At 63.4% G+C, this 56,385-nt stretch carries 44 protein-coding genes and 2 pseudogenes (1 of these 46 cut by a window edge); 12 read left to right on the top strand and 34 right to left on the bottom strand.

Going from position 1 to position 56,385, the window contains the following annotated elements:
• Positions 1-371: 371 nt before the first annotated feature.
• Together F6X37_RS20555 and F6X37_RS20550 are read right to left on the bottom strand one after the other, a co-directional pair.
• Positions 372-1,076, bottom strand: a complete 705-nt coding sequence (locus F6X37_RS20555; protein ID WP_187612583.1) for a protein mobD — start codon at positions 1,074-1,076, stop codon at positions 372-374.
• Positions 1,077-1,085: 9 nt separating this feature from the next.
• Positions 1,086-1,547 (bottom strand): hypothetical protein, encoded by a 462-nt coding sequence (locus F6X37_RS20550; RefSeq protein WP_187612582.1) that lies wholly within the window; start codon positions 1,545-1,547, stop codon positions 1,086-1,088.
• Positions 1,548-2,419: 872 nt separating this feature from the next.
• Between F6X37_RS20550 and F6X37_RS20545 the strand changes: the two genes are divergently transcribed.
• The gene (locus tag F6X37_RS20545; RefSeq protein WP_187612581.1) at positions 2,420-2,668 is read left to right on the top strand and encodes a hypothetical protein; all 249 of its coding nucleotides are present in this window, start codon (positions 2,420-2,422) and stop codon (positions 2,666-2,668) included.
• A gap of 252 nt (positions 2,669-2,920) precedes the next feature.
• On the opposite strand, the gene F6X37_RS20540 is transcribed toward F6X37_RS20545, so the two are convergent.
• The 6 genes and pseudogenes from F6X37_RS20540 to F6X37_RS37640 form a co-directional block, all read right to left on the bottom strand.
• Positions 2,921-4,540 (bottom strand): type I restriction-modification system subunit M, encoded by a 1,620-nt coding sequence (locus F6X37_RS20540; RefSeq protein ID WP_187612587.1) that lies wholly within the window; start codon positions 4,538-4,540, stop codon positions 2,921-2,923.
• Positions 4,537-5,730 (bottom strand): AAA family ATPase, encoded by a 1,194-nt coding sequence (locus tag F6X37_RS20535; RefSeq protein ID WP_187612580.1) that lies wholly within the window; start codon positions 5,728-5,730, stop codon positions 4,537-4,539. The genes F6X37_RS20540 and F6X37_RS20535 overlap by 4 nt, the downstream gene beginning before the upstream one ends.
• Complete coding sequence (locus tag F6X37_RS20530; protein WP_187612579.1) at positions 5,727-7,013, bottom strand: restriction endonuclease subunit S; 1,287 nt, start codon at positions 7,011-7,013, stop codon at positions 5,727-5,729. The genes F6X37_RS20535 and F6X37_RS20530 overlap by 4 nt, the downstream gene beginning before the upstream one ends.
• The gene (locus F6X37_RS20525; protein ID WP_187612578.1) at positions 7,003-10,080 is read right to left on the bottom strand and encodes a type I restriction endonuclease subunit R; all 3,078 of its coding nucleotides are present in this window, start codon (positions 10,078-10,080) and stop codon (positions 7,003-7,005) included. Before F6X37_RS20525 ends, F6X37_RS20530 begins: the two co-directional genes overlap by 11 nt.
• A gap of 480 nt (positions 10,081-10,560) precedes the next feature.
• Positions 10,561-10,704, bottom strand: a pseudogene (locus F6X37_RS20520) (IS3 family transposase); the annotation flags it as partial.
• A 429-nt stretch (positions 10,705-11,133) separates the two neighbouring features.
• Positions 11,134-11,402: pseudogene (locus F6X37_RS37640) on the bottom strand (methyl-accepting chemotaxis protein); the annotation flags it as partial.
• Positions 11,403-11,783: 381 nt separating this feature from the next.
• Between F6X37_RS37640 and F6X37_RS20510 the strand changes: the two are divergent.
• A complete protein-coding gene (locus F6X37_RS20510) occupies positions 11,784-12,779 on the top strand; it encodes an AraC family transcriptional regulator (protein ID WP_187612576.1) in 996 nt (331 codons plus the stop codon).
• Positions 12,780-12,785: 6 nt separating this feature from the next.
• On the opposite strand, the gene antC is transcribed toward F6X37_RS20510, so the two are convergent.
• The 3 genes from antC to antA are packed head-to-tail and all read right to left on the bottom strand — an operon-like array spanning position 12,786 to position 15,709.
• Positions 12,786-13,817 (bottom strand): anthranilate 1,2-dioxygenase electron transfer component AntC, encoded by a 1,032-nt coding sequence (antC, locus tag F6X37_RS20505; protein ID WP_187612575.1) that lies wholly within the window; start codon positions 13,815-13,817, stop codon positions 12,786-12,788.
• Positions 13,818-13,832: 15 nt separating this feature from the next.
• Positions 13,833-14,321: an anthranilate 1,2-dioxygenase small subunit gene (gene antB, locus F6X37_RS20500; RefSeq protein WP_187612574.1), complete on the bottom strand. Its 489-nt coding sequence runs from the start codon at positions 14,319-14,321 to the stop codon at positions 13,833-13,835.
• Positions 14,318-15,709, bottom strand: a complete 1,392-nt coding sequence (gene antA, locus F6X37_RS20495; RefSeq protein WP_187612573.1) for an anthranilate 1,2-dioxygenase large subunit — start codon at positions 15,707-15,709, stop codon at positions 14,318-14,320. The genes antB and antA overlap by 4 nt, the downstream gene beginning before the upstream one ends.
• A 333-nt stretch (positions 15,710-16,042) precedes the next feature.
• Between antA and F6X37_RS20490 the strand changes: the two genes are divergently transcribed.
• Positions 16,043-17,575 (top strand): diguanylate cyclase, encoded by a 1,533-nt coding sequence (locus F6X37_RS20490; protein ID WP_187612572.1) that lies wholly within the window; start codon positions 16,043-16,045, stop codon positions 17,573-17,575.
• A 149-nt stretch (positions 17,576-17,724) separates the two neighbouring features.
• Positions 17,725-19,032: a solute carrier family 23 protein gene (locus F6X37_RS20485; protein WP_187612571.1), complete on the top strand. Its 1,308-nt coding sequence runs from the start codon at positions 17,725-17,727 to the stop codon at positions 19,030-19,032.
• A gap of 68 nt (positions 19,033-19,100) precedes the next feature.
• Here the strand turns inward: F6X37_RS20485 and F6X37_RS20480 are convergent, their stop codons facing one another.
• Positions 19,101-20,756: a Na+/H+ antiporter gene (locus F6X37_RS20480; RefSeq protein ID WP_090802730.1), complete on the bottom strand. Its 1,656-nt coding sequence runs from the start codon at positions 20,754-20,756 to the stop codon at positions 19,101-19,103.
• Positions 20,757-21,070: 314 nt separating this feature from the next.
• On the opposite strand from F6X37_RS20480, the gene F6X37_RS20475 reads away from it, so the two are divergent.
• Both F6X37_RS20475 and F6X37_RS20470 read left to right on the top strand, forming a co-directional pair.
• A complete protein-coding gene (locus F6X37_RS20475; RefSeq protein ID WP_090802732.1) occupies positions 21,071-22,357 on the top strand; it encodes an EAL domain-containing protein in 1,287 nt (428 codons plus the stop codon).
• 35 nt (positions 22,358-22,392) lie between these two features.
• Positions 22,393-23,109 (top strand): copper homeostasis protein CutC, encoded by a 717-nt coding sequence (locus F6X37_RS20470; RefSeq protein ID WP_187612570.1) that lies wholly within the window; start codon positions 22,393-22,395, stop codon positions 23,107-23,109.
• A gap of 17 nt (positions 23,110-23,126) precedes the next feature.
• Here the strand turns inward: F6X37_RS20470 and F6X37_RS20465 are convergent, their stop codons facing one another.
• From F6X37_RS20465 to F6X37_RS20430, 8 genes are all read right to left on the bottom strand, one after another.
• On the bottom strand, positions 23,127-26,714 hold the full coding sequence (locus F6X37_RS20465) for an indolepyruvate ferredoxin oxidoreductase family protein (RefSeq protein ID WP_187612569.1): 3,588 nt from the start codon (positions 26,712-26,714) through the stop codon (positions 23,127-23,129).
• A gap of 243 nt (positions 26,715-26,957) precedes the next feature.
• Positions 26,958-27,920: an ion channel gene (locus F6X37_RS20460; protein WP_187612568.1), complete on the bottom strand. Its 963-nt coding sequence runs from the start codon at positions 27,918-27,920 to the stop codon at positions 26,958-26,960.
• A 226-nt stretch (positions 27,921-28,146) separates the two neighbouring features.
• Positions 28,147-28,392 carry a hypothetical protein gene (locus tag F6X37_RS20455; protein ID WP_187612567.1) on the bottom strand — a complete coding sequence of 82 codons (246 nt, stop codon included), beginning with the start codon at positions 28,390-28,392 and terminating at the stop codon, positions 28,147-28,149.
• A 77-nt stretch (positions 28,393-28,469) separates the two neighbouring features.
• A complete protein-coding gene (locus F6X37_RS20450; protein WP_018419210.1) occupies positions 28,470-28,700 on the bottom strand; it encodes a hypothetical protein in 231 nt (76 codons plus the stop codon).
• Between the two features lie 153 nt (positions 28,701-28,853).
• On the bottom strand, positions 28,854-29,762 hold the full coding sequence (locus tag F6X37_RS20445) for a carbohydrate kinase family protein (RefSeq protein WP_187612566.1): 909 nt from the start codon (positions 29,760-29,762) through the stop codon (positions 28,854-28,856).
• Positions 29,759-31,060, bottom strand: coding sequence for an AGE family epimerase/isomerase (locus F6X37_RS20440; protein WP_187612565.1), 1,302 nt, complete (start codon positions 31,058-31,060; stop codon positions 29,759-29,761). The genes F6X37_RS20445 and F6X37_RS20440 overlap by 4 nt, the downstream gene beginning before the upstream one ends.
• On the bottom strand, positions 31,057-32,043 hold the full coding sequence (locus F6X37_RS20435) for a LacI family DNA-binding transcriptional regulator (protein ID WP_090805561.1): 987 nt from the start codon (positions 32,041-32,043) through the stop codon (positions 31,057-31,059). The genes F6X37_RS20440 and F6X37_RS20435 overlap by 4 nt, the downstream gene beginning before the upstream one ends.
• Positions 32,044-32,414: 371 nt before the next feature.
• Complete coding sequence (locus F6X37_RS20430; protein ID WP_187612564.1) at positions 32,415-33,440, bottom strand: bile acid:sodium symporter family protein; 1,026 nt, start codon at positions 33,438-33,440, stop codon at positions 32,415-32,417.
• 554 nt (positions 33,441-33,994) lie between these two features.
• On the opposite strand from F6X37_RS20430, the gene F6X37_RS20425 reads away from it, so the two are divergent.
• The 4 genes from F6X37_RS20425 (at position 33,995) to icmF (ending at position 40,704) form a co-directional block, all read left to right on the top strand.
• Positions 33,995-34,531 (top strand): hypothetical protein, encoded by a 537-nt coding sequence (locus tag F6X37_RS20425; RefSeq protein WP_316251988.1) that lies wholly within the window; start codon positions 33,995-33,997, stop codon positions 34,529-34,531.
• Positions 34,532-35,035: 504 nt separating this feature from the next.
• Positions 35,036-36,121, top strand: a complete 1,086-nt coding sequence (locus F6X37_RS20420) for a porin (protein WP_184062688.1) — start codon at positions 35,036-35,038, stop codon at positions 36,119-36,121.
• A 151-nt stretch (positions 36,122-36,272) separates the two neighbouring features.
• The gene (locus tag F6X37_RS20415) at positions 36,273-37,205 is read left to right on the top strand and encodes a LysR family transcriptional regulator (protein ID WP_184051262.1); all 933 of its coding nucleotides are present in this window, start codon (positions 36,273-36,275) and stop codon (positions 37,203-37,205) included.
• A gap of 118 nt (positions 37,206-37,323) precedes the next feature.
• Positions 37,324-40,704 carry a fused isobutyryl-CoA mutase/GTPase IcmF gene (gene icmF / locus F6X37_RS20410; protein ID WP_187612563.1) on the top strand — a complete coding sequence of 1,127 codons (3,381 nt, stop codon included), beginning with the start codon at positions 37,324-37,326 and terminating at the stop codon, positions 40,702-40,704.
• A gap of 43 nt (positions 40,705-40,747) precedes the next feature.
• Here icmF and F6X37_RS20405 read toward each other — a convergent pair whose 3' ends face one another.
• The gene (locus F6X37_RS20405) at positions 40,748-41,707 is read right to left on the bottom strand and encodes an NAD(P)H-dependent flavin oxidoreductase (protein ID WP_187612562.1); all 960 of its coding nucleotides are present in this window, start codon (positions 41,705-41,707) and stop codon (positions 40,748-40,750) included.
• Between the two features lie 285 nt (positions 41,708-41,992).
• Between F6X37_RS20405 and F6X37_RS20400 the strand changes: the two genes are divergently transcribed.
• On the top strand, positions 41,993-42,883 hold the full coding sequence (locus F6X37_RS20400) for an alpha/beta fold hydrolase (RefSeq protein ID WP_187612561.1): 891 nt from the start codon (positions 41,993-41,995) through the stop codon (positions 42,881-42,883).
• Between the two features lie 49 nt (positions 42,884-42,932).
• Here the strand turns inward: F6X37_RS20400 and F6X37_RS20395 are convergent, their stop codons facing one another.
• The gene (locus tag F6X37_RS20395) at positions 42,933-43,403 is read right to left on the bottom strand and encodes an Lrp/AsnC family transcriptional regulator (protein WP_184026307.1); all 471 of its coding nucleotides are present in this window, start codon (positions 43,401-43,403) and stop codon (positions 42,933-42,935) included.
• A gap of 112 nt (positions 43,404-43,515) precedes the next feature.
• On the opposite strand from F6X37_RS20395, the gene F6X37_RS20390 reads away from it, so the two are divergent.
• Positions 43,516-44,454, top strand: coding sequence for a DMT family transporter (locus tag F6X37_RS20390; RefSeq protein ID WP_187612560.1), 939 nt, complete (start codon positions 43,516-43,518; stop codon positions 44,452-44,454).
• 299 nt (positions 44,455-44,753) lie between these two features.
• Here the strand turns inward: F6X37_RS20390 and F6X37_RS20385 are convergent, their stop codons facing one another.
• The 12 genes from F6X37_RS20385 to F6X37_RS20330 form a co-directional block, all read right to left on the bottom strand.
• The gene (locus tag F6X37_RS20385) at positions 44,754-45,671 is read right to left on the bottom strand and encodes an MBL fold metallo-hydrolase (protein ID WP_187612559.1); all 918 of its coding nucleotides are present in this window, start codon (positions 45,669-45,671) and stop codon (positions 44,754-44,756) included.
• Positions 45,668-46,141 (bottom strand): MaoC family dehydratase, encoded by a 474-nt coding sequence (locus F6X37_RS20380; RefSeq protein ID WP_187612558.1) that lies wholly within the window; start codon positions 46,139-46,141, stop codon positions 45,668-45,670. The genes F6X37_RS20385 and F6X37_RS20380 overlap by 4 nt, the downstream gene beginning before the upstream one ends.
• Positions 46,138-46,383: a DUF1289 domain-containing protein gene (locus F6X37_RS20375; protein ID WP_184026326.1), complete on the bottom strand. Its 246-nt coding sequence runs from the start codon at positions 46,381-46,383 to the stop codon at positions 46,138-46,140. Before F6X37_RS20375 ends, F6X37_RS20380 begins: the two co-directional genes overlap by 4 nt.
• Positions 46,384-46,388: 5 nt before the next feature.
• Positions 46,389-46,910 carry a YbaK/EbsC family protein gene (locus tag F6X37_RS20370; RefSeq protein ID WP_184026331.1) on the bottom strand — a complete coding sequence of 174 codons (522 nt, stop codon included), beginning with the start codon at positions 46,908-46,910 and terminating at the stop codon, positions 46,389-46,391.
• Positions 46,911-46,944: 34 nt separating this feature from the next.
• Complete coding sequence (locus F6X37_RS20365; RefSeq protein ID WP_187612557.1) at positions 46,945-47,871, bottom strand: hydroxymethylglutaryl-CoA lyase; 927 nt, start codon at positions 47,869-47,871, stop codon at positions 46,945-46,947.
• 117 nt (positions 47,872-47,988) lie between these two features.
• Complete coding sequence (locus tag F6X37_RS20360) at positions 47,989-48,930, bottom strand: 2-hydroxyacid dehydrogenase (protein ID WP_187612556.1); 942 nt, start codon at positions 48,928-48,930, stop codon at positions 47,989-47,991.
• Positions 48,931-49,458: 528 nt separating this feature from the next.
• Entirely contained in the window at positions 49,459-50,571 is a 1,113-nt protein-coding gene (gene bioB, locus F6X37_RS20355; RefSeq protein ID WP_187612555.1) for a biotin synthase BioB, read from the bottom strand.
• Positions 50,572-50,623: 52 nt separating this feature from the next.
• Positions 50,624-51,364, bottom strand: coding sequence for a dethiobiotin synthase (bioD, locus tag F6X37_RS20350; protein WP_187612554.1), 741 nt, complete (start codon positions 51,362-51,364; stop codon positions 50,624-50,626).
• A complete protein-coding gene (bioF, locus tag F6X37_RS20345; RefSeq protein ID WP_187612553.1) occupies positions 51,361-52,545 on the bottom strand; it encodes an 8-amino-7-oxononanoate synthase in 1,185 nt (394 codons plus the stop codon). The genes bioD and bioF overlap by 4 nt, the downstream gene beginning before the upstream one ends.
• The gene (gene bioA, locus F6X37_RS20340) at positions 52,545-53,906 is read right to left on the bottom strand and encodes an adenosylmethionine--8-amino-7-oxononanoate transaminase (protein WP_187612552.1); all 1,362 of its coding nucleotides are present in this window, start codon (positions 53,904-53,906) and stop codon (positions 52,545-52,547) included. Before bioA ends, bioF begins: the two co-directional genes overlap by 1 nt.
• Positions 53,907-54,246: 340 nt before the next feature.
• A complete protein-coding gene (locus tag F6X37_RS20335) occupies positions 54,247-55,554 on the bottom strand; it encodes a dienelactone hydrolase family protein (protein WP_187612551.1) in 1,308 nt (435 codons plus the stop codon).
• Positions 55,555-56,172: 618 nt separating this feature from the next.
• Positions 56,173-56,385, bottom strand: partial view of a YchJ family protein gene (locus tag F6X37_RS20330; RefSeq protein ID WP_187612550.1) — the 3' end only. Its footprint extends 243 nt past the window's final position; 213 of the gene's 456 nt are visible here — the last part of the coding sequence; its start codon lies beyond the right edge, outside the window; the stop codon is at positions 56,173-56,175.

The following is a 56,385-nucleotide window of genomic DNA, read 5'->3' as shown; positions in this document are numbered from 1 at the left end:
GGCATCATGCGACGCACCAGCGCTTCTTTTCTTTCTGCTGAGTAGGCTTTCATTCACCCTGATTTTACCGCCCCCGGACCATGTCTATAAGATTCAGATAACACGACAAGTAGTCTGACGCCGGGGGATCAGCATTCACCAAAACAGCCGCACGTACGGAAGGGAGGTACGTCTACTTCGATCTCAAGTCTCAACGTGCTAGCGCGCAGTTAATCTTCTGAGGGGCGGACGATGCGGGGGCTCGGCAAGCGAGCCCGCAATGTCCACCCGGCGCGTGGTATCGATCGGAGCGTAGGGCTAAACGGCGGCCGGACTGAGTGAAAGCGACTTGATACGTACTCGTACGCACGAGACGGGTACCACCGGGTGATTCACCCGTGACGTCGAGAAACAGGCGTCACCTTTGCGAACATTGTGCTGAACAACGCGCGCCAGCGCAGCAGCTCCGCTCTCTCTCCGATATGCATTGTTTCCGCCGCCTTGCATATCGATAGACGTTGACTGCGCAGTTCGTCTGCGACACGATCCGCGAGATCAGGAAAATCCAGCGACTGACCTTGTGCCTCGATGGCCTTGCGCAGGTTTGACTCCCGGTATAAAGCGAACTTTTCCGACGCCCCGAAATAACCGTTGCGCACAACATGTGTAACAGCTCTCGGGAAAGTCGCGCCGAATTTCAGAAGTAACTCCAAGCTATCGCGTTGTCGATTGATGACCCACAGTACGACGAGACGTCGCGCCAGTTCGTCGAGCGCATTGGCGAGCGTCCCGCCGTAATGCGCTACACCCGTCTGGCTACGAGCCGCCGTATTAACGACGACCACCGAATCACGGTGCGCATCGCAAAAGTTGAGGAGATCCATCCACCCATTGACGTCGTCCAAATCGCACGACGCGCACTCGACTTCATCATGAACGGCCTTCATGACATCGGGATTGGACGTATCGGTCTCGACCAGCGCGACATTGACGTCCACGCGCCGCAGATAGTCGACTAGGGCCAGCGTCACGAAACTCTTGCCAACACCACCTTTGCTGCCGCCGATCATATAGATGGGAGGATTTTCCGTTGCCATGTCTCACCTCTACAAGTTTTCGGTATCAGGACTGATCGGAAATCCGAGGTAGCCCTGCATCTTTGTGACTTCTGGTCTGCTTGCTCGCCCGCTTCGATTCTGCCGTGGTTCAGCTCGCGGTGGGCTGTCCTGTGCCGTAGTCGGCCGGGCCGAGTTGCTTGCCCGTGCTGGCCCAGCGCCATAAGTTCGTATCGCTTCTTTGTTTTCGCGACTGATGCGCACCTGATCAGCCCGTCGCATCGCATATCTCAATGAATTGAGATTCACGTCGATTCCTTCCTGCGCTGCCTGCTCTATCAATTCGCCGAGGGTGTAACCCTTATCTCGCGCTGTATTGATTTGCGTCCGAATGGATTGAACGCCGTCTCCTACCTTGAGATGCTGATTGTCTTTCGCCTTTTCAGGCAGCGCATCCAGCCTTCTGCCGAGGGCCTCCCATTGCCCTCGAGTGAAACTCCTGACAGCCGACATGATTCGCTCCAGTGCAACGTCTCACATATATCTTGCGTAGGCATTTGTCCATCGTCAATACCTGTTCCTGTCGATCATCGCGATTGATGGAATACATCGGATTCCATAGGAATGTAGAGGAAGAAAAAAATATTTTTTATGTTGTTATCTGACTCCGATAGATTTACATAGCAGTCAACATACATTGCCGCAAGCACAGACGGACGTCGGCGGCGCACAAAATTCAGATGCGAGTCGAGCAACACGGAGTACAGCCATGGCACCTATTAGACTACAGGTAGACAAACTCGTGCTTGTCCCTACTGAGCCGTCTTTAACGCACCGCCGTCTCACATACGTCATCCGACGTGGACGGAAGATCGCAGCCATGCAACAGCGCCTGCACACCAGTACCACCTGCGTTACGCAGGATGGCGTGTAAGTGGCACTTTCCGTTTCTCGCGTGCTGACTGCCGACCTCGCTGCCTTTACACCAGATTTACTCTGGATTGACCGTCTGCACGCATGCGACTTTCATTTTTGTAGCGCTGCGCTGAGCACGCGGCGCACTGCGATTACGCGCGACTGAAAATCTGTCCTATGTGAGTTGTAGATCACGTGCATCCGGCTAGCGCGGAGCCAAAGAAGCAAACGTAAAAATGAGGTACTGCAGGATAGGCTTGCGCCGGCTTTGGACGCCATCCACTCATCGCGCTGTTCTTGCTTATTGTTGGGTATGCATGGGGGGGCGAATGTGGTTGCTGAAGAATGGCCAGTAAGAGCGCAATCTCAATGGCACTATCTACGACGATGCGGCCTGTACCGCGTTCGTGCGCGAGGCGGTGATACCTCAACTCGGCCAGCATCCGGGTCGTGTCTTCACGCGCTACGCATTGCGCCTCGATCTGCTCGCCTGGCTGGCTCAGTTCGACAACGAACAAGAGCGCATGCTGTGCTTCGACTATGCAGGCGATTGGGATTTGTTCGTCGATCTTGTGGGCGACGTGCCGGATGGCTGGCTAGCGTGCCACATCGGCCAAGCGCTGAGCGCGGAACGCTCGGAAATGTACTTTGGTGAGCATGGCGGCCGGCATCACGTGCTGCACGATACGCGTGCGAACCGATACGCGATGCAGGGCTGACCGCGCGCGGCCGATGCGTAAAAGTCGGGGTTTCGGGGATGGCCCACTGGCGCTACAGCGCGAAAGGTCAAAACTTTTGGGATGGCTGCTGACCTTTCTGTGCGTCCACCGGCGAAAGGTCAGGGTTTCGGGGATGGGTTTTTCAGGGTTCTATACCTCAATGCAAGGCAAGCCCGCGACGCGGGCGAGAAAGCCCGAAGGAAAGACGTCGCGGGGAGTCGGTGGCCTGCACGGACAAGTCAGTGTGAGCGCCTATGGCAACGGCTTCAAATCCAGTTCTCGCAGGAAAGCGTTGTGCTTGTCCTTCGCAGCCGCAATCGCCTTTTCAATCTCCACCAGCTCTTGGTGAGTCTCATCCAGAACAATCTCCGTCTCGTTTACCGCCGTACTGATATAGCGCGAGATGTTCAGGTTGAAATCGTTATTCTCGATCTCGGCCATCTCCACCTTGCGTGAGTAGCGCGCCTCTTCCTCGCGGAACTGGTAGGTCTTGATGATCTTGGCGATGTGCTCGGGCTTGAGCTGGTTCTGGCGTTTGCCTTTCTCGAAGTGCTCCGGCCCGCTTGCGTTAATGAACAGGACATCGTCCGGCTTCTTGCACTTCTTCAACACCAGGATGCAGACGGGGATGCCGGTGGAATAGAACAGATTGGCGGGCAGGCCGATCACCGTGTCGACGTGCCCGTCCTTCAGCAGCTTGGTGCGAATGCGTTCTTCCGCCCCACCTCGGAACAGAACGCCGTGCGGCAGGATGATGGCCATCACGCCTTCGTCTTTAAGGTAGTGAAAGCCGTGCAGCAGGAAGGCAAAGTCGGCGGCGGATTTGGGTGCAAGGCCGTGGCTCTTGAAGCGCAAGTCATCGGCCAATGCGTCGGTCGATTCCCAGCGATAGCTGAAGGGCGGGTTGGCGACGATGGCGTCAAAGCTCGGCTTCTTGGCCGGGTTCTGCTCGCGCATCATGTCCCACTCGTTGAGCAGAGTGTCGCCGTGGAAGATCTCGAACTCCGTGTCCTTCACTCCGTGCAGCAGCATGTTCATGCGCGCGAGGTTATAGGTCGTGATGTTCTTTTCCTGTCCAAAGATCTTGCCGATGGTGCCGTCCGCCTTGGCCACCTTCTTGCGCACGTTGAGCAGCAGCGAGCCGGAGCCGCAGGCAAAGTCCAACACGCTTTCCAGCCGTTTCTTGGTGCCGGTCTTCGGCTCTTGGCTGTCCAGCGTGACGATGGAGGAGAGGATGTCGGAAATCTGCTGCGGCGTGTAGAACTCGCCCGCTTTCTTGCCGGACCCGGCCGCAAACTGGCCGATCAGGTATTCATAGGCATCGCCCAGCGCGTCGATGTTGGTGGAGAACTCCGCCAGCCCTTCGGCGATCTTCTGGATGATGGCGCAGAGCTTGGCGTTCCGATCCTCATACTTCTTGCCTAGCTTGGGAGAACTCAGATCGATCTCAGAGAACAGGCCCTGAAAGGTGCTCTCGAAGGATTCCGTCTCGATGTACTTGAAGCCTGCCTGCAGCGTGTTCAGCAGTTCCGCGTTTTGAGTGCGGGCCAGGTTGGCGATGCTGTTCCAGAGGTGCGCGGGCTGGATGACGTAGTGCACCTTGCGGCGCATCTGCTTTTCGAACGCCGGGATGTCGTCCACGTTGTTCGCATACCAGAGCGCCAGCGGCACCTTGCGGGTGTCGCCTCCCACATCGGGGTAGTCCCGCCCCAGCTCCCTCTTCGCCGCCGTCTCGTAGTTGTCCGAGAGGTAGCGCAAAAAGAGGAAGGACAGCATGTAGTCGCGGAAGTCGTCCGCATCCATGGCACCGCGCAGTTGGTCAGCGATGCCCCAGAGGGTGTTGCCCAGTTGTTTTTGATTCTTCTCGGTCATGCTTTCGGAATGGGTGCGGGTGCGGCTGCCGGTGAGGGCGGGAACCACTCGGGGTTGAAGGGGAAGCTGCGTCGAAATTCTTCGAAGATTGTGCAAAAGGCAGAGTGCAACGATTCATCGATCTTGGGACTTTCGAAAATCACCCAGTCTCCGTGGCTACTCAGATCGAGAATTCGTTTCTGAAATGCCTTTTCCGATTCACCTTGCTCCGGTCTTAGGCACTCAACCCAAGATTCATATCCGAAGAAAGCGGCCGTCTGCTCCAGCACCCGACGCAGCATATTGAAATGATAATTCTTTAGCTCGCCGTTGTCGCGAGTCTTGCACAGATCAACGAGGGTGGAGAGGTGATGAAACGGTGGAACGTTTTCCCAATTTTCGAGCAGATAGGATTCGGGCTCTTCCCCTTTGGAGAGATAAAATTTAGCAGATGCCTTCTTCCGAAGCTGATTGGCGATAACGTTATAGAAAAGAACGTGGTGAGTTGAGATCACAATGCGTAATTTTTCACCGGCAGCGGAAAGCAAGTGAATCAAATCGTGTGCGACCTTTATCGCGTTGTGTTCGTCGAGCGAAGAGATCGGGTCGTCAATATAGATATACTTTACCCAATCATACGGGTTGCCCTCATCGTTATCGATGACGATTTGAATGATCGCTAGAAAGAAACACCAAATAAAAATGTTTTCTTCTCCCCGTGAGATCTTAATGTTCTCTGCGGCCATATTTTCGGAATCGGGGCCGTGATTCCGAAAGAAGCGGACAACAAACTGTTCTCCGATGACCTCGCCGTCGCTGTCGGTCAAGGGGATCTTATCCAGCTTAAAATCGAAATCGCCATAGTTCCGTAATAACGGGCGAATACGGTTATCCATCTCCAGCCCTTCAAGTCCTGCGAAGAACGTCGAAGTGGGATGGAGCATCAAGTAACGTTCGGTGTCTGCATCGAGATCATTGTGCCAAGTAAAAAGGTCCTCGGTGAAGGCATTAAAGTAAAGCGTGTCACGCTCTTTTGTTTCACCGTCGATATCGACCTTTTTACCCAAGCCCTTGAATGTGGCGGAAAGGCGAGTCTTGCCTGTGCCATTATGAGCATAAAGCAACGCGAATTTTTTGGACCGCAACTGCGCCCGCAGATGTAGAGCGGCGGCATTGAGGTCTGCAAATTGAGTGAAGGCAGCTGCGCTCATATGGAGGCCTCTATGGTTGACGGGAAAAGCTGTTGCATTAGCCCTCGCTTGTACGCCCGAAGGGCATTGAGTTTGTCACTTTGGGCAGTGATTAGATCATCGAGGGAGGTGAAGCAATGGGCGATGCGCTGTTGTTCGGGGAGAGACGGAATCCGGAAGACCAAATCAACGAAAAATTGCAGCCCAATTGTCTTGATCGTACTGCCTGTCGCCGCCCGCTCAAAAAGCGGCTTGGAGTTCTGCAGAAGATGATACAAAAACCAATTGAAAAGCATGCAGGGATTGCATGTCCAAGCGATGAAATGTTGGCTCACGGCCATTGGAACATCCATGACAGCACTTTTTCCAATCCCCGCATCACGGCTGATGAGCACCGTACCGGCCGGGTGAAGAACAGCTGATGAATTCTGAATACCCTGTTCGGATATTTCGATGGCAGTCTCGGCAATCAGACCGCCATCCAAACGCTTCGAATCAGCGAGTGACACCCACTTAATCCCGCCGTTGTAATATTCAGGATTGCTTTTGCTTGGTGTGTGGCCGGAACCACGCTTGGTAAGGTCTTCGAGCCGCTTCTCTTCCCAATCCCCAGCGTCTTGGAATTCGGGGAAGCGGAGGCGGGGTTGGGTTTCTCCTTCGCGGGGAAAAAGCTGCTGCATCAGACCTCTTTTAAGGGTCCTGAGCGAGTCCACTTTACGCGCTTGCGCGGCTATCAGCTCGTCCACCGAACTCAGGCACTCGGCGATCTTTTTTTGTTCGGGTAGAGACGGAAGCCCCAGTTGAAGGCGTGCGATGTCCTTGTAATAGATCCGAACGCGAACACCACCATCCCCGCCTTCGGTGACGAAATCTTCCCAAGCTTTCGTCTGCCGGAAGTGGTCGATATACCCGGGAGCTATGCCCGATTCATCGTCTGTGATGCACTTGAAGACGACATAGTCGGGACTGACGAGTATTTCGCTTTCGCCCTCCCACCGAGCGATAGAACCAATATTGAGCCGCATTGGGTTGTAGGCGAACCAATCGTGCTCAACGATCTTGTAGCGCTCGATGTCGGCCGCGATGAGTCGCGCTTCCATCGGAACGATACCGTTGGCCTTGGTCACCCCCATCACCGAAGCGACTGAATGTTTCTTTCCGTTGCGGAGCCGACCTTCTTCCGTCACGTCACCGAGCCGCACGCTTCGCAACGCCGCCCCCCGAAACTCCGGAAATCTCCGCTTCGGCTCCAGTGCGGTCGTTGCCTCTTCGTTGTTGGCAATGGTCTTGTTCCTACTGCTCATACGCACTGAGTCCTGAAATGTCGCGGCCACCGGCGCGTTTAGTGAGGAGGGAGTGGAGGTCATCCATGAGGGCGAGTTCGGCACTGGTGCGGGCTTTCCAGCCGAGGTCGAGTGGGGCCATCAGGTCACTGAGTTGCTCGCCATCGAAGATCATGCGGTCGAGGATGCCGTCCACGAAGCTTTGAAGGGCGGCGGTGGTGAGGCCGTGCTTCGCTGCGATGTCGGCGAGTTCTTTGGCGCTTTTCTCCGCCTTGAAGCGGGTATAGCCGTCGCGGATGGCGGCTTCAGAGAGGCCCTCACCCGCCTGGAGCGTGGCGATGTATTCTGCGATGTCGTCGCGCTCGTTCATGAACTTGGCATCGGCGCTGATGAGGCCGATGAGTTCCTCGCGGGTCATCTTGGCCTTGCCGGGCCCCTTGGCGGAGAACTTGGCAATGAGGCCCATGATGTAGTCGTAGTCGATGACGGCGGAAGCGAAGAGGACAAACTCGAAGTCGAGCTGGTCCACGGGGTCATCGTTGCCGGGGCCACCACCTTCCTTGACGTCTTTGCCCTGCTGCGCTCTGAGCTCTTTGGCAGTTTGCAGATACTGGCCTTTGAAGCCGCGCAGGTTTTCATCGGGCAGCACCTGTTCGATGGCGGCTTTGTTGTCTTCGCTGAGGTCGGTATATTGGTCCAGCTGGGTTTTGAGTCGCTGGACTTCCTTGAAGTAGCTGATGAAGGCGGCGCGGGCCTCGTCGCCCTTCAGGTTGGCTACGGCGGATGGCGTGCAGGCAAGGCCCTGGGACGTCATGAAGTCGTCCAACTTTTGCACTGCGGTCTCCAGCTTCTGGATGACCACGGGCGCCTTGTCCACGAGCCAGATTTCCCGCGCCTGCTCACCGGTCTTCTCTCCGGAGAAGAGGGCAATGGCAGCATCGACGGAATCTCGCTGCTGGCGAAAGTCGAGGATGTTGCCGTAGGGCTTGGTGCCGTTGAGTACGCGATTGGTGCGGGAGAACGCCTGGATCAATCCGTGGTGCTTGAGGTTCTTGTCCACATAGAGCGTGTTCAGGAACTTGGAATCGAAGCCAGTGAGCAGCATGTCCACCACGATAGTGATGTCGATCTTCTGCGCGGCCGGGTAGTCGGCATTGGGCCACTGCTGGTCCTTGATGCGCTTCTGCACATCCTGGTAGTAGAGGTCGAACTCGCTCAAGCGGTGGTTAGTGCCGTAGCGGGCGTTGTAGTCGGCGAGGACGGCCTTGAGAGCGGCTTTCTTACCCTCAGGGTCTTCTTCGTTGTCCGCCTGCTCCTGCGGCAGGTCTTCCTGGATCTGCTTCACATCCGGGTCGCCCTCGGCAGGCGGCGAAAAGACGCAGGCGACGTTCAGCGGCTTGAAGTCGGGGTCGGCGGCCTGTTTGTCCACCTGCATCGTCTTGAACAGCGCGTGGTACTCGATGGCGTCGTTGATGGACGCAGTGGCGAGGATGGCGTTGAAGCGACGCCCGCCGGTGGCTGCATTGTGCTTGGCAAGAATGGCCTCGATGACGGCCTTCTTGGCAATGGCCTCGCCGGGCTTTGGTGGGTTCTTACCCTCGGGCTTGAAGTAGTCGACGTGGAAGCGCAGGACGTTGCCATCCTCGATGGCATGGGTAATGGTGTAGGCGTGGAGCTGCTTGTGGAAGAGCTCTTCGGTGGTCCGATACGAGGCCACCTCACCGTCGATTTTTATGCGACTGGAGTTGCCCTTGGGTCCACCAAATATCGGCGTGCCGGTGAAACCGAAAAGCTGCGCCTTCGGGAAAAATGCTTTGATGGCCTTGTGATTGTCGCCAAACTGCGAACGATGACATTCGTCGAAGATGAAGACAATGCGCTTGTCCTGCAGTGCTTCGAGTTGTTCCTTGTAGGTGGCCTGGCCGTTCTTGCTGCGCTGCTTATTGCGCTTGCCGTTTTCGTCCAGCGCCAGGCCGAGCTTCTGGATGGTGGTGACGATGACCTTGTCGGCGTAGTCCTCTGAAAGTAGGCGGCGCACAAGGGCGGCGGTGTTTGTGTTTTCTTCGACGCAACCTTCCTGGAACCTGTTGAATTCCTCCCGTGTCTGGCGGTCGAGGTCCTTCCGGTCCACGACGAACAAACACTTGTGAATGTGCTCGTTTTCCTTCAGCAACGTTGATGCCTTGAAGGAGGTGAGCGTCTTGCCGCTGCCCGTGGTATGCCAGATGTAGCCGTTGCCATTGTCTTCGTCGATGCACTTGATGATGTGCTGCACGGCATAGACCTGATAGGGCCGCATGATCATGAGCTTCTGCTCACCCGCGAGCAGCACCATATAACGGCTGATGGTGCGTCCGAGGTCACACTTTTTCAGGAAGTGCTCGGCAAACTCGTCGAGTTGAGTGATCTTGCGGTTGTCCTCATCTGCAAACTCATAGATGGGCAGAAAGCGCTCGTCGGCATTAAAAGCGAAGTGGCGAGCATTGTTATTGGCGAAGTAGTAGGTGCGGTCGCGGTTGCTGACGATGAAGAGCTGCATGAAGCAGAGCAGCGTCTTGGTGTAGCCGTTGCCGGGGTCGTGCTTGTATTCGACGATCTGCTCCATGGCCCGGCGCGGATTGACGCCCAGGGTTTTCAGCTCGATCTGCACACAGGGCACGCCGTTGATGAGCAGGATGACGTCGTAGCGATGGTGGCTGTTGTCGGTGTTGATTCGCAGCTGGTGGATGACCTCGAAGTGGTTTTTGCACCAGTCCTTGATGTTCACCAGCGTGTAGTTCAACGGCGTGCCGTCGTCGCGGGTGAAGGCGTTGATGCCGCGCAGGGTCTTGGCAGCGGTGTAGACATCCGGGGAAACTATCTCATCCAGGAGCCTGGCGAACTCGGATTCGGTCAGCTTGACGCGGTTGAGGGCCTCGAACTTCTCCCGGAAGTTCCTTTCCAGCGCGGCGCGATCGCGAATGTCGTCGCGGTATTCGTACTTCAAGTTCTGAAGCTTGCCAAGGAAGCCGTATTCGATGTGCTCTTCTTTGACGACGGGGCTCGGTGCTCCGGACGGCAGATCGTAGGTGAACTTGGATGAAGGCATGGGGGAGGAACGTGCGTTGGCTATGAATCGGAAGGCAATGCGGGTGGTGGGTCGCTATGTTTTGTGTCCGTTGGATGTACTACAACCACTTATAAGCTCGCCAGTGTGAGGTCCCACGTTCCGCTCATGCGTCGTGGGAGGCCTTGCTGCGCGGGCTCTGGTCGAGCGCTGACTTCGCAAATCCGCACTCGGTAACGATTTCCTTGCGCGATCACGCCCCTCGGCTCGTCATCGAACGAAAGACTTAGCTCGGACCCAGCCCAGGACCGTTTCGAGGTTCTGCTCTGCCAGCTGCTTACGGCTTGCCGCTATCAACCCTCTATTCTAGCCGAGGCAACCTTTCGCCTGCCGGCCGCTTCTCGTCCTGCTGCCGGTCCACGTCGGGCAACGGAGAGTTCAAGTAACCCTCCTCAAGGCCCCTCGTGTTCGAGTGTATGCCCACCGCTGGCGGGTCTGGCTAATGCAGCACGATGGCCCGGCCGAGCCGTTATCCGACAACCACTCGATGGGCTGCGCGGCCTGTGTCGTGCCGAAGCGCTGTTCGACAGCAGCGAGCATCACGTCGCGCACGACATCGCCGCTGTGTCCGCCGGTCGTCGCCGCCCAGCTAATCGCTTCGCGGTCTTCTCGATGCATACCCGACTACCGGTATTTCATTTGTTTCGAAAAAGCTTTTGCGATATGTTTGGTCGCGCGGTAGTCTGTAGCGTCGCCCAAGAGATCTGACGCGGAGAATCACCGGAGGTGGTCGGGAGTTCGATGGCGTACTCAAATGATCCCGCGCAAAGCCGTTCGCTGGGGGCATATTTGAAAATTGCTGGCGAGCCTTACGCCCGGCTGGCGGCCCTCAGCGAGATTATTCGATCCTCCTCCTCCCATTCGATATTCCTCCTCTCATAAAGAAATCCGGCCTCGTGCCGGTTTTTGTTCTTCCACATCGACAAACGCACATCGTCATTGCCCTCGATGCACGAGTTGACCGCATGCCGTGCCTTCGGGAACAGCAGGCGCGACGCGCAGGCGAAAAAGCTCCGGTCAGAACTTATCCCACCCCTCCGCGATCAAGTCGGTCGCGCGTGCGACGGCGTGCATGACCTCGTTCATCGTCCTCCCCGCTTCGCCAGCGAGCGCCGAGCCGTCGCGGATCCGGTCGACCGACGTCGCGATCGGGTCCTTGATCTCTTGGCGGCGCTCGACGAGCGTTGCGCGAGGCTGCGCACCTCGCTCGCGACCACCGCGAAGCTGCGTCCCTGCTCGCGGGCGCGCGCCGTTTCGACGGCCTGGTTCAGCGCGAGAATGTTGGTCTGAAACGCAACGCCTCGATGATCGCCGTGATGTCCGCGATCTCGTCGAGCTGTCGATGATGTGCCGCGTCGTGTTGACGACCTATGGCCGGCCACCGCGCTGCCCTTCTGCGCGACAGACAACGCAATGACCGAAAAATTAGAAGCTTGCACGGTTTTGCGCGTATTTAAAATGCGTGATGAATGCATCGCCTTTCGTTTGAATTTCGGTCTCTTTTCCGTTTGGCAGCAATTCTCCATGCCAGCACAGCGGTGCTTTACCCGAGGACAATGTTTTATTCGTCCACCCGGAGCGGTCACGGTTGAGGTAGGCTTAGCCAATCCCATCATGTCCCCCGTTCTGCGCCCAGATGGACTGTCTCCCCTCGGGGCACGCACCACAATAGCTCGTCTCCACGTATGTCAACTCCGGACCCCAACCACCACGACCTCCGCGCCGCCCTAAGCGACCTCGACGGCGCCCGCAACTGGATGGCGTCCATCTGCGGCCCCCACGGCCTCCAGGTCAGTCATCCAGAGCGCTTGCGCTTCCACCAGTCCGGCACCGTACTTCGTTCGATGGCGACGACGATAGGCTACGTCGAATACGGCACCGACGTGACGGTCGCGGTGAGCGAGAGCAGTCCGCTGAACTGCTACAGCGTGAGCCTGCCGATGGTCGGTCAACAGGAGCTCGCAGCACACGGCAAGAGGTGGTTGTCGGATCAGGATTGCGGTCTGATCGTCAGTCCGCAGGAATCGCAGGATCTCGCGATCACCGGCAATTGCCGCAAGCTGCACGTCGCGATTCCGCGCTCCGCGCTCCAACAGGTGCTGCAGACGATGCTGCAACGCCCCGTCGAAGCGCCGCTCGTGTTCCAGCCCGACATGGACGCAGCCGCCGGCGACCAGGCATCGTGGTGGCGCATGGTCAAGTTCCTGGCCGGCGAGATGGAGCGCTCGGGACCGTCGCTGGGGCAGCTTTACATGTCCAGCGAGTTCGAACTGACGTTGCTGAAGGGGCTGCTGCTGTCGCAGCCGCATAACTATTCGGAACAGCTGGCCAACGCGTCCGCGCCGACGCCACCGCATTATCTGACCCGCGCGCGCCAGTTCATCCACGACAACGCGCGCGAGCCGATCACGCTCGAAGACATCGAGCGCGCGTCGGGTGTGTCGCGCTTCAAGCTGTTCGACGGCTTCCGTCAATATTTCGGCTGCGCGCCGATCGCGTATCTGAAACGCTACCGGCTCGAATCGGCGCGGCGCGATATTCTCGACGACCGCTCGGTGCGCAATATCTCGTCGGTGGCGTTGGGCTGGGGGATGTCGCATCTCGGCCGTTTTTCGACCGAGTACAAGGCATTGTTCGGCGAGTCGCCATCCGAGACGCTGAAGCGCGCAGCGCGGCGTTAGAACGTCCTATCGCGCGTTGCTTTCGCCGAACTTCTCGTAAAACAGCCGGTAATCCTGAATACCCTGTTCGGTGAGCCAGGTCTTGATCGCTTCGACCATCGGCGGCGGTCCGCACACGTACATGTCGAAGCCATTCGATTCGAGAAACGAGTGGTCGAAATGCTCGGGAATCAGCCCGGTCTTGCCCGACCATTCCGGCGCCGGATTCATCACGACGGTCTCGACCGCGAATCCTTCGATGCTCGCCTTGTAGCCGTTGATGCGCCCGGTCTCGCACAGATCGGCTGCATTCGTGACGCCGTCGTAGTACAGATGCACCGGATGCGCGACATTGCGTTTCGCCGAGAGGTCGTCGAGCATGCCGAGGAAGGCAGAGAGTCCCGTGCCGCCCGCCACCATCACGAGCGGACGCTCGACCTGGCGCAGATAGAACGCGCCGAGCGGCGCCTCGAACTCGACCGTATCACCGGCCTTGCAACGTTCGCGCAGATAGTTGCTCATCATGCCGTCGGGCAGCAGACGGATCAGGAATTGCAACTCGTTGCGCGCGTTCGGATGATTCGCGAACGAGTACGAACGCCATTCTTCGGTGCCGGGCACCTTCACGCGCGCATACTGGCCCGGCAGAAAATCGAGCTGACGCTCAAGCGCGCTCGCATCGACACGCAGAATCGCGGTCGTCGCCGACACCAGCTCGACGCCGACCACGCTCGCGCACACGGTGCTCGTGCCGGCGCCTTCGCACAGCGTCGAGTCGAAATCGAAATAGAACGACGCATCCGACTTCACACGCGTCTGGCACGAGAGGATCTTGCGCTGCGCGAGGTCTTCTTCGCTGAGCGTTTCCTCGTCGACGTAATCGAGCGTGTAGTCGCCCGATTCGCAGCGCCCCTGGCAGGTGCCGCACACGCCTTCGCGGCAGTCGAGCGGAATGTTCACGCCGTTCTTCAGCGCCGCGTCGAGCAGCAACTCGTTCGGGCTCACATCGAAGAACGCGGTTTTGCCATCGGCGAAGTTCAACGCGACCTTATGTTTCATCGTCGTGCTCCCGGCTTACAGATGGTAGAAATCCAGCACCGCGTTGATGTGGTCGTTCAGCAGCAGCACGTGCTTGCGCTTGATCTTCCAGCTATCGCCCGACGCTTGCAGGTCGTACACCGCGCGGCCGTAGAAGTAGTCGGTCGAGCCGTGACGCGTGTACAGCGTCGACCAGTTCACGTTCGCTTCGACGCTCGAATCTTCGCGCTCGCTGAGGCGCACGTTACTGATCTGATGCATCGTGCGCGGCAGCGGTGTCGACGCGGCCGACTTGCCGGTGCGCAGCCGGAACACGCGGTCTTCGAGACCGGCGCGATCCGAGTAGTAAATCAGCGACATGCCCTGCTTCGGATCGGTCGTGTACACGTGCTCCGAATCCCACTGCGGCACATGAAACACGCTCTGCGGATCGAACAGGTCGACATATTCGTCCCATTGCTGTTTGTCGCACAGATCGGCCTTCAGATACAGAAACTGCTCGACGGAGTATTGGAGTTGGCTCATGCCTGCTCTCCCTGCGATTCGATGGATTTGTCGAGACCCTTGAGGATCGTGTCGCGCCAGGTGCCGTGCTGGTTCACGTAAAGCCCTTCGTGGGTCAGCTCGGTGCCGGTCAGATTCGGCTCGATGCCGAGCAGCGTGGTGTTCGCGGTCGCGCCGCTGGCCCACTTGTGATGCCCGCGCGAGATGTCGCTCCAGCGTTCGAGGCGCGCCTGGAAGCCGCGCTGCTGCTCGCGGAACTCGACGAGATCGTCGGGCGTGCCCATGCCGGACACGTTGAAGAAATCTTCGAACTGACGGATGCGGTTCTCGCGATCCTTCGCCGACTCGCCCTTCACGCCGACGCACTGGCTGATGACCTCGGTCTTGTTCCACGCGAGCGGCCGCACGATGCGCAGCTGCGAGCTGATCTGGTCCATGAAGAACAGGCTCGGGTAGACATTCAGATTGCGCAGCCGGTGCATCATCCATTCGGCCTTGTCCTCGCCATAGGCTTCGACGAGCCGCGGCATCACGCTCTCGTAGCCGGGACGCACTTGCGGATTCGGCATGTCGCTGAACAGCACGCTGTGGCCATTCCTGAACGCGAACCAGCCGTCGTCGGTTTCGCTGTCGCCGGCGCCGAGCTTGCTGTAGTCGAGCGTGCCGCTGGGGTTATCCCCTTTCTTCGCATTCGCCTCGATGCGGTGCTGCACGGTCGCCACGTAGTTGTAGTGCACGGTGCTCACGTGATAGCCGTCGAGACCGTTCTCGTTCTGCAGCTTCCAGTTGCCGTCGAACGTATAGGTCGACTTGCCGGGCAGCACTTCGAGCTCGCCGGTCGGCGACTGCGCGACCATCATGTCGAAGAAGATGCGCGCGTCGCCGAGATAGTCTTCGAGCGTGTCGATGCCGTCGACGTCGAGGCTCACGAACACGAAGCCCTTGTAGCTCGCGATGCGCGCTTTCTTCAGGCCGCGCACCGACTTGTCGAAGTCGTCGCGGTATTCGCCCGGCGCCTTCACCTTCACGAGCCGGCCGTCGTTCTTGTAGCACCATGCATGGAACGGGCACGTGAAGGTCGACTGGTTGCCCTTGGTCATACGCGTGAGCGTCGCACCGCGGTGCTGGCACGCGTTGATCATCGCGTTCAGGTTGCCGGCGCCGTCGCGCGAGATGATCAGCGGCTGGCGGCCCGCGCGCATCGTCAGGAAATCGTTCTTGTTGGGGATCTCGCTTTCGTGGCACGCATAGATCCAGGCCTTCTCGAAGATGTGCTCCATCTCGAGCGAGAACAGCTCTGGCTCCGTGAACATTTCGCGGGCAATCCGGTACACGCCTTCCGCGGGGCGGAAGTCCAGACAGCCGCTGACGAATTCGCGCCATTCCGAGGCGCTGCGCTTCTCGCTCATGATGTCTCTCTCTCCTTGTGTCCAATCGTTTGAACGTGACAGGCTCGATTGAATACCCAAGTGGCGAGGCCAACTATCCAGCCAATTCGCATTTGCTATCCGAATATTTGGACGGCGCCTGGATAATCTGGCGATCGGGCGCAACCCCCGCCGGACGGGACTTCTGGCGTGCCGTTCCGGTGCATGCGGGCAAAAACCCGGCTACGCAAACGTTTGCCTGTGCGCCATGTCTGCTACGCTCACGTTTTCGTAGGTCGCGTTTTTGACGGTGATTGCCGAGACGCGGCCGCTTCTTCACGCGCGACGTTCAGCGCATGTCAGAACCAAAAACGCATGGTGACGCGCCGACCGAACAACGTGATTGCGATCAGTGTCTTGCTGGCTGGCGCGATCCTCGCGATCGCCGTGTCGCTGCTCGCACAGATGCGCGACGATGCGTTGCGGCGCGCGCAGGACTCCATCGCCAACATATCCCTGCTGGTCCAGCGCGACGTGTCGCGCAATCTCGAGATCTACGACCTGTCGCTGCGCGCGGTGATCGACGGACTGAAGCAGCCGGGCGTGCTCGATCTGCCGCCGGAGATCCGCCAGATGGTGCTGTTCGACGGCTCGATCAGCGCAAAGGACATGGGCTCGGTATTCGTGCTCGACGAGAACGGCAACGTGCGCTTCGATTCACGCGCGTGGCCGCCGCGCGCAAGTAACCATGCGGACCGCGATTACTTCAAGGCGCAGCGCGCTTCGCCCGATGTCGGCCTGTACATCAGCCATCCGTTCAGTCCGAGCGGCACCGACGACGACCTGCGCATCGCGCTGAGCCGGCGCATCCCGAGGCCGGACGGCAGCTTCGGCGGCGTGGTGGTCGGCACGCTGCGCCTCACGTATTTCCATCGGCTGTTCGACGGCATGAAGCTCGGGCCGAGCGGCTCGATGGCATTGATGCTCAGCGACGGCACGATGTTGATGCGCCGTCCTTACGATTCGAAAACGATCGGCATCAACCTGACCGGCACGGCCAACTTCTCGCGCTTCATCAAGCAGCCGAGCGGCGACTTCTTCGGCACGGCGGCGATCGATCGCGTCGAGCGCTGGTATGCGTTCCGCCATATCGACGGCTTTCCGCTGATCCTCGACGTCGCGCTCTCGACGCGCGACGTCTACGTCGAGTGGCGGCGGCGCGCATGGATCATCGGCACGCTGATCGGCGCGCTCGACGTGACGATCATCGCGCTCGCGATCCTGTTCTCACGTCAGTTGCGTCTGCGCCGCGCGGCCGAGGAAGAGTTGCGCGAACTGGCGCGCACGGACGGGCTGACCGGCCTGAACAACCGCCGCGCGTTCGAGGAGCACGTGAACGACGAATGGCGACGCGCGCAGCGCACCGGCCGGCCGCTGTCGCTGCTACTGATCGATGTCGACAACTTCAAGGGCTTCAACGACCTTTACGGCCATTCGGCCGGCGACGAAGCGCTGATCGGCGTCGCGCGCTGTATCGCGCAGAACGCGCGACGTCCGGGCGATACGGCCGCGCGCTTCGGCGGCGAGGAGTTCGCGGTGCTGCTGCCGGACACCGACGCGACGGGCGCGCAGCGGATCGCCGAGCAGATCCGCGCGGCGGTGCAGGCGCTGCAATGCCGCCATGTGGCCAGCACGCATCACGTGCTGACGGTGAGCGCAGGCGCTGCGACTGCGCAGGGCGCGGCGCTCGCGACGAGCCGCGCGCTCGTCGACGCCGCCGACGAAGCGCTGTATCGCGCGAAGGATGCCGGCCGCAATCGGGTGATGCTGTACGGCGCGCCGACGGACCACTCCGCGCGGGACGGCGCCGCGGTGACGCCGGACACCGACCCGCGCCGCGCGAATTGACGCGCTTCCAGGGCTCGTTTCCCGAGCCACTTGTCGGCCCGCTTGCCAGCCCTTATTGCTCTCCGTAAACTCGCGCGTAACTTTTGCCGGACCCACGCCGCAGCGCGTGATCGGCACACACCACGCCGACCCTGAGGAGAATCCCCGCGATGGCCGCATCCTATTTCCCCCGCTGGCGCCGCCAGCCTGCCGCCGCCGAGGGCGGCATCGTCGGCATCGACGAACGGCTCGGGTGGCCGCAGATGTTCGCGATGGGCGTCCAGCACGTCGTCGCGATGTTCGGCTCGACCGTGCTCGCGCCGCTGCTGATGGGCTTCGATCCGAACCTGGCCATCTTCATGTCGGGGATCGGCACGCTGCTGTTCTTCGTGCTCGTCGGCGGGCGCGTGCCGAGCTATCTCGGTTCGAGCTTTGCGTTCATCGGCCTCGTGATCGCGGTGACCGGCTACGGCGGACACGGCGCAAACCCGAATATTGCGGTCGCGTTGGGCGGCATCGTCGCGTGCGGCGTCGCGTACGGGGTGATCGGCCTGATCGTGGCGGCGGTCGGCACGGGCTGGATCGAAACGCTGATGCCGCCGCTCGTGACCGGCGCGATCGTCTGCGTGATCGGTCTGAACCTCGCGCCGATCGCCGTGCATGGCGTGAGCGGCAGCAATTTCGAGTCGTGGATGGCGCTCGTCACGGTGCTGTGCGTCGGCGCAGTCGCGGTGTTCACGCGCGGCACGCTCCAGCGTCTGCTGATCCTGGTCGGCCTGCTGCTCGCCTACGTCATTTACGCGATCGTCACGAACGGCCTCGGCATGGGCAAGCCGATCGATTTCTCGATCGTCGCGAACGCCGCGTGGTTCGGCATGCCGCACTTCATGTCGCCGGTGTTCGACCCGCACGCGATGACGCTGCTCGCGCCGATCGCGGTGATCCTCGTCGCCGAAAACCTCGGCCACATCAAGGCCGTCAGCGCGATGACGGGCCAGAACCTCGACCGCTATATCGGCCGCGCGTTTCTCGGCGATGCGCTCGCGACGATCGTGTCCGGCTTCGCGGGCGGTACCGGCGTGACCACGTACGCGGAGAACATCGGCGTGATGGCGGTCACGAAGATCTATTCGACGCTGGTGTTCGTGATCGCCGCGTTGATCGCCCTCGTGCTCGGCTTCTCGCCGAAGTTCGGCGCGGTGATCCAGACGATTCCGGGACCGGTGCTGGGCGGTGTGTCGATCGTCGTATTCGGGCTGATCGCGGTGACGGGCGCGCGCATCTGGGTCGTCAACGAGGTCGACTTCTCCGACAACCGCAATCTGATCGTCGCGGCCGTCACGCTCGTGCTCGGCGCCGGCGACTTCTCGCTGAAGCTCGGCAGCTTCGGGCTCGGCGGCATCGGCACCGCGACGTTCGGCGCGATCATCCTGTACGCGCTGCTGAGAAGAAAGCCGACGCAAGGGCCGGTGGCCTGAGCGTCTTTTATCGGCACTGGCATGTCAAGCGCCGGTGCCGATGCCGATGCCGATGCGGCAGCCAACTCCTACCTTTTGCGCGCGGTCAGCGCCGTTTCCGACAGATCCACCTCGCGCATCAGCTTGTACAGCGTCTCGTCGTTGATGCGCTGGGTGTCGCGCAGGTCGAGCAGCGTCTTGCGCTCGGCGCGCATCGCCGCGAGCTTCATGCGGAATTCGAGGGCATCGGCACGGCGCGCGAGTTCGCGTGGCGCCTGTTCGTCGTCGAGCGTCGCGAGGCGGCGGCGGTACAGGTCCATTACCCGCGCGGTTACATCGGTCGCGTACGCCTGAGCCGATTCCTCGAGGTCCGCGCATTCCGTGTCGTGCAGATGATCGATCGCGCGAATCGCCGACTGCGCGGCGAGCGTACGCGCGAGTGCTTCCTCGGCGGCGTGCGGGTCCTTGCCGCGCCGCCAGCCGCGCAGCAGCAGCGGCAACGCGGCCACCGCCACCAGCAGCGACACCAGGATCACCCCCGACGCGATGAAGATCGCGAGATCGCGTCCCGGCAGCGGCGTGCCGTTCGGCAGCACCTCCGGCAGCGACAGCACGCCCGCGAGCGTCACCGCGCCGCGCACGCCGGCCACCGTCGTCACCGACACCATGCGCAACCCGGGCACTGCGTTCGCGACGCCGTGCTTCGTCGCGCCGCGGCTCGCGAACCAGCGCAGCAGCCACACCCACGCGAAGCGCATCGCGTACAGCGCGAGCGCCACCGCAACGATATAGCCGATCAGCAGCGCGACCTGCGCGTCGTTGGTTTCGTGCGCGTCGAGCAGCGCGCGGCCGAGGATGCGCGGAAACTGCAGGCCGAGCATGATGAACACCATGCCGTTGAACACGAACTCGATCATCGTCCACGTGCTCGAGGCCCGCACGCGCGAGGCGACCTGCCATTTTTCCGTGATGCTCGCGTAGTTCATCATCATGCCGGCGGAGACCGCGGCGAGAACGCCCGACAGCTCGAAGCGCTCGGCGGTCAGATAGGCGGCGAACGGGATCAGCAGGGTCATCACGACGCCCGGCGCGGGATCGCCTTCTTCGGTGAGATTCAGGAAGCGCGCGGACACGAAGCTGAACACCGCGCTCACCGCCGCGCCGACCGCGAGGCCGCCCACCGCGATGATCACGAAGCTCACCGACGCTTCACGCAGCGAGAACGCGCCGGTCAGCGCGGCGGCGATCGCGAACTTCAGCGCGACGAGGCCTGACGCGTCGTTCATCAGCGCCTCGCCTTCGAGGATATGCATCAGCTGGACCGGAATCTTGCCCTTGCCGGCGATGCCGGACAGCGCGACCGCGTCGGTCGGCGACAACACGGCGGCGAGCGCGAATGCGACCGGCAGCGAGATCTGCGGCACCAGCGCGTGCACGAAGTGACCGACCACCAGCACCGTCATGAACACGAGGCCTAGCGCGAGCATCAGGATCGCGCGGCGCGCCATGAAGAACTCGCGCTTCGGGATGCGCCAGCCGTCCGCGAACAGCAGCGGCGGAATGAACAGCAGCATGAAGATTTCCGGATCGAACGCGACGTGCAATTCGAGGCGCGGCCACGCGAGCATCGCGCCGATCGCGATCTGCACGAGCGGCAGCGGCAGCTTGAACGGCAGCGCGCGGGTCAGCATGCCGGACGCGGCGACCGCGAGTAGCAGGATCAGGACGGTAAAGACAATTTCCATCGTGTTGTTTCGGGGGATGCAGGGGTTGTCCCGGGAGAGGGCGCGATGCGCAGGGTCGAGTGTAGCCCGGCGGCGCGCGCAGTTGCCGCGAGCTTCGCCGCGACGTGGCCTGCGAATCCGTGCACCGCAACGGTGCGTGCGACGCCCACGGGCGGCGCACGAGCGCTGTCGCCGGTGCAATGTTTCGGCCGAGTTTCAGCGCAGTGTGCGCCAGCGTGCGCATGGACCTTGCTTAACCGGTAACGATGACGCACATTTTGAGAGTTCGTTGCCGGTCGCGCTCGGACCGGCCGGCTCTCGCGTGAGAGGATTGCATGACGATTGCGCAACAGGACAGGGCGGCGAGCGTGCCGCACGGCTTCGAGGTCGAGGTGAGCTCGGGCCTTCAACGCTATTCGGTGCAGCACGGCGAACTGACGCTTACCAGCGTGTTCCAGCCGATTTTCAGTCTGTCGCACCTGCGCGCGGTCGGCTATGAGGGCTTGCTGCGCGCGCACGACGCGCTCGATCGCGCGGTGTCGCCGCTCGATGTGTTCGGCGAGGCCGCGCGCCTCGGCGACGCGCTGCAGATCGACCGGCTGGCGCAGACGCTGCATCTGGAGAACTTCAAGGTGCTCGGCGCCGAGCGCGAATGGTTGTTTCTGAACGTGCACCCGGGCGTGCTGACCGACCCGTATCTCGCGGCCGCTTTGCTCGCCAATCTGCGGCGGCTCGATCTGTCGCCGCGGCGCGTCGTGCTCGAAGTGCTCGAGCAGAGCGCCGAAGATCTCGATCGACTCGCCGACGCAGTGCGCGAGTTTCGCGAGCGCGGCTTCCTGATCGCGCTCGATGATTTCGGCGCCGGCCATTCGAACATCGAGCGGATCTGGCAACTGAATCCCGACATCGTGAAGCTCGACCGCGTCATGCTGTCGCATGCCGCGCATCGCGCCGACATGGCGACGATCCTGCCGGGGCTCGTGGCGATGCTGCATGAAGCGGGCAAGCTCGTGCTGATCGAGGGCATCGAAACCGAGCACGAAGCGCAGATGGCGCTCGCCTGCAATGCCGACTTCGTGCAGGGCTTTTTCTTTGGCCGGCCGAATCCGGGTGTTGCCGATCCGATCCACGCGGCGGTTTGCATCGGCGAAGTCACCGAGCGTTATCGTGAGCAGGCCGAGGCACGCGAGCGGCGCAGCGCAAGTCGGCTCGCGCCGTATCTGCGCGCGTTCGAGCGCGCCGCGGAGCGTCTCGCCGCCGGTGAGCCGCTCGACGAGGTGTGCTGGAATTTCCTCGCGCTCGATCACGTGGCGCGCTGTTTTCTGCTCGACGCGAAGGGGCGCCAGGCCGGCCGCAACGTCGTGCTGCGCGCCGATCGCGCGGCGCACGAAACGCGCTTTCTGCCGCTCGCCGACGCGCAGGGCGCGAACTGGCTGCGTCGTCCGTACTTCAGCGTCGCGATCAATGCGCCGGAGCGGGTGCACGTGACACGGCCGTATCTGTCGATCAACGAGGCGTTGCCGTGCGTGACGCTGTCGGTGGCAACGCGCGTCGGCAGCGAGACCTGCGTGCTGTGCGGCGATATCGACTGGGTCGAAGACGAACGCGACGCGCGCATCTGACATGATGTCGTTTTCAACGACACCAGGTTGCGCTCATGTCCGTGCTGCTCGAAGTGATTGCCACGACCGTCGCCGATGCGCGCGCTGCCGCGCAGGCCGGTGCCGACCGTCTCGAACTCGTGAGCGCGATGGGCGAGGGCGGATTGACGCCGAGTGTGGGGTTGATCGAGGCGGTGGTTTCAGCGCTCGGCGTCCGGGCAGCCGGCGTACCCGTGAACGTGATCGTGCGGCCGCATAGCCGCGCGTTCGTCTACGACGCCGACGACTACGCGGTGATGCTGCGCGACATCCGGGCCGTCAAGGCGGCCGGCGCGAACGGCATCGTGATCGGCATGCTCGATGCCGAGCGGGCGATCGACCGCGAAGGTCTCGCGCGCGCGTGCGAAGCTGCCGATGGACTCGCGATCACGTTCCATCGCGCGTTCGACGAGGCGCGCGATCTGCGCGAAGCGCTCGACGTATTGCTCGGTTTCGAGGCGGTGACGAATGTGCTGACGTCGGGCGGACAGCCGTCGGTGCTGCGGGCGCAAGCGACGATCGGCGAACTGCTGCGGCAGGCTGCCGGTTCGCATTGCACGGTGCTCGCCGGTGCCGGCTTGACGGTCAATGCGGTCGCGGAGTTCGTGAGCAAAACGCACGTGGAGGCCGTGCATTTCGGCTCCGGCGTGCGTGTGAACGGCAACGGACTCGCGCCGGTCGATCCGGCGAAGGTGATGCAGGTGAGGGCGCTGCTCGACGCAATGCAACGGTGAGCAGCGCAACGAACCACTTACTTCGCGACCACCACCGGAATGCCGCGCAATTGCCCGGCGCCCTTCATCTCCTCGAGCGACTTCTTCACCGCGGCACCCGTCGCCGCATCGATGCCGAGACGCGCGGCGAGGTCATGCTCACCACGCTTGACCCCCGCCAGATTCGCCAGCTTCACGTGCCCATACCCGCGCACGCGCGCATGCAGTTCAGCGAGTTTCGCGACGTCGTCGAGATGGCCCGCGTCGAGTTTCGCTAGCGCACGGTGCAGCGTGGCTTCGTAATCGCTCGCGAGTTCGCGCTCCATCTTGCGCTCGAGCGTGCGGCCGAACGGATCGAGCGCAGAGCCACGCAGACCGCGCCATTTCGCGAGCAGGCCGAGCACGGGCCACATCCACTGACCATAGGTTTTCTTCGTCGGCACGGCGCCGGGCTGCGCACGCGTGAGCGTCGGCGGCGCGAGGTTGAAGCGGATCGTGAAGTCTTTGCCGGCGACGCCCTCGAACTGCGCTTCGAGCGCATCGCGGAACGCGGTATCCGTATGCAGACGCGCAACTTCGTATTCATCCTTTACCGCGAGCAGCCGATAGAACGTGCTCGCGACCGCTCGCGTCACGCGCTCGCTCGCCGCATCGACGGCGGTTTCCGCGCGCCGTGCCGCATCGACGAGCGAGCGATACCGCTTCACATAAGCCGCGCCGCCATACGCGAGCAGCCGTGCTTCGCGATGGGCGATCAGCTCGTCGAGCGTATCGACCCGCACGCTCGGCTTCGGTGCATGACGCGACTGCCACAGCGATTCGAGCGCGGCGGGATCAGCCGCGGCCATGCGCCCGATCGAGAACGCGAGCTGGTTCATCTGCACGGCGACGTTGTTCAGTTCGATCGCGCGCATCATCGCGGCGAACGACACCGGCACGAGACCGAGCTGCCACGCGAAACCGAGCATCAGAATGTTCGCGCCGATCGTATCGCCGAGAAAACGCGTTGCGAGCGCTTGCGCGTCGCACGTCGACATACGCTCTTCGCCGGCCGCGTGACGCATCTTGTCGATCAGCGCGTCGGCATGCAGCGTCGCATCCGGGTTCTGCACGAAGCTCGCGTTCGGAATCGCATGCGTGTTGACGACGATGCGCGTGCGGCCATGTCGCACCGTCTGCAGTGCATCGGCACTCGCGCCGACCACCATGTCACAGGCGAGCAGCACGTCGGCCTGCTGCGTGTCGATGCGGACCTGGTTCAGCCATTCGTCGCGGGCGGCAAAGCGCACGAACGACAGCACCGCGCCGCCCTTCTGCGCGAAGCCCATGAAGTCGAGCACCGACGCGCTCTTGCCTTCGAGGTGCGCGGCCATGCTGATCAAGGCGCCGACCGTCACGACGCCGGTACCGCCGACACCCGTGATGAGGATGTCGTACGGCGCGGCATCGAGTTGCGTCGCGGGAATCGGCAACGCGTCGACGTGCGTGGCGAGCGCCTGCGGATCGAACGCGTCGCCCGCGGCTTTTTTCAGCGTACCGCCTTCGATGGTGACGAAGCTCGGGCAAAAGCCGTTCACGCACGAGTAGTCCTTGTTGCACGACGACTGATCGATGCGGCGCTTGCGACCGAGCGCGGTTTCCACCGGTTCCACCGACAAACAGTTCGACTGCACGCCGCAATCGCCGCAGCCTTCGCAGACTTCCTCGTTGATGAAGAGCCGTTTGTTCGGGTCGGGGAATTCGCCCTTCTTGCGGCGCCGGCGTTTTTCGGCCGCGCAGGTCTGGTCGTAGATCAGCACGGTCACGCCGTCGGTGTCGCGCAACTGGCGCTGCACCGCGTCCATCTCGCTGCGATGGTGAAACGTCGTGCCCTGCGGAAACTGGCCGTGATGGCCGTCGTATTTCTCCGGCTCGTCGCTGACCACGACGAAGCGCGACACGCCCTCGGCTTCGACCTGCCGCGCGATCTGCGGCACCGAGATGCTGCCGTCGACCGGCTGGCCGCCCGTCATCGCGACCGCGTCGTTATAGAGGATCTTGTAGGTGATCGTCGCGTTCGCGGCGACCGCCTGGCGGATCGCGAGAATGCCGGAGTGAAAGTAGGTGCCGTCGCCGAGATTCTGGAATACGTGGCGGGTTTTCGTGAACATCGAATGCGCGGCCCAGTCGACGCCTTCGCCGCCCATCTGAATCAGCCCGGTCGTGTCGCGCTCCATCCACGACGCCATGAAATGACAGCCGATGCCCGCCTGCGCGATCGAGCCGTCCGGCACTTTCGTCGACGTGTTGTGCGGGCAGCCGGAGCAGAAGTACGGCGTGCGCTTCACGCTGTCCGCCGCGTTCGACAGGATCTGCGGCGCGACCAGATCGACGACGCGTTCACGGCGATCGAGCGCCGGCTTGTGCTTCGCGAGCCAGTTCGCGAACACCGGGAGAATGCGCGACGGCCGCAATTCGCCGAGCGACGACAGCAGCAACGTGCCATCTTCGGCGTGCTTGCCGATCACGACCGGCCGTGTGCCTTGTGTGCGGTTGTACAGATAGTCCTTGATCTGTTGCTCGATGACCGGGCCTTTCTCTTCGATCACGAGCACTTCGGACAGACCCGACACGAACGCGTCGATGCGCGTCATCTCCAGCGGAAACGACAGCCCGACCTTGTAGATGCGCACGCCGGCCGCGTCGAGATCGGCGACCGTCAGATCGAGCCGGCGCAGCGCTTCCATCAGATCGAGATGCGCCTTGCCACAGGTGACGATGCCGACATTGGCGTGCGGGCTCGGCGCGATCCATTTGTCGATGCTGTTCATGCGCGCAAACTGGCGCACCGCGTCGAGCTTCGCGTGCAGACGCGCTTCGATCGTCAGGCTCGGCAGATCGGGCCAGCGGTTGTGCAGACCGCCGGCTGGTGCTTCGAATTCCGGTGGCGGTGTCCATCCGGTTTGCAGCGCGTCGAGATCGACGGTCGAGCCCGATTCGACGGTCTCCGAAATGGCCTTGTAGCCGACCCACGCACCGGAGAAGCGCGACAACGCCCAGCCATACAGGCCGAATTCGAGCATGTCCGCGATGTTCGACGGATTCACGACCGGCATGTGCCAGCCGATCAACGCGAAGTCGCTCTGATGCGGCATCGACGACGACACGCAGCCGTGATCGTCGCCCGCGACCACCAGCACGCCGCCGTGCGGCGACGAGCCGTACGCGTTGCCGTGCTTCAAGGCATCGCCCGCGCGGTCGACGCCCGGGCCTTTGCCGTACCACATCGCGAATACGCCATCGACGGTGCGCTCGGGATCGGCTTCGACGCGCTGCGTGCCGAGCACGGCGGTGCCGCCGAGTTCTTCGTTGATCGCGGGCAGAAAGCGGATGTCGCTCGCGGCGAGCAGTTTTTTCGCCTTCCACAACTGCTGATCGACCATGCCGAGCGGCGAGCCGCGATAGCCGCTGATGAAGCCGGCCGTGTTCAGGTTGCGGGTCTTGTCGAGCGTGCGCTGCATCAGCGCGAGGCGCACGAGCGCCTGAGTGCCGGTCAGAAAGATCCGGCCGCGCGTCGCGGTGAGATTGTCGGAAAGCTTGTAGTCGGCGAGAGCGGGCGTGCCGTCGATGGGCAGGCGAGCGGTCATGGGGGAGTCTCCAATGTTCTGGCTTCGCGCGCGGGCGGTGGGGTCACGGATGCCGCGCAGCGAAAGAGACTCTATTTTTTAGCGCTCGTGAGAGTGAATTATTTCTTCTTTAATCGGGCGTGCGCGAATGGGCGCGACGAGTCGCGCGTTTCGGCCCGCTTTTGAGCCGGATTTGCCACGCGGCGGCGCGCTTCGGGTATGCCCTGGGGTATCGTGAGGCGGCGAATGGGACGATGGCTGTTGCTATTGCGCCGTGTTCGCCGCGATGTCCGGTTGGAGCGGTGCCGCATCGAGCGGCACGATTTCGTCGAAGTGCGCGTAGTCGATGTGGCTCACGCCGTCGCGCTCACTCATGATGTCGACGAACCGGTGCTGCCAGACGATCTGGTCGCAAGTCCACATGTGGCGCGCCTGCATGGTTTGCGACGTCGATTCGTCGATGCCTTCGAGCGTGAGCAGCAGCGACACGTCGCGGCCTTTCAACGATTCGGCGTTTTCGCCGAACAGCGGGCTCGCTTCGTCGATGATGTGCATCAGCGTCCAGCCGAGCTTGAAGACCGGGTGCTGGTCGCGCACCAGCGCGAGGTCGTAGAGCTTGCGCAGCGTAAAGCCTTCGATCGAGGTCTCCAGACGCATGATGCGCAGCCGCGCGCGTGCCTCGGCGATCACGTTCTGACGCGCGTTGGCCGAGCGCACCATCAACGTCATGCGGCCGTCGATCGGCCGGATCACCGCGTAGCGCGCGAACATGATCTTCGCGTGCGGCCGCGAAAAGCGCGCGAAGATCAGCCCGGTCGCCAACGCGATGCTCGACATGCCGATGAAGATTTCGAGCGTCGCGATCCAGTGCGCGTAGACGGTTTGCGGATGCATGTCGCCGTAGCCGACCGTCGCGAGGGTTTCGACGCTAAAGAAGAATGCGCCGCCGAAGCCCTTCGGAAACTGATTCGCGATCGGAGCGTCGCCGAGCATGTAGAGCATGGCGAACACGATGTTGAGCAGCAGGAACAGCAGCGCGAGCGACACGAAGAACCCCGGCCAGCGCACGCCGAGCGCGCGGTGATACAGGTCTTGCCACAGCGGCGTCGGCATGCCGTGCGCGATCACCACGCGATCGTCGAGACGCATTTCGCGACTGCCGCGCGCGCGGCGCCTCGCGTCGGTGTCGCCGAGCGTGGAAAAACGGTCTGACGGTTCGCTTGCCATCACGCGCTCGTGGGAATGAAGACGTGGACAGCGTAGCATGGCGCGCTGCGCGAGTTCCCGCGCGGTGCGAAGGCGGCGCGGCGCGATGTATCGCCAGGGTGCGAGGTTGCGCGATGCCGTCGTCGAAATGCTTCCGGGCGCGTCCCGGAATTCAGGCTGGGTCAGGTCGCGTCACGCGCGGCGAGCGGGTCGGACGCAGCCGCGCACCACACCCACCCACCCGCCGTCACGGAAACACGCGCGGTTTCGGAATTCCCGCGCCATGCTCGATATCGTCGACCGCCTGCAGATGCGCACTTTCCACCGCTTCGGCCTGCTCGGCATAACCCGCGTCGCCGCCGACCGTGGTCCACGCCTTGACGGCCTTCTCGCGATGACGGATTTCGTATTCCGCGTCCCAGCGCGCGCCACTGAGTTCGAGCGGACGAACGTGAATCGAATACACGCCGTATTGGAACAGCTGTTCAGCCATGATCGCCTCCAGCCGGCCGATCCGGCAGCGGCGCGCCGATGCGCGAGGACGCGCGACGCGCTGCCCCTTGGTTCGGCCTACAGTTCGATTTCCCCGAGGATACGATGTGCGAGCGCTTTGGCTTCTTCGAGCGCTTCTCCCGGCGTCGACGACGTCGAGTCGACTTCGTAGAGCGTGGTTTCCTGATCGGCGCTGGGTTCGCCTTCGTCGCGCGCGAGGGTGACGACACCTTGCCAGGCGTCATGTGCGACTTCTCTTATCGACGCGGTGGCCGTGTAGAGCCCTTTGGTGTAGGTGACGTCCTCCATGGCCTCGCTCCTTTTCGCAAAGGTTTCGATGTTTTCATCCTAGCACGGCGTGGCGGGATCGGTTCCCGCCCGGGGCAGCTTCGCGCCGCGCGACGTGCTCGACATCCGTTACGCTACGCGCGCCCCAGGGCAGCAGAATTACAGCGCCGCGTGTTATAGCAGCGCGACCACCTCGTCGAGCGTCGGCGCGTGCGCACCGGCGTGGCCGCAAGCCGCCGCGCCGGCCGCGAGCGCGAACGCGAGATGCTCGGGCCACCCGCGTTGCGGCGCGCTCATCAGGCTGAACAGCAGACCGCCGATCGACGCATCGCCCGCGCCGACCGTATCGACCACTTCGACGCGCGGCGGCTTCGCCTCGATCACCGCGGCGCCGTCGAGCAGCATCGCCGCTTCGGGGCCGCGCGTGACGAGCACGGTGGCGGCGGGATTCATCGCGCGCAACTGCGCGAGCGCGGCGGCTTCGTCGCTGGTCTTGAAGATCATGCGCAGGTCTTCGTCCGATACCTTGATCAGATCCGCGAGCGCCGCCATCTTGCGCAGCGTCGGCTCGTAGCCGTGCTCCATCAGGTTGCGATAGTTCGGATCGAAGCTGATCTTCACGCCGTGCGAACGCAACTCGGCGGCGAGTTGCGCCAGTGTGTCGCCGAGCGGCTGACGCACGAGGCTGATGCAGCCGAAGTGCGCCCACTTCACCGCGTTCATCCAACCGGCGGGCAGCTTCGCCGGCTCGAACGCGAGGTCGGCGCCGTTCTCGCCCATGAAGAAGTACGCGGGCGGATGCGTCTGATGCACGATCGCGAGCAGCGGCGGGCGCTCGACGCGCTGCAGGAAGCGCATGTCGAGGCCGGCCGCGACGCTCGCGTCCCACAGCTCGTCGGAAAAGTTATCGACGCCGAGCGAGCCTGCGCACGCGGTCGGCAGGCCGAGCCGCGCGACGCAGCGCGCGGCGTTCCAGCCCGCGCCGCCCGGACGCGACAGCCAGTGCGATGCGCCGGTGCGCACGAGATCGGTCAGGATGTCGCCGGCGGATACGAAAACGGGGAGGTTGGTCGTCGCGCTCATTGTGCTTTCTCCGCGGAAGCCGCTGCGGCGGGAGCGGCTGATTCAGCCGCAGCGTTTTCGCCGAGCGCGTGGGCGAGCACTTCGTAGCACGCGCCCATCGTGTGATAGTCGGTCTTGCCGGCCGGGCTCTTTTCGTCGCTGTACTTGCGGTTGTCGCAGGTGAGGATGCGATACCAGGCGCCGTACTTGTGGTCCACGAAGTGCGTCCAGCTATAGCGCCAGATCTCGTCGTACCAGTCCCAGAAGCGCTCGTTGCCGGTGCGCTTGCCGAGCAGCGCGGCGGTCGCGAACGTTTCGGCCTGCACCCAGAAGTACTTGTCGTGATCGCACACGGTGCCGTCGGGGCCGAAGCCGTAGTAGAGGCCGCCGTGGTCTTCGTCCCACGCGTGCGTCATCGCGGCGTCGAACAGTTCGATCGCGCGCGGCAGCAGCCACGGCAGCGGACGGAAGCGTTCGAGAATCAGCAGCAGCTTCGCCCATTCGGTCTGATGACCGGGCTGGAAGCCCCACGGACGGAAGATGTTCGAGCTGTCTTCCTCGTTGTAGTGCCAGTCGACCGACCAGTCCGCGTGAAAGTGCTCCCACACGAGTCCTTGCGACAGCTTCGCCTGGCGCAGCGTGATATTCGACGCCACGCGCTCGGCGCGATCGAGATACACCAGATGACCGGTCGCTTCGTGCGCGGCGAGCAGCGCCTCGGTGGTATGCATGTTCGCGTTCTGCCCGCGATACGTGCTGACATGCCAGTCGGCCGACGCGTCGTCGGCATAGAGGCCGGCGGCGGCGTCCCAGAAGCGGTGCTCCATCAGCTCGAAGGTCGCGCCGATCATCGGCTTCGCTTCCTCGATGCCGGCCATCGACGCGTGCGAGTACGCGAGCAGCACGAACGCGAGGCCGTAGCAGTGGCGCGTCGCGTCGAGGGTGCGCTGTTTGCCGTCGCGCCATTCGATTTCCCAGTCGTAGCCCTCGTGCTGCGAGTCCCAGTGCGCGTCGCGCAGAAAGCGCAGGCCGTGGCGCGTGTATTCGAGGTGCTTCGGGTCGCCGAACTGCCGGTACGCCATCGCGTAGTTGAACACGTAGCGGCAACTGCTGACCAGGTGGCGCGTGGTGCGGTTGTAGATCGAGCCGTCGTCGCGCAAGAAGTGGTAGAAGCCGCCGCTCGGGTCGAGCACGTTCGGCGCATAGAAGCGCAGCGTGTCTTCGATGTGCGTGAGCAGAAACTCGCGCTTGCGGAAGCTGGCGAACGGCGGCGCCTTCGCGGCGTCGCTGGAAAGTTGAAGCGGATCGGTTAGCGTCATGGCGTTTTCACCAAAGTACTGGCTCGGGCAACGAGTTGAACGGGCAAGCGGACTTCGAGTTCGGCGGGCGAGTCTTCGAGCAGCAGTTCGACGCCGCGTCGGCCGAGCGCTTCCTTGTCGACCGCGATCGTCGATAGCGGCGGGGTAGCGTGGGCGGCGGCGGGGATGTCGTCGAAACCGATGATCGCGATGTCGTCGGGCACGCTGAAGCCGCGCGCGAGACACACGCGCAGCGCGGCAAGCGCGGCGGCGTCGTTGAACGCGAATACGGCGTCGGGGCGCGGGCCCGGCGCGTCGAGCAGGCGCTGCATCGCGCGCGCGGCGCCGGTGTCGGGATCGAGCCCGGCGTCGATGTTCACTTCGAGCGACGGATCGAACAGCAGCCCCGCTTCGAAGAATGCGCGCCGGTAGCCGAGCGCGCGCTCGGCGATGCTGAAGTGCGCGAGCGAGCCGCCGATGAACGCGACGCGCTTGCGCTGCTGCGCGAACAGATGGCGCATTGCGAGCGTGGCGCCGCCGGCGTTGTCGAGATTGACCGAGCGCAAGCCCGGCGACCATAGATCGATCAGCACCAGCGGGCGTTGCATCGCGACCAGCGTGGCGAGCGTTTCGGGCTCGACGAAGCCGGCGATCGCGACGGCGTCGGGCGCGTGCAGGCGCATCTGGTGAATCACGTCCTCGGTCGGCCCGGCAGTCAGCACCGACGGCACGATGCCGCGCTCGCGGCACGCGTCTTCGACACCGTGCAGCACGTGCGAGAAGAACGGGCTCGCGGCGAAGTTGTTGTGCTGACGATGCAGCAGGAAAGTTAGCCGGCGGATGCGCGGACGCAGCTGCGCCGAGTCGTAGCCGAGCTGGCGCGCCGCTTCGACGACGCGTTCGCGCGTGGCCTCGGAAAGGCCCGGCTGATTCTTGAGCGCGCGCGACACGGTGCCGATCGAAACGCTGGCGGCGCGGGCGACGTCGCGGATGGTTGTGGCCATCGAATGAAGCTGCCGCGCGAGGCGAGGCAGCACGGGTTCAGGTCGGGCGATTGTATAGTAAAACGCAGCTAAAGCCGCCCGCAAAACGCCAACCCGACACAGGTAAATACCCGTATTGTATGGAGTTGTTGGAAATTAAGTTGTTTAGTAAAACAGACTAAACGGCAGGCGTGCCGCCGTTTTCGGGACGGTTCGAGAATCGTCCTATGCCATCCGGCCGAGGCGACAGCGAGAGCGTTTGCGCGTGAAATAACGACAAGGGCCAGTGAAGAGCCAAAAAGAAAAGCCGCCCGAAGGCGGCTTGCTTCACACGATCAAAACGACGCTCAGGGAGGGCGCTTATGAATGTCCTGTTTGCATTGCGTGTGTTTTCAACGGCGCGCGACGGCGGCGGCGGGTCGCCGCGCCGCGGCATTGCTCTCGCCGCTGAGGTCGCGGGCGCCCCAGCGTTGCGCGAGCGCGGCGCAGACCATCAACTGGATCTGGTGGAACAGCATCAGCGGCAGCACCACGGCGCCGACCGCATGCGACGCGAAGATCACCTTGGCCATCGGCACGCCGGCGGCGAGGCTCTTCTTCGAGCCGCAGAAGATGATGGTGATCTGGTCCGCGCGGCTGAAGCCGAGCCGCTTGCTCGCGAAGATCGTCGCGGCCAGCGCGAGCGCGAGCAGCACGGCGTTTACCACGACGAGGCCGCCGAGCGCGGACAGCGGAATCGTGTGCCACAGGCCTTCGGTGACGGCCTCGCTGAACGCGCCGTACACGACGAGCAGGATCGAGCCCTGGTCGACGAACTTCAGCACGCCGCGATTCTTCTCGATCCACTTGCCGATCAGCGGGCGCAGCAGTTGGCCGGCAACGAACGGCACGAGCAGTTGCAGCACGATGTTGCCGATCGTATGCCACGGCGACGCACCGCCGCTCGCGGCCTGATTCGACACGATGACGCTGACGAGTGCTGGAGTGACGAAGATGCCGAGCAGGCTCGAGGCGGACGCGCTGCATACCGCGGCCGGCACGTTGCCCTTGGCAATGGACGTGAACGCGATCGACGACTGGACCGTCGACGGCAGCGTGCAGAGGAAGAGGACGCCGGCGTAGAGCGACGGCGTGACCAGCGGCGAAAGGACCGGTTTAAGCGCGAGGCCGAGCAGCGGAAACAGCGCGAACGTGCTCAGCAGCACCACGAGATGAAGGCGCCAGTGCGTCGCGCCCGCAATGATCGCCTCGCGTGACAGCTTGGCGCCGTGCAGGAAGAACAGCAGGCCGACCGCGATGTTCGTCACCCAGTTGAACCCCGCGGCGGCCTGTCCATGAACGGGCAGGAAGCTGGCGAGGATCACGGTGCCGACGAGGCACAGGGTGAAGTTATCGGGCAGGAATTTCGGGCGGGCCATGTCGCAATCTCGATTCAATGACGCGGTGTAAGCATGGGACGGGTCTGTCAGGCGTGGTCCATGCCAATGGAAAGCGGCTATTGTTGTCGAAAGCCGATTGAAAACGCAAATTCATTTGCCGAATCGATTAATGAAGTTTGCGCATCGACTCCCCAATCAGGCCGAGCCCATTCGTGCGACGCGCCAGGTTTCAGTATTGGCGAGGTGCTTTCTCGCGACAAACCGTTTAACCATTGACGTTGCAAGCGGCGTTTATTTGCAACAAACGGCGCCCGCGCGGGCTAGGCGAAAACGCCGGCCAGCAGCCGCCGAGGCGCGTCCGCACGAGGCCTCCGGCGCGGAAAAACACCGCAGTAACAGGGTGTTACATCCACCGACGAGACCTAACACTTTTTGGCTCGACACCCTCTGCCCCCGACCATAAATTACTCGTTCAAAGGCCGCAGGGATGCCCTGCGCCGCGACAGGAGCGCGGCGCTTTTCTCCTCCCGCAACAGGTCCATCGCAGCTCGAACGGTGGATTTCAGGCAAGTCTTCGGGCGTGAGAGTCACAGGTGGACGGGTTGTCGAGAACGAGGCACTGGGCGTGGGGCGCGGTCATCGCCGTGCTGTGCTCGTTCGCCTATGCGAAGGAGCCGGGTGGGCCGCATGGCGGCGGTGCCGCCGCGGGCGGCGCTTATTCGCGCGACACTGCCGGGCGCGCGCCGCGCATGGAAATGCGTGGCGACGGCCGTTATGCCGGTGCGCGCGGCGCACCTGCTCCGCGCGGCTCGCGCAATGCGATGGCTTCTCGTGACGCACGCGCGCAGCGCGGCAACCCGAATATCGCGGACGCCAATTTCGGTTATGGCTTCGGCAGCTACGAGTCCGGCATGCGCCGTGTCGGCGATCCGTCCGGCTATGCGGGCGCGATCACGCCGGTCAGCGCGGAGTCGCGTCCGGTGCCGCATCCCCCGTCCAACATGCCGATGCGCAACGGCTCGATCCGCGCCGACGTCGCCCGCTACAACGAAGAGCGTGGCGCAGCGCGCCCGATGCAACGCCCAGCCGACGATCCGCGTCAGCCGGGCGGTTCACCGTACCGGAATTAGCTGAGCGCGATTTCGCAAACCACCGCACCGCCCCAACCGCAGTCCCGAAACCCGTCTTCCAGATCCTTCCCGCGATCCCTCGCGCGGCTTCGCGCGCCTTCCTCTGCGCCGTAGCCCCGAATCTGACGTTTCGACGCCACACTTTTTTGAAAACACCCGGCATCGAATTACCGGTCAGCGTCAAATCCTGGCATTCTGCCGCGTCGCGTCATCGGCCCGTCATTTAAGGCGTTCACTCCCGCTGTGGCGCGCGGTTCGCCGCATGCCGCATTGCGTCCAGGGGGCGGCGCCAGTCCGCTCTGAAGCGTCATATCAAGCCGATAACCAACCAAACTAATCAGACCGATATACCCGCAATAAGCAGCGATATTTTTGTTTATAAAAATGGTCCGCAAAGATGGGACCCGCCCAGATTGACTCGACGATCGAACGGATAACAACGACGTTTCGCGCGAGCGCCCCCTTTCGCACAGCCACACCCTTTTGACAAAGATTGGAGAACCCATGAACACAAGCCTCAGCAGCGCGCTGAAGACTACTCTCAAGGCCACCGCATGCGTCGTCGCGCTGGCGAGCGCGTCGTCGGCGTTCGCGCAATCGAGCGTGCAGCTCTACGGCCAGGTCGACGAATGGGTCGGCTCGCAGAAGTTTCCGGGCGGCAAGACCGCGGTGGTCGTGTCGGGCGGCGGCATGTCGACGTCGTACTGGGGCTTCAAGGGGACCGAGGATCTGGGCAACGGCTACAAGGCGATCTTCACTATCGAAGGCTTCTTCCGCGCGCAAACCGGCGAGTACGGTCGCTTCACCGGCGACACGACGTTCTCGCGCAATGCGTACGTCGGCATCGAATCGCCGTACGGCACGGTGACCGCCGGCCGCCTGACGACGCCGCTGTTCGTGTCGACGATCCTGTTCAACCCATTCGTCGATTCGTACTGGTTCTCGCCGATGGTCTATCACGTGTACCTCGGCCTCGGCACCTTCCCGACCTACACGACCGACCAGGGCGTGACCGGCGACTCGGGCTGGAACAATGCGGTGTCGTATACGTCGCCGAACTTCAACGGCCTTTCAGCGACCGCGATGTACGCGCTCGGCAACACGACCCAGAACGGCGCGAAGAAGTGGAGCGGCCAGGTGCTGTACTTCCACGGCCCGTTCGCGGCGACCGCGGTGTACCAGTACGTGAACTTCAACAACGTGCCGGGCGACCTCGGCAGCTTCGAAACCTCGGGCGTGCCGGGTCTGCGCAGCCAGAGCGTCGCGCAGGCGGGCGTGTCGTACGACCTGAAGTTCGTCAAGCTGTACGGCCAGTACATGTACACGTACAACGACCAGCAGGTCACGAGCTGGCACGTCAACACGGGCCAGGGCGGCGTCACGGTGCCGTTCGGGCCTGGCTCGGTGATGGCTTCGTATGCGTATTCGCGTAACGGCGGCGGTTCGAACCAGACGCGCCAGACGGCGGCGGTCGGCTACGACTATCCGCTGTCCAAGCGCACCGATGTCTATGCCGCGTACCTGTATGACCACATCACCGGTCAGTCGAGCGGCAATACCTATGGCGCGGGGTTGCGCGCGAAGTTCTGATCTCGGCCCACGGTGTCACCGCAAAGCCCGCGTTCCGCCCGGAACGCGGGCTTTGTCGTTTTCGGGTGCCGCCGAATGCGAGCGTTTGCTGCCGTCCCTTTGATAAACCCGGCAAAATGGCGTCGATTGATTCCTGAAGCGAGCGACTGAGATGGACACCCTCGTCAGCATGAAAGTGTTTCGCCACGTGGTCGAAGCCGGCAGTTTCGTCGGCGCGGCGGAGAAGATGGAGATGTCGGCGGCGATGGCGAGCAAGCATGTGATGCATCTGGAGCAGCAGCTCGGCGCGCGGCTCCTGAACCGCACCACGCGCCGCGTCGCGCCGACCGAGGCAGGCCGCGAGTACTACGAGCGGCTGAGTCAGGCGCTCACCGAGCTCGACGAAGCCGGCCAGGCGGTCGGCGCGGCGAGCGTCGTGCCGCACGGGCGGCTGCGGGTGTCGTCGCTGTCGGCGTTCGGCCTGAATCACGTGATGGCCGCGGTCGCGGACTACGCCGCGCAGTATCCGCAGGTCACCGTCGATATGACACTGTCCGACCGCGTCGTCGAGCTGATCGACGAGGGCTTCGACGTCGCGATCCGCGCGTCGCCGGGCGGGCTCAAGTCGTCGTCGCTGATCGCGCGGCAGATCGCGACCGCGCATCTGGTGCTGTGCGCATCGCCCGCCTATCTGCGCAAGCATGGCACGCCGAAGAGCGTTGCCGATCTCGCGCGCCACAACTATCTGCAGTACGCGGGCGTATCGGCGCTCGAAGTCGCGACCGGCGACGCGGGCTCGCGTGTGCGCCTGTCGGGCAACCTGATCGTCAATCAGCTCGAGGCCCAGCGCGTGGTCGTGCTGCATGGCGCGGGCATCGCGATGCTCGGCACCGAGGTGATCGGCAGCGATCTCGCCGAAGGGCGGCTCGTGCCGCTGCTCGTCGACCAGGTGCCGCCGCGGGAGCTGCCGATCCACGTCGTCTACACGAGCCGACGGCATCTATCGGCCAAGGTGCGCTCATTCGTCGATTTTCTGGCGGCGCGGTTCGCAAACGAATCGCTGTGGCCGTCGCTCGACCAAATCAAGGCGTTGGCGGTGCGGTAGCGTTTCGCGAAGCACCGAGCATACGTCGCCAATCGCCCGCCCCGTGCCGCGGCGCCGTGTTACCCCGTTTCTATATACTGATTGTGAGCACCCATCAGTTAAATGATCTGGGGGAGACATGACCGATCTGTCCACGCCGCAGCGTGCCGGCAGCCACGAACTGCCCGCGGGCCGGCGCCTGCGCTTCGTCACCGCCGCCGCACTGTTCGACGGCCACGACGCGTCGATCAACATCATGCGGCGCATCCTGCAGGCAAGCGGCGTCGAGGTGATCCACCTCGGCCACAACCGCTCAGTCGCCGAAGTCGCGACCGCCGCGCTCAACGAGGACGCCGACGGCGTCGCCGTGTCGAGCTATCAGGGCGGCCACAACGAATACTTCCGCTACCTGGTGGATTTGCTGCGTGCAAGCGGCGGCGAGCGCATCAAGGTGTTCGGCGGCGGCGGGGGCGTGATCGTCCCCGAGGAAATTGCCGCGCTCGAACGCGACGGCGTCGAAAAAATCTACTCGCCGCACGACGGTCAGCGGCTCGGTCTGCAAGGCATGATCGACGACATGATCGCGCGCTGCGTCGAAGGCGCGCGCGCGGCCGACGCGGCGCGGCCGACGCCGGTGCGCGAATGGCTCGCCGAGCTGGCCGGGCGGCCGTTGCCGCGTTGCGGTGAGGCCCATGCTCCGCACGCCGGCACTGCTGCTGGCTCGCACCCGGCCGATCCCGCCGCGCCGATCTTCCGCCGCCTCGCGCAACTGATCAGCGCGTTCGAAACGAACAGCGTCGACGCCGCCGCGCGCGACCAGCTAGCGACGCTCGCGCAAGCGCCACGCATCCCGGTGCTCGGCATCACCGGCACCGGCGGCGCGGGCAAGTCGTCGCTGACCGACGAGCTGATCCGCCGCTTCCGGCTCGACTACGGCGACACGCTGAACATCGCCGTGCTCGCGATCGATCCGTCGCGCCGAAAATCCGGCGGCGCGCTGCTCGGCGACCGCATCCGCATGAATGCGATCGGCGATTGGGGCGGCGGCGCCCGCATCTATATGCGCTCGATGGCGACGCGCGAGGCATCGACCGAACTCTCCGATTCGCTACCCGCCGCGCTGATGCTGTGCAAGGTGGCGGGCTTCGATCTGATCGTCGTCGAGACGTCGGGGATCGGTCAGGGCGATGCGGCGATCGTGCCGTTCGTCGACGAATCGCTGTACGTGATGACGCCGGAGTTCGGCGCCGCGAGCCAGCTCGAGAAGATCGACATGCTCGACTTCGCGAGCTTCGTCGCGATCAACAAGTTCGATCGCAAGGGTGCGCAGGATGCGCTGCGCGACGTCGCGAAGCAGGTGCAGCGCAATCGCGGGGACTTCGCGACATCGCCCGACGCGATGCCGGTGTTCGGCACGATCGCGTCGCGCTTCAACGACGACGGCGTGACCGCGCTGTACCGGCGCATCGCTAATGCGCTGCGCACGCACGGCCTGCGCGAGGGCGGCGCACGGCTCGGCGCGACCGAAGGCCTGCGCTTTTCGAGCAACCTGCATGCGATCGTGCCGCCCGCGCGCGTGCGCTATCTGGCCGACATCGCGCAGACGGTACGCGGCTATCGAGCGCGCGCCGACGCGCAGGCGCAAATCGCGCGGGAACGCTGGCAGATCGTCGAGACGCGCCGCATGCTCGGCGAGGCGGGCAGCGACGCCTCGTCGCTCGATGCGCTGATCGACCAACGCGGCGCCGCGCTCGGCGAGCGCGAACGCAAGCTGCTCGACGCGTGGCCGCAAACGGTGGCCGCCTATGCGGGCGACGAACATGTGGTGCGCATCCGCAAGCGCGAAATCCGCACCGCGCTGACGGTCACGACGCTGTCCGGCTCCGAAATCCGCAAAGTGTCGCTGCCGAAATTCGTCGATCACGGCGAGATCCTGCGCTGGCTGATGCTCGACAATCTGCCCGGCTATTTCCCATTCACCGCTGGCGTGTTTCCGTTTCGTCGCGAGAACGAGGACCCGACGCGCATGTTCGCGGGCGAGGGCGATCCGCAGCGCACGAATCGTCGCTTCAGGCTGCTGTCGGAAGACATGCCGGCCAAACGGCTATCCACCGCGTTCGACTCGGTGACGCTTTACGGTGAGGAGCCGCACGAGCGCCCGGACATCTACGGCAAGGTCGGCAATTCGGGTGTGTCGGTCGCGACGCTCGACGACATGAAGACGCTGTATGACGGCTTCGATCTGTGCTCGCCGGATACGTCGGTCTCGATGACGATCAACGGCCCCGCGCCGACGATCCTCGCGATGTTCTTCAACGTCGCGATCGAGCAGCAGATCGCGCTGGGCGAGCAACAGCAAGGCCGCCCGTTGACCGAAGCCGAACTCGCCGCAACGCGCCGCGCCGCGCTCGAAAACGTGCGCGGCACCGTGCAGGCCGACATCCTGAAAGAAGACCAGGGGCAGAACACCTGCATCTTCTCGACCGAATTCAGCCTGAAGGTGATGGGTGACATTCAGGCGTATTTCGTCGAACACGGCGTGCGCAATTTCTATTCGGTGTCGATTTCCGGCTATCACATCGCCGAGGCCGGCGCGAACCCCCTCTCGCAGCTCGCGTACACGCTCGCGAACGGCTTCACCTACGTCGAGGCGTATCTCGCACGCGGCATGTCGATCGACGACTTCGCGCCGAATCTGTCGTTCTTCTTCTCGAACGGCATGGACCCGGAGTACACGGTGCTCGGCCGCGTCGCGCGACGCATCTGGGCGGTCGCAATGTGCGAGCGCTATGGCGCGAACGAGCGTAGTCAGAAGCTCAAGTATCACGTGCAGACGTCGGGACGCAGCCTGCACGCGCAGGAGATCGATTTCAACGACATCCGCACGACGCTGCAGGCGCTGATCGCGATCTACGACAACTGCAACTCGCTGCACACCAATGCGTTCGACGAAGCGATCACGACGCCGACCGAGGAATCGGTGCGCCGCGCAGTTGCGATCCAGCTGATCATCAATCGCGAATGGGGCCTCGCGAAGAACCAGAATCCGAATCAGGGCAGTTTCGTGATCGATGAATTGACCGATCTGGTCGAGGAGGCTGTGCTCGCCGAATTCGAGCGGCTGACAGAGCGCGGCGGCGTGCTCGGCGCGATGGAAACCGGCTATCAGCGCGGACGGATTCAGGACGAGTCGATGCTGTACGAGCATCGCAAGCATGACGGTTCGTATCCGATCGTCGGCGTCAATACGTTCCTGAGCGCGCATCCGCATGAAGCGCCGCGGCCGCTGGTGCTCGCGCGTTCCACCGACGCGGAGAAGCAGAGTCAGCTGCGGCGGTTGCGCGACTTCCAGGCGCGCCACCGCGACGCCGCGCCCGAGGCGCTCGAACGCCTGAAGCGCGCGGTGATCGACGACGGCAACGTGTTCGCGGTGCTAATGGACGTGGTGCGCGTGTGTTCGCTCGGGCAGATCACCCACGCGCTGTTCGAGGTGGGCGGGCAGTATCGGCGCAATATGTAGGCCGCGAGCGGGCGGCCCGGCCCGGCCCGCTCCGTTCTTCACCTCAGCGCGCGATGCCGAGCCGCGCCTTCGCGTCGTTGTATTCCTTCTTCAGACGCCGCACGAGCTCGGCGACGTCCGGCACGTCGTCCATCAGGCCGACGCCCTGGCCCGCGCCCCAGATGTCCTTCCACGCCTTCGTCTTGTCGCCGCCGAAGTTCATCCTGGTCTTGTCCGATTCGGGCAGCGCGTCGGGATCGAGCCCCGCGTTCGCAATGCTCTCGCGGATGTAGTTGCCGTGCACGCCGGTGAACAGGTTCGTGTAGATGATGTCCGACGCCTTCGCGTTGATGATCGCCTGCTTGTAGCTGTCGACCGCGTGCGCTTCTTTGGTGGCGATGAAGCGTGTGCCCATGTACGCGAGGTCCGCGCCCATCGCCTGCGCGGCGAGAATCGAGCCGCCGTTGGCGATCGAGCCCGACAGCACGATCGGGCCGTCGAAAATGCGCCGCACCTCGCCGACCAGCGCGAACGGCGAGGTGGTGCCCGCGTGGCCGCCCGCGCCCGATGCGACCAGAATCAGCCCGTCGACGCCGGCTTCCAGCGCTTTCTGCGCATGACGCAGATTGATCACGTCGTGCAGCACGATGCCGCCGTAGCTATGCACCGCATCGACGATCTCGCGTGCCGGCGCGCGCAGGCTGGTGATGAAGATCGGCACCTTGTGCTCGACGCAGACGCGCACGTCGTGCTCGAGCCGCGCATTCGACTGATGAACGATCTGATTGACCGCGATCGGGCCGATCACCGCATCCGGGTTCGCGGCCTTGTGCCCGGCGAGTTGCGTTTGGATCTGCGTCAGCCATTCGTCGAGCAGTTCGGCCGGGCGCGCGTTGAGGGCAGGGAACGAGCCGACGATACCGGCCTTGCACTGCGCCAGCACGAGTTCGGGATAGCTGACGATGAACATCGGCGAAGCGACGACGGGCAGCGCGAGGTTTTGCAGAACGACGGGCAATGCCATGGTGCGAGTCTCCAGGTTGGGCCAACCGGTGCGACGTGCGCCCGGCGAATAGATGAATGAGTTTAGCGGCACACGGCTTGCGGCGTGTTGACCGGCGAATGCGTGTGGCAGTCGAACGATACCGGCATGCCGAAGTCGCGCCAAACATTTAAGAACGGTCGTTCGATTATAGGCGAAGTGGGTTCGAAGGAGTATTCAGGTTCCATGTCTGCGTGGGATATCCCACCTCGCACGGACCTGTTGGCCTTCTACAATGCACGGACCTCAAACGATCAACGAGACGTCATGGCCTTCGAAAATTTCACGTCTTTTCGCGTCGCCGTGGGCGATGTCGACATTTTCGGAGTGAAGGGCGGCGCCGGGCCGCCTCTGCTTCTGCTGCACGGTCATCCGCAATCGCATCTGATCTGGGAACGCTGCGCCGCGCCGCTCGCGCAGCACTTCACGGTGATCGCAACCGATCTGCGCGGCTATGGCGCGTCGGGCAAACCGCCGAGCGATGCCGCGCACGCACCGTATTCGAAACGCGTGATGGCCGCCGACCAGGTCGCGGTGATGCGCCACTTCGGCTTCGAGCGCTTCCTCGTCTGTGCGCACGATCGCGGCGCGCGCGTTGCGCACCGGATGGCGCTCGATCACGCCGACGCGGTCGAGCGTTTGATGCTGCTCGATATCGCGCCGACACTCGCGATGTACGAAGCCACCAACCGCGCGTTCGCAACGCACTACTTCCACTGGTTCTTCCTGATCCAGCCCGAGCCGCTGCCCGAAACGTTGATCGGCGCAAATCCGGCCGCCTATGTCGACGCGGTGATGGGCGGACGTCACGCGGGTCTCGCACCGTTCGATCCCGCCGCGCTCGACGCGTATCGGGCGGCGCTCGCGCAACCGGGTGCGGTGCACGCGATGTGCGAGGACTATCGCGCGTCGGCGAGCATCGACCTCGAACATGATCGCGCCGATATCGAGCGCGGCAACAAGATCGGCTGTCCGCTGCGGGTGCTGTGGGGCGACAAGGGCGTGATCGAAAAATGCTTCGATGCGCTCGACGAATGGCGGCATGTCGCGCGCGACGTGAGCGGCCGCGCGCTATCGTGCGGGCACTATCTGCCCGAGGAAGCGCCGGACGAACTGGTCGCCGAGATGCTGTCGTTTTTCGAGGCGCTCGAACAATAAGCGCCGGGCTGCTTCGCGCGACCTTCGTTTGACCTGCGATGGACCTTCGTTAGCCGAGCGGCGGCAGCCGTCGCGCGACCGGCGTCGACTTGACGATCGCCGTGCTGGTCTCCGCGCGCTCGGTCACTTTCGACAGGATCTCGTCGAGCTGTTCGATCGAATGCAGGTACAGGCGGCAGATGAAACAGTCGTCGCCGGTCACCTTGTCGCATTCGACGAACTCCGGAATGCGCCGGATCACTTCCTCCACCAGATGCAGCTGCCCGGGCAGCGGCTTCACGCGCACTACCGCCTGCAGCGTGAAGCCGAGCGCGCGCGGATCGATCTGCACGGTGAAGCGCTCGATCACGCCCTGCGCTTCGAGCCGCCGCACGCGTTCGGCCGTGCTGGGCGCCGATAAGCCGACGACGCGCGCGAGTTCGCTGACCGGCTGGCGCGCGTCCTGCGCGAGCGCGGCGAGCAGTGCGCGGTCGGTGTCGTCGAGTGCGACCGGCGTGATCGATGCAAGGCGTTTGCTCATGATGGCCTTCGTTTATGAGGTGAAAATGCGGTAACGCTTAAGTTTAGCCATGTATTCGCGCGGGTGGATTAATTAGACTGCCAGTTATGTAGTCACAATCCGGGATCGAATCATGGCTTCAAACAAGGCTTCCGTCACGACCTCGAGCAGTTCGCCCAACGACATCCGCCGTGGCGCGGCGCAGATGAGCGTCGCGATGCTGATGTCGGGCACGATCGGCTGGCTCGTCGTGTCGTCGCAGCAAAGCCCGTTCAACGTGGTGTTTTTCCGCTGCATTTTCGGCGGCGCGACGCTCGCGCTCGTGTGTGCCGTACTCGGCCTGTTCCGCCGCGAGCTGTTTTCGTGGAAGATGCTCGGCCTCGCGTTGCTCGGCGGCGCGGCGATCGTCGTGAACTGGGTATTGCTGTTCGCCGCGTATTCACGCGCGTCGATTTCGATGGCAACGGCCGTCTACAACACGCAGCCGTTCATGTTGGTCGGGCTCGGCGCGCTGGTGTTTCGCGAGCGCATCAGCGCATCGACGATCGCGTGGCTCGTGGTCGCGTTCGTCGGGCTCGTGTTCGTCGTGAAGGTCGAGCCGGCCGTGCTCGCGGTGCCGGGGCAGTATCTGGTCGGCGTCGCCTATGCGGTCGGTGCGGCGGCGATGTACGCGGTGTCGTCGATCATCACGAAGCGGCTGAAGGGCACGCCGCCGCATCTGCTCGCGCTGATCCAGGTATCGCTCGGCGTGCTGTTGCTCGCGCCGTTCGTACGCTTCGACGCGTTGCCGGCAAACGGCGCGCAGTGGCTTGAACTGGTCGTGCTCGGCGTCGTCCATACCGGGCTCATGTACGTGCTGCTATATGGCGCGATTCAGAAGCTGCCGACGTCGATGACGGGCGCGTTGTCGTTCATCTATCCGGTGGTCGCGATCATCGTCGACCGGCTTGCGTTCGGACAGACGCTCGCATGGATTCAGGTGCTCGGCGCCGCGCTGATTCTGCTGGCGGCGGCGGGCGTCAATCTCGGGTGGCGGATCGTGCCGCAGAGAAAGCGCTTATCGTCCACGTGATGCCGATTCGACATTCAATCGGATATTGCTACGGATCCCGGAACAACGCGCAAGCGTTCAAGCGCCTAACGCCGTTTGATGACAGATCATGTATGCATTCGTAAAACGTGGCGTCAAATTTCTGTAGGGAAATCACCGATGCGATGCAAAAACGCACACGCGTATCATCGACAGCGACGCTGATCACGTCCAACAGATGTTCCGCCGCTCGCTTCGTCGAGCGGTTTTCTTTTTAGGAGCACGGTTTTGCGTTCCGGTGCGCTTTTCCACCGCGCCGGTCGAACCGGTCACATCACAGTTCAATGCCGCGCGAGAATGCGTGTGCCGTCCACTTCGAGCGGTCCATCGTTCGCCGCGAGCTCCCCGATCATTCCCTTCAGCAACCCGGGCCATTCGCCGCGCGGCTTCAGCATCGACGCGGCGGCGCGCATCACGGCCGCGTCGTCGAGCATGCGCAAAAGCGTGTCCACGCTCATCTCGCGGACTTCGAGCAGCTTGAATACGATCAGCACTTTCAGCGCGCTCCTTGCGTTGCGCGCGGGATCGGCGCGCAACCAGGCGACGCGCGACATCGCGCGTTCGAGCGCCGCTTCGACCTGCGTGAACGGCGCGCCGTGGCCTGGGATGACGACGCGCACGTCGAGCGTTGCGATCAGGTCGAGCACGGCTTGCTGCTCGGCGAAGCCGCTTTCGCCTTCGAGTTCGGGAAAGATCACACCGAAGCCGTTTTCCCACAGCGCATCCGCGCTGATCAGCAAGCGTTCGTCCGCGCAATAGAGCATCAGCGAATGCGGATCGTGGCCGGGCGCGCCGAGCACCTGCCAGTCGAGTGCGCCCAGCCGCAAACGTGCGCCGGGTGCCAGCGTGCCGGTGAAGCCGAAGCGCTCGCAGGTTTGACCAGTCGCGCGAAAGCTGAGGCGAGTTTCGTCCCAGCCGCGCACGGCATCGGCTTCGGATGACGGAATCAGCGTGCGGCACGGCCACGTTGCCTGCAACAGTGCGTTGCCGCCGCAATGATCCGAATGCAGGTGCGTGTTGACGATCAGATCGAGCGGCCGCGTGCGCAACGCATTGCGTACCAGCGCGACCGTTTGCGATGCGTGCGTCGCATAGCCGGTATCGACCAGCGCGGCGCATGTGTCGTCGACGAGCAGCACGTTGTTCGACGACAGCCAGCCGCGCTCGAAAACCCGGATCGATGCGGGCAGCGCGATCATGGCGTGGCCGTGCTCGCGTGCGCGTTTGCGACTGCGTCGGGCTTCGGCATCACGAGGATCGTCGAGGTACCCGTCAACATCAGCTCGCCGCGCTGATTGACCACCGAACCTTCGAGATAGGTCAGATCGCCGTTCAGGCTCGGCTTCCAGTGAGCGTCGCGCACACGCCACGTGATCGTCAGCGTGTCGTGCGCCTGCACTGCCTTCTTCAGCTTGATATCGAATTCGAGGCCGAGCGGTTGCGCGTAAGTAGAGAAATGCGTGGCGAGCAGCGCCATGAAATACGCGGTGGGTTGCGTGCCCGACGCGATCAAGCCTCCAAAGCGGCTTTGCGCGGCATACGCTTCATCGTGATGCAACGGGTTCAGATCGACGACGAGCGTCGCGAACGATTTGATCGAATCCACCGACAACTCGAGCGTCGAACTGAACGTCTCACCGGGCGTAACGATGCGCGGCGCGGCGTTCATTGCTTCTCCTTCGTCGTCGATGTCGTGCGCAGCGCCATTAACGTCGCGTGGCGCACTTCGATCGCGTCCCACACCGCGCGCTTCGCGTCGTTGTCGAGCGTCGACCAGCCGGCGATTTCGTCGATCGTGCGCAGGCATCCTTCGCACCAGCCGGTCGATGCATCCATCCTGCACACGCTGATGCACGGCGACGGCACGCAACCGCCGTCGTCCGTGTCGTCGTAATCGTTGCCGCTCGCCATCGTGTTCAGGCCGGCTCGCGCAACGCGACATCGACGACCGGCGCGCCTGTGAGCGAGATCAGCTCCTGCGCGGTCAGATTGAACACCGCGTGCGGATGACCGGCGGCCGCCCACAGGCTCTCCAACTCGAGCAGATCCGCATCGATCAACGTGACCGGCTCGGTCGCGTGACCGACCGGGCACACGCCACCGATCGCATAGCCGGTTTTTTCGCGCACGAACTTCGCGTCCGCGCGGCCGATCTCGCCGACCTGCGCGGCCACTTTCTTTTCGTCGACACGATTCGCGCCGCTCGCGATCACGAGCACCGGCGCGTCGTCTTCGCGGCGCCGGAACAGGATCGACTTCGCGATCTGCGCGACCGAGCAGCCGAGTCCGGCGGCCGCTTCGGCGGAAGTCTTGCCGGTTTCCGGCAGCATCACGATTCGCCCCGCGTGACCGCGTCCGCGCAGCAGCAGCGCGACGCGGCGTGCCGAGTCGGGCAGCGCGGCGAGATCGTCGGAGTCGAAGGACGCGAGGTCGTTCATTGTTTGGGACCATGAATGAAAATGGATGCTGCGGTTATACGCAGGTGTTTGCTTCGCTGCGCGCCTTCGCGAGCAGCGCTTTACCGGCGCGCGACACGTTGGACCGGCCGATCGCGTTCGAAATGAAGTCACCGATTCCGACCACTTGCGCGAGGTCGATACCGGTCTCGATGCCGAGGCCGTTCATCAGATACAGCACGTCTTCGGTCGCGACGTTGCCGGTCGCGCCCTTCGCATACGGACAGCCGCCGAGCCCCGCGACCGATGCATGAAAAACCTCGACGCCTTCGAGCAGCGCCGCGTAGATGTTCGCGAGCGCCTGGCCATAGGTGTCGTGGAAGTGTCCCGACAGATGCTCGCGCGGAAACACTTCGGTCACGGCCTCGAACACTTCGCGGGTGCGCTTCGGCGTGCCGACGCCGATCGTGTCGGCGATATCGATCTCGTCGCAGCCGAGCGCCGCGAAGCGCTTGACGACGTCGACGACCGACGCGACCGGCACTTCGCCCTGGTACGGACAGCCGAGCGCGCATGACACGCTGCCGCGAATCCGCAGCTTATGTTGTTTCGCCGCCGCGGCGACTGGCGCGAATCGCTCGATGCTCTCCGCGATGCTGCAGTTGATGTTCTTCTGCGAGAACGCCTCGCTCGCCGCGCCGAAGATGACGATCTCGTCGGCGCGCGCGGCGAGCGCGCCTTCGAGACCGCGCAGGTTCGGCGTCAGCACCGAGTAAATCGTGCCGTCGCGGCGCTCGATGCCGGCCATCACGTCGGCGCCGTCGGCCATCTGCGGCACCCATTTCGGCGACACGAACGACGCTGCCTCGACGTTGCGGAAGCCCGCCGCCGACAGACGGTTGATCAGCTCGATCTTGGTCGCGGTCGGCACGAATTCCTTCTCGTTCTGCAGCCCGTCGCGCGGACCCACTTCGACGATTTTCACTTGCTTCGGTAAGGCCATGATGTGTCTCCGATCCGATGCGGTTTGATCGCTGTCCCATCCGGGATGGGTGCTGCCGCGTTGCTGCAATTCAATTCAGCCCGCACGCCTGCGACGCGTGCGGGCGCGGGTTTTCACTCAGTAGCCGCGTTCCAGTTGCACTGCGCCGCTCACCTGCTCGCCGCGCATCATCGCGCCGATCTTGTCCGCGACCTGCGCGACGCTGTCCTCGCGCAACGTCAGCGCCGACGTGTGCGGCGTGATCGTGATGCGCGGCTCGCGCCAGAAAGGATGATCGGCGGGCAGCGGTTCCTCGCGGAACACGTCGAGCGTCGCGGCGGCGAGCTGGCCGCTCGCGAGCGCAGCGAGCAGATCCGCTTCGACGAGATGCGCGCCGCGCGCGACGTTGATCAGATATGCGCCGCGCGCGAGCTTCGCGAAGACTCGCGCATTCAGCACGCTTTCCGTGTCGGGTGTATGCGGCAGCAGATTGACGAGCACCTTCGCGCCGTCGAGGAAGCTATCGAATTGCGCGTCGCCGGCGAACGTCGCGATGCCATCGATCTGCTTCTCGCCGCGAGTAAAGCCGCGCACCGGCAGGCCGAACGAAGCGAGCGTTTGCGCGACCTGCGTGCCGAGCACGCCGAGCCCGAGCACACCCACCGTGAACGTTGCGCGCGGATGCGGCTCGAGCACTTTCCAGCGGCGCTCGCCTTGCAGCACCTGATATTCGTCGAAGCGGCGCAGATAGCGCAGCACCGCATGCGTCACGTACTCGGCCATCTGCGCGCCCATGCCGGTATCTTCGAGGCGAATCAACGGCACCTCGGGGGGCAACGTGCCCGGATGCGCGCGTTCGAGCGCGAGAATCGCATCGACGCCAGCACCGAGATTGAAGATCGCGCGCAGCGTATTGCGTCCGGCCAGCATCTCGCGCGGCGGACGCCAGACCACCGCGAAATCGGCTGGGCCGGTGTCGCCGGGCTTCCATTCGCGCAGCTCGGCGGCGGGCAGAGCGCGCGCAAAGTCGAGCAGCCACGCGGCGGCTTCGGTGTGCGGTGCGTAGATGAGTATTTTCATGCGGTCCGGAATGCGTCGGCGTCGATGTGGGCATGAGCGGGACGGACCCGGAGCGCGCGACGGCAATCGGACGACGCGTGCGGGATCGGGTCTCCTCCCGGTATGAATAGGCTTCATTCTACTTTTTCGACGCAAATCGCGCGTGTTTGCGCACGCACGTGCGCTTCGAGATGCATGCCGTGGTGGGTGTCGAGTTCGCGCGTACCCGCGCATTTCTTCGTTTGCCCGATAACGAAAGCACAAAAACCTGGTTCATCGATGCGCGACCGAGCGGGACAATGATTGCCTGGATTCCTTGCGCAGCGAGGCACGCACATGCTTTCGTGCACCCGATCGATCGCGACAATTCCTAATTTGACGCAATTTGTATATTGATTAGGTTTCTTGAATTGCTGATCAAAGCTTCACCATGAAAAACACCCCGAAGATTGGATCAACGTCCAACTTTCGGGGTGAATTTCGCCACTATGCGGCGACGCAGACCATTAGTTCGCGCACGCAGCGCATGCGGTGCAGCGCTTCCGCGACTCAATTCGCCACGCTGTGATCCCCATGCCCATGCCCATGCCCATGCGCACACCCATGCTCGCCCCCACTCTGCTCGACCGGCATCTGCTGCGCAGCCTCAGCGCGAATCCCCAGGCGCGCGAGCAGCTTGCGATCCGCTTCCGCCTGCGGGTTGCTCGTGGTCAGCAACTGATCGCCGTAGAAAATCGAATTCGCGCCTGCGAGGAAGCACATTGCCTGCAACGCCTCATCCATCTGCTCGCGTCCGGCCGATAGACGTACCATCGCGCGCGGCATCGTGATGCGCGCAATCGCGATCGTGCGCACGAATTCGAACGGATCGATCGCTTCGGTCCCGGTCAGCGGTGTGCCTTGCACCTGCACCAGATTGTTGATCGGCACCGATTCCGGATACGGCTCCATGTTCGCGAGCTGCGCGATCAGCCCCGCGCGTTCGCGGCGCGATTCGCCCATCCCGACGATGCCGCCGCAGCACACGTTGATGCCCGCGTCGCGCACGCGTTCGAGCGTGTCGAGCCGATCCTGGTACGTGCGCGTCGAAATGATCTGGCCGTAGAACTCCGGCGACGTATCGAGATTGTGGTTGTAGTAGTCGAGGCCCGCATCGCGCAGCGCTTGCGCCTGGTGCGTTTCGAGCATGCCGAGCGTCACGCAGGTTTCGAGGCCCATCGCCTTCACGCCGCGGATCATGTCCTTGATCGGCTCCAGGTGGCGGTCCTTCGGATTGCGCCACGCGGCGCCCATGCAGAAGCGCGTTGCGCCGTTCTGCTTTGCGACCTGCGCGGCGGCGAGCACTTCGTCGACCGGCATCAGCTTGTCGGCGGCGAGACCCGTGTCGTGATGCACCGATTGCGGACAGTATGCGCAATCCTCTTCGCAGCCGCCGGTCTTGATCGACAGCAGCGTCGACAGTTGCACCGCATTGGCGTCGAAATGCTCGCGATGCGTTTGCTGCGCGCGAAACAGCAGGTCATTGAACGGCAGTTCGTACAACGCGACGATATCGGCGACGCGCCAACGCGCGAGCGGCTTCGCTTCAGTGGCGGCTGCGGTCGGATTGCTGTTGGCGGCGCTCGCTTCGGCGGTGCCCGCTGCGATATTCAGTTGTGTCATGTGATCGATCCTCGTAAACGGATGAATTCGGGTTCGGCGCTGCGGGGCAGCGCTATGCCGCGCGCGATCGGCGCAGCGTTTGCAAAAGCCGTCGAATTTCGAGTTGGTCGGTCGCAAGCTCCGGCGACGGCGGGCTGATATGCGGCACGACGCCGAGCAACGGCGCGTCGTACGCTTGCGCGAAATGCACGCGAATCGACGCGATGTTTTCGTCGGGAAAGGTCATGTCCGGGTCGATGCGATTCGCGACCCAGCCCGCGAGCGTTAGACCGCGCGCGGCGATCGCTTCGGCAGTCAGCAGCGCGTGGCTGATGCAGCCGAGCCGCATGCCGACCACCAGCACCACCGGCAGCTTCAGCGCGACGGCGAGATCGGCGGTGTCCTGCGTCGCGGTCAACGGCACACGAAAGCCGCCGACACCTTCGACAACGACCACCTCGGCGAGCTTCAACGCCTCGCGATGGCACGCGACGATGTGCTCGAGATCGAACGAGACGTTTTCCAGCGCCGCCGCGATGTGCGGCGCGGCCGGTTCCCTCAGCAGATACGGCGTGCGCATGGCGGGCGGCAGCAGCACGCTCGACGCGGCATCGAGCTGATCCGCGTCCTCGTTGTGCAGCACGCCGTTCACTTCGAACGCGCCCGCCGCGATCGGCTTCATCGCTGCTGCCTGCAGGCCTTCGCGCACGAAGCCGCGCAATAGCGCCGACGACACGAAGGTCTTGCCGATTTCCGTATCGGTGCCGGTGACGAACAGCGACAGCGCGCCGTCATCGTTATTCATGTTGCTCATGCCGCGCGCGCTCCGACTCGTTGCAGGCCGGCCTCGAGCCGGTCGAGATCCGCATGCGAGTGCGCGGCCGACAGCGAGATGCGCAGACGCGACGTGCCGGCCGGCACGGTCGGCGGACGGATCGCGGGCACCCACAGCCCCGCGCGATCGAGCGACGCGGCGATGTCGAGCGTCGCATCGTTCGCGCCGATGATCAGCGGCTGAACGGCCGTATGTGAATCGACGGGCAGCCACGGCGTCGCCTTCAGCATCGCGCGCGTGCGTTCGATCAGTTGCCGGAGATGCGCGCGGCGCGCATCGCCTTCCTCGCCGCCGATGATGCGCAGACTCGCCGACACCGCATGCGCGGCCGCCGGCACCGACGCGGTCGTGAAGATATACGGACGCGCGCGCTGCACGAGCCATTCGATCACGGTCGCATGGGCGACGACGAACGCGCCGGAGACACCCGCCGCCTTGCCGAGCGTGCCGATCGAGATCAGATGCGGCGAGCGCAGCGCGGCCTGCGCGATCGCGCCACGGCCTTGCGGACCGAGCACGCCGAAGCCGTGCGCATCGTCGACGATCAGCCATGCGCCGTGCCGCTCGGCGAGTTCGAGCAAACGCGGCAGCGGCGCGATGTCGCCGTCCATGCTGAACACCGTGTCGGACACGATCACCTTGACGTCCGCCTCCGACGCTTCGAGCATCGCGCTCAATGCATCCACGTCGCAGTGCGGATAGATCTGGACATCCGCGCGCGACAGCCGCGCGCCGTCGATCAGAGAAGCGTGATTGAGCGCATCGGAGAACAGCGTCGTGCCGCGGCCCGCGAGCGCGGTCAGCGTCGCGAGATTCGCCATATAGCCGGTGCTGAAATACAACGCGCGGGCATCGTCGAGAAAGCCCCCGGCAAATTCGGCGAGATCGTCTTCGAGTTGCGCATGGGCACGCGAATGACCGCCGAGCAGATGCGAGCCGCCGCTGCCCGCGCCATACAGGCGCGCACCTTCGGCGATCGCGTCGATCAATTGCGGATGCGCGGCAAGGCCCAGATAGTCGTTGCTCGCGAAGCCGATGATTTCACGGCCGTCGACCGTCATGTGCGCGGCGCATGGTGTGTCGGCGGTGCGCCGGCGTCGGCGCAGGCCGCGCGCGTCGATTTCCTTCAGGCCTTCGGCGAGTGTGTCGAGCAGATGCATCAGCGGGCCTCCGCGAGCGTGGCGTCGAAGGTGTCGCGCGTGCGCGTGGCGAGCAGCGCGAGTTCTTCGTCGTCGAGGATGTACGGCGGCATCAGGTACACGGTGGTGCCGATCGGGCGCAACAACAGCTCGCGTTGCAGCGCGTTTTCGAAGAAGCGGCGCGAGAACGTTTTGGCTTGCTGAGGATCGTCGATCGTTGCGTCGAACGCGAAGATCGTGCCGCGCTGACGCAGATTGCGCACCTGCGCGTGCTCGACGAGCGGCGCCAGCGCGGCCGCGAGGGTCGCCGATTTGCGTGCGTTGGCGGCGAGCACGTCGTCGCTCGTGAACAGATCGAGCGTCGCGAGCGCGGCGCGGCACGCGAGCGGATTGCCGGTGTACGAGTGCGAGTGCAGGAAGCCGCGCGCGGTGTCGTCGTGATAGAAGGCCGCGAAGATCTCGTCGCGCGACAGCACGATCGACAGCGGCAGATAGCCGCCGCTGATGCCTTTGGACAGACACAGGAAGTCCGGCCACACGCCCGCCTGTTCGCACGCGAAGAACGTGCCGGTGCGGCCGCAGCCGACTGCGATTTCGTCTGCGATCAGATGCACGCCGTACCGGTCGCACAACGCGCGCAATCCGGCGACGTACGACGCGTCGTGCATCGCCATGCCGGCCGCGCATTGCACGAGCGGCTCGACGATCAGTGCGGCGATGCGGTTCGCGCGCGCCTCGAACAGCGCACGCACATGGTCGAGCGCGCGGCGCGCGACGTCGGCGGCGGTTTCGCCCGCTTGCGCGAGCCGCACATCGGGCGAGGCGACGACGTGGGCGTGACGAATCAGCGGATCGTACGCATCCTTGAACAGCGCGACGTCGGTCACGCCGAGCGCGCCGATCGTCTCGCCGTGATAGCTGTTGGCGATGCAGACGAATTCCTGCTTGTCGGCGTAGCCCCGGTTGCGCCAGCTGTGAAAGCTCATCTTCAGCGCGATCTCGACCGCCGACGCGCCATCCGACGCGAAGAACGCGTGGCCGAGCGTGTTGCCGGTCAACGCGTGCAGACGTTCCGCGAGTTCGACGGCGGGCTCGTGTGTGCAGCCGGCGAGCATCGCGTGTTCGAGCGTATCGAGCTGATCTTTCAGCGCCGCGTTGATGCGCGGGTTCGCATGACCGAACAGATTGACCCACCACGAACTGATCGCGTCGAGATAGCGATGACCGGCGCGATCGTACAGCCACGCGCCTTGACCGCGCGCGACGGGGATCAGCGGCAGACGTTCGTGGTGCTTCATCTGCGTGCACGGATGCCACACCGCGCGCAGGCTGCGGGCGACCCAATCTTCAGGGGCGACCGGGGGGACTGCTGACTTTTCCAAAGAGGTACTCCAGGGTGCTTTTTTGCCACGCACGCAAGCCTCGGCGAGTGCGCGGGGTCGAGATTAGCGGTTTATTTGGTCGCGCGCATCAACCGCGAAATGCTCGTTTTTCGCGGTGGCGTCGAGGTTTAGCATCGTTCGATGCAGCTCGTTCGATTTCGTGAGGGAAGCTCGCCAATCGACGGAGATAGCGACGTCAAAGTAATGGGCTGTTACTGGCCAGAATTTGGGGTGACGAGGTGTTTTTTGCGGGGGAGCGGAGCGCACAAGAAAAAGCCCGCCGATACGGCGGGCTTGCGGCACATCAGAATCAGGCGCGATTCGCGGCTCTATTCGTACTTCACTCCCGGCTCGCAATCGCTTTGCGCCCATTGGCATCGGCATCGCTTGCATCCGCCGTCTGCGAGTTCTGATTGCCCCACACGACCGCGTTATCGACCGCATACAACCGGCACGGATCGGAGCTCTGCTTCTGGCAATTCGTCACCGCCACCGACATCGGGTCGTCGCCGCCTTCGGCCCACGACCACGCGCCCGAGTCCGACACCGCGAACGCGCGGCTCGGATACTGATGCAGGAAGTTGCGATAGCCATTGCGGCCCTCGTTGTCGAGGTACGGCACAGAGTCGACCGCGTCGAGCGCGGCGAATCCGGTTGCCTTCGGCGCGGCCGGATCGGCGACGTGATACTGCACGGCAGTCGGCATACCGGCGCGCGCGAGGAACGCTTCGACGGCCGGCCACCATACGTGCACGCCGTCGCGGTCGCCGACCAGCCGATGCGCGTCGTTCTTGTAGTGGCCGAAGTCGACCATCTTCACGCTCGCGCCATGCGCGCCATACGCGGCATACATGCCCGCGACGAGTGGCGCGTTCCACACCGAATCGTTATCGCCATAGAGCCACAGCGACGGCACCACAGTCTTCTCGCCGTACGCGCCGAATGCGCGCGTCAGATTGCCTTGCCAGTCTTCGCAGGCGTCCTGGCGCAGGCCGCCCGAGAAATTGATCAGCGCGCGCACGCCGGGCGCAGCTTCCGTGCCGTATGCGATCGTCGCAAGACCGCCATGCGAGGTGCCGGCCACCGCGATGTGCGTCGCGTCGACATAAGGTTGCTTCGACATGTAATCGATCGTTGCTGCGACGTCGCCGGCCTGGCCAAGGCCGTTGCGCTCGACGTCGCAGCCGTCCTGCTCGTACACGCCGTCCGAGTGACCGAAGCCCTGGCGGTTCGGCGCGACGACGACGTAACCGCGGCGCACGAATTCGCGCGCGAACGGCAGCGGGTCGCTGCGTTCCTGCGTGCGCGGGTCGCCCGGAATCTTGCCGTGGTTGAAGACGATCATCGGGAACGGGCCGGGGCCGTCCGGCTTGTAGATCGTGGTTTCAAGCGTGACCGTGCCGGTGGCGTCGACCGGCACGCGGATGATCTTTTCGTTCAGGTGAGCGGTGGGCAGGTAGACGTCGTCGTCCAGCGCGAGGCGCGGCACGCGGGCGCGCGACAGCGGTCCCTGGATGTCGCTCGACGGCGTCGCGTCGTGTGCGGAAAGGGACGAGTAGGCGAGCGGATCGGCATGCGCGATCGTGACAGCACACGTGGCCGCGGCGCAGATCGCCGCACACTTCGTCAGAACCTTGCTCAACACCATTGATGCACCTGCTTTAAAGACGTGTCCTGAACTCCGTGCTGTCCGGTTGCGCAAAACGCTGCTGACATTCAGCTTTCGTTCGCGATTTCGACACAAACAGACTCACTCGCGAGCGTTGCGGGAAGCGCACGCACGCAAATCGAGATCGCACGGGATGAACCCAACGGCCGACGCGACCCCACGCGTCGAGGATGAACGTCACTTGATGCTGTCGGAGTCCGCGCGGCTCGCGTTCGATCAGCGGCCGGTCAGCCTTCCTTTGCATGTTGCGGAGCCGGTATGACCCGCTCTCGCAATGTGACGTCATGAAACTACGGACTCATCCTGGCACGACAATTTTGTTTTGTGCAATCAAGGAGAACCCGTGACGAAAAAATTGCTGCATGTGCGAACGAGGCTTCAAAGCCTTGCCGGGCAAGGGTCGGGGATATGTGGCGGGAAGCGGCGAGTAAAGATCGTGTCAGTGCTGTGGTGCGAGGCCAACGAAGAAGCCCGCGTGAAAGGAACGAAAAAAGGCCTATGCAAAGGCCTTTATCAAGTTTGTCGAGAGCGAGTGAAAGGCACGAGAAAGCTTCGGCGCGTAATGCAGCGATTGCTTAATCGGGGCGTGCTCTTCATTTACTCATTGACGTCGCCATCGACATAACGCCAGCGGCCATCATCGCCGCGCACGAATCGACTCGATTCATGCAACCGATAAGCACGTCCCCCCACTTTGTAGCGGGCGATGAATTCGACGGTCGCGCGATCGGCATCGCTTTCGGCGAAGCCTTTGATCTGCAGTCCGAGCCAACGGGGCGCGTCGGGCGCGGTGGGATCGACGTCGAGATC

It is taken from the genome of Paraburkholderia sp. 31.1 (genome assembly GCF_014397645.1).
In the GTDB taxonomy this organism is placed as follows: domain Bacteria; phylum Pseudomonadota; class Gammaproteobacteria; order Burkholderiales; family Burkholderiaceae; genus Paraburkholderia; species Paraburkholderia tuberum.
Note: the sequence above shows the minus strand (reverse complement) of the source record. Positions and strands in the feature narration are given on the sequence as shown.

What these genes read in the sequence shown, in the direction of transcription:
- icmF (WP_187612563.1), top strand. Translation starts at nt 37,324, where the DNA reads ATGACCGATCTGTCCACGCCGCAGCGTGCCGGCAGCCACGAACTGCCC.
- F6X37_RS20465 (WP_187612569.1), bottom strand. Translation starts at nt 26,714, where the DNA reads ATGACCGCTCGCCTGCCCATCGACGGCACGCCCGCTCTCGCCGACTAC.
- antA (WP_187612573.1), bottom strand. Translation starts at nt 15,709, where the DNA reads ATGAGCGAGAAGCGCAGCGCCTCGGAATGGCGCGAATTCGTCAGCGGC.
- antB (WP_187612574.1), bottom strand. Translation starts at nt 14,321, where the DNA reads ATGAGCCAACTCCAATACTCCGTCGAGCAGTTTCTGTATCTGAAGGCC.
- F6X37_RS20525 (WP_187612578.1), bottom strand. Translation starts at nt 10,080, where the DNA reads ATGCCTTCATCCAAGTTCACCTACGATCTGCCGTCCGGAGCACCGAGC.
- F6X37_RS20405 (WP_187612562.1), bottom strand. Translation starts at nt 41,707, where the DNA reads ATGGCATTGCCCGTCGTTCTGCAAAACCTCGCGCTGCCCGTCGTCGCT.
- F6X37_RS20475 (WP_090802732.1), top strand. Translation starts at nt 21,071, where the DNA reads ATGACGATTGCGCAACAGGACAGGGCGGCGAGCGTGCCGCACGGCTTC.
- F6X37_RS20450 (WP_018419210.1), bottom strand. Translation starts at nt 28,700, where the DNA reads ATGGAGGACGTCACCTACACCAAAGGGCTCTACACGGCCACCGCGTCG.
- F6X37_RS20470 (WP_187612570.1), top strand. Translation starts at nt 22,393, where the DNA reads ATGTCCGTGCTGCTCGAAGTGATTGCCACGACCGTCGCCGATGCGCGC.
- bioF (WP_187612553.1), bottom strand. Translation starts at nt 52,545, where the DNA reads ATGCATCTGCTCGACACACTCGCCGAAGGCCTGAAGGAAATCGACGCG.
- F6X37_RS20530 (WP_187612579.1), bottom strand. Translation starts at nt 7,013, where the DNA reads ATGAGCAGTAGGAACAAGACCATTGCCAACAACGAAGAGGCAACGACC.
- F6X37_RS20390 (WP_187612560.1), top strand. Translation starts at nt 43,516, where the DNA reads ATGGCTTCAAACAAGGCTTCCGTCACGACCTCGAGCAGTTCGCCCAAC.
- F6X37_RS20540 (WP_187612587.1), bottom strand. Translation starts at nt 4,540, where the DNA reads ATGACCGAGAAGAATCAAAAACAACTGGGCAACACCCTCTGGGGCATC.
- F6X37_RS20375 (WP_184026326.1), bottom strand. Translation starts at nt 46,383, where the DNA reads ATGGCGAGCGGCAACGATTACGACGACACGGACGACGGCGGTTGCGTG.
- F6X37_RS20395 (WP_184026307.1), bottom strand. Translation starts at nt 43,403, where the DNA reads ATGAGCAAACGCCTTGCATCGATCACGCCGGTCGCACTCGACGACACC.
- F6X37_RS20415 (WP_184051262.1), top strand. Translation starts at nt 36,273, where the DNA reads ATGGACACCCTCGTCAGCATGAAAGTGTTTCGCCACGTGGTCGAAGCC.
- F6X37_RS20445 (WP_187612566.1), bottom strand. Translation starts at nt 29,762, where the DNA reads ATGAGCGCGACGACCAACCTCCCCGTTTTCGTATCCGCCGGCGACATC.
- F6X37_RS20430 (WP_187612564.1), bottom strand. Translation starts at nt 33,440, where the DNA reads ATGGCCCGCCCGAAATTCCTGCCCGATAACTTCACCCTGTGCCTCGTC.
- F6X37_RS20555 (WP_187612583.1), bottom strand. Translation starts at nt 1,076, where the DNA reads ATGGCAACGGAAAATCCTCCCATCTATATGATCGGCGGCAGCAAAGGT.
- bioB (WP_187612555.1), bottom strand. Translation starts at nt 50,571, where the DNA reads ATGACACAACTGAATATCGCAGCGGGCACCGCCGAAGCGAGCGCCGCC.
- F6X37_RS20480 (WP_090802730.1), bottom strand. Translation starts at nt 20,756, where the DNA reads ATGGAAATTGTCTTTACCGTCCTGATCCTGCTACTCGCGGTCGCCGCG.
- F6X37_RS20420 (WP_184062688.1), top strand. Translation starts at nt 35,036, where the DNA reads ATGAACACAAGCCTCAGCAGCGCGCTGAAGACTACTCTCAAGGCCACC.
- F6X37_RS20385 (WP_187612559.1), bottom strand. Translation starts at nt 45,671, where the DNA reads ATGATCGCGCTGCCCGCATCGATCCGGGTTTTCGAGCGCGGCTGGCTG.
- F6X37_RS20400 (WP_187612561.1), top strand. Translation starts at nt 41,993, where the DNA reads ATGGCCTTCGAAAATTTCACGTCTTTTCGCGTCGCCGTGGGCGATGTC.
- F6X37_RS20535 (WP_187612580.1), bottom strand. Translation starts at nt 5,730, where the DNA reads ATGAGCGCAGCTGCCTTCACTCAATTTGCAGACCTCAATGCCGCCGCT.
- F6X37_RS20335 (WP_187612551.1), bottom strand. Translation starts at nt 55,554, where the DNA reads ATGGTGTTGAGCAAGGTTCTGACGAAGTGTGCGGCGATCTGCGCCGCG.
- F6X37_RS20370 (WP_184026331.1), bottom strand. Translation starts at nt 46,910, where the DNA reads ATGAACGACCTCGCGTCCTTCGACTCCGACGATCTCGCCGCGCTGCCC.
- F6X37_RS20485 (WP_187612571.1), top strand. Translation starts at nt 17,725, where the DNA reads ATGGCCGCATCCTATTTCCCCCGCTGGCGCCGCCAGCCTGCCGCCGCC.
- F6X37_RS20380 (WP_187612558.1), bottom strand. Translation starts at nt 46,141, where the DNA reads ATGAACGCCGCGCCGCGCATCGTTACGCCCGGTGAGACGTTCAGTTCG.
- F6X37_RS20510 (WP_187612576.1), top strand. Translation starts at nt 11,784, where the DNA reads ATGTCAACTCCGGACCCCAACCACCACGACCTCCGCGCCGCCCTAAGC.
- F6X37_RS20440 (WP_187612565.1), bottom strand. Translation starts at nt 31,060, where the DNA reads ATGACGCTAACCGATCCGCTTCAACTTTCCAGCGACGCCGCGAAGGCG.
- antC (WP_187612575.1), bottom strand. Translation starts at nt 13,817, where the DNA reads ATGAAACATAAGGTCGCGTTGAACTTCGCCGATGGCAAAACCGCGTTC.
- F6X37_RS20460 (WP_187612568.1), bottom strand. Translation starts at nt 27,920, where the DNA reads ATGGCAAGCGAACCGTCAGACCGTTTTTCCACGCTCGGCGACACCGAC.
- F6X37_RS20455 (WP_187612567.1), bottom strand. Translation starts at nt 28,392, where the DNA reads ATGGCTGAACAGCTGTTCCAATACGGCGTGTATTCGATTCACGTTCGT.
- F6X37_RS20490 (WP_187612572.1), top strand. Translation starts at nt 16,043, where the DNA reads ATGGTGACGCGCCGACCGAACAACGTGATTGCGATCAGTGTCTTGCTG.
- F6X37_RS20435 (WP_090805561.1), bottom strand. Translation starts at nt 32,043, where the DNA reads ATGGCCACAACCATCCGCGACGTCGCCCGCGCCGCCAGCGTTTCGATC.
- F6X37_RS20550 (WP_187612582.1), bottom strand. Translation starts at nt 1,547, where the DNA reads ATGTCGGCTGTCAGGAGTTTCACTCGAGGGCAATGGGAGGCCCTCGGC.
- F6X37_RS20365 (WP_187612557.1), bottom strand. Translation starts at nt 47,871, where the DNA reads ATGGCCTTACCGAAGCAAGTGAAAATCGTCGAAGTGGGTCCGCGCGAC.
- bioD (WP_187612554.1), bottom strand. Translation starts at nt 51,364, where the DNA reads ATGAGCAACATGAATAACGATGACGGCGCGCTGTCGCTGTTCGTCACC.
- F6X37_RS20360 (WP_187612556.1), bottom strand. Translation starts at nt 48,930, where the DNA reads ATGAAAATACTCATCTACGCACCGCACACCGAAGCCGCCGCGTGGCTG.